Origin of the sequence: Chitinophaga varians (assembly GCF_014529945.1) — a bacterium.
In the GTDB taxonomy this organism is placed as follows: Bacteria; Bacteroidota; Bacteroidia; order Chitinophagales; family Chitinophagaceae; genus Chitinophaga; species Chitinophaga varians.
This window is the reverse complement of record NZ_JACVFB010000009.1, coordinates 115343-173013: the sequence shown is the minus strand read 5'-3', so window position 1 is coordinate 173013 and position 57671 is coordinate 115343. Positions and strand designations below refer to the sequence as shown.

Below are 57671 nucleotides of genomic sequence, written 5' to 3'. Positions count from 1 at the left end.
AGTCTATCAAACAACGCGAGTCTGACAGGGAATTACGCCGCCAGATCAAATAACCGCCACCGCAAGCAACGTCACTGCTTAAATCCTGTCCCTTGAATACGATTAGTTTACCTATCCGTTTTGCCGGCATACGGGGAATGCTATGCCTGTTGGCCTGCCTGCTGTTATGGAGTTGCCGCTCCGGCGAAAAGCTTTACAACAAAGGCAAATACGATGATGCTGTAGCTGCTTTTGTCAAGAAACTCCAACGCAGGCCACAAGACGCTACGGCACTGCAACTGCTCCCCGAAGCTTATCGTCAGGCTCAACGGCTGCATGATGACCGCGTCAACGGTTTTCTTCGCTCCAACAATCAGCTTAAATGGGAACCGATACGCAATGAATACCGTGCCATGCAACGGCTATACGACCTCATTCACAGCGCCCCTGCCGCCCTGCAGGTAGTCACCCCTAAAGATTATCGGGACGCCATTACCGGCGCCCAGGAAAACGCTGCCGAAAGCCGCTACGATCGGGGCATCGCCCTCATGCAACGAGGCGATAAGGCCAGCGCCCGGAAAGCATATGAGGAGTTTGGCACCGCACTCAAACTGATCAGCAACTACCGCGACGCCAAAGAGCGCATGGAAGAAGCTTTTCAGGCCGGCGTTATACACGTGGTGGTGAGTGAAATAGATGTACGCTCCCCCTTCTTCCAGTTCAGCGCCGACCAGTTCCGCGACTACCTCGTGCGTACGCTGCAACAACGCAACATCAACCGCTTCGTGGCCTTCTATGACGAACGTTTTGCCCGTAGCGAAAACCTGCAGCCCGATCAGTACATCGCCCTGCGCTTTCAGGACTTCGTGGTAGGCCAGACCTTCGTAGACCGCCTCCAGCGCGATGTCTCCAAAGAGATCGTGACCGGCACCTCTAAGGATACCTCCGGCAAAATCATCAATATATACACGACCGTTAAAGCCACCCTCTTCATCACCAAAAAAACAGTGGTGTCCAAAGGGCTGCTCGACTATCAGATCACGGATACGAATAACGGCCGGGTACTGCGTACCGACCGCATCCCCGGCAGCTACACCTGGCTCAACCAGTTTGGCACCTATCGCGGCGATTATCGTGCCCTGAGCGAAGAAGACCAAAAGATGATCGGTGGCCAGGACGTACCGCCGCCTCCGCCGCAGGATTTATTCATCGAATTCACCCGACCCATATATGACCAGCTGGAAAGGGATTTGAGAAGCTATTATTCTTACATTGATTGATGAATCACATCTCACTTAAGATAAAAAGATCGCCCTCTGATAATTATATCAGAGGGCGATCTTTTTATATCGCTTTAAAATCTCTTTGTCAATTCCCCCATGGGAACATTACAGCATCGGCGCTAACATCGGTATCAGTTGATGCGCCGGTACTACCCCGCTTTGACGCCAGGCCAGCTGCCCGTTTTTAAACAGCAGCATCGTAGGCACACTGCTGATCTGCCATTGGGCAGCCAGCTGTTGATTTTTATCGATGTCGATTTTAATGATCCGAATTTTGTCTCCAAATTTATCTTTCACCTCTTTCAGGATAGGCGGCATCATCTTGCAGGGGCCGCACCAGACGGCAAAACAGTCGATCAGCACCGGGGTGTCTGACTGAAGTATTGATTGCAGGTTTTCCATAGCGCACTGATTTAATCCGTTTGCAAAATAATCTTTTTTAAAGACTTGATAATGGACGAGTTGGAAACAGCACCGCAAGAAACACTTGACGGCATTGAAAACATTTCATACATTAGGTATATCTGTCATTCAATCTATACCGCCAATGAACACGTTATCCTCCATCATCTACATGATCTGGTTTCTTTCAGAGATATTATTACACAGGATTCTGCGGGGAGGAGCAGCGGATGATAAAAAGAAAAAGGACAAAGGCAGCCTGGCCTATATCTGGATCATCATTCTGATCAGCATCAATGTGGCTGTATACCTGTCTTATAAAACACGATTCCCTATAATACAGCAGGGCAGCCTGATGAACTATATCGGGTTGTCTGTTATCCTGGCCGGCATGGTACTGCGTTTTTATGCCATTGCCTCGCTGGGCCGGCTGTTTACCGTCGTGGTGACCATCCGTAAAGATCATCGTATCAAGAAAGACGGCATCTATCGTATGCTCCGGCATCCCTCCTATGCCGGGTCGCTGTTATCTTTTCTGGGTTTTGGCCTGTCGCTCAACAACTGGCTGGGGCTGATCATCGCGTTTGTTCCGGTATTGGCGGCCTTTATTTACCGGATGGATATCGAAGAAAAAGTGCTGACAGAGCAGTTTGGCAGCGAGTACACCGATTACATCCAACGTACCCGTCGCATTCTTCCGTTTATTTACTAAAGACATAAAAAAAGCCTTCGGAAAAACTTCCAAAGGCTTTTGATTTATGAAGGGTAAAAACTAGTTGTTGATGTTGGGATTGTTCTGCATTTCGCTGATCGGAATAGCAAACAGATAGTAAGGGCTGTTTTTCACAAAAGCGCTACCATCAGGCAGTTTCAGCGTACGATGTCCTACCCCGCGTACCTGCACAACAGAACCATCCGGTTGCGGTACATTGATAATACTGTCTGCACCGGTGTAAGACTTAAACGGTTTTCTTACTACGGTACCGCCTGTACGAATAATATCCACCAGAGAGAAACCTTCACCCCACAGTTCCTTTCTTCTTTCCAGCAGGATCGTGTCAGTAACAGAACCGCCACCATTGTAGAGATGGGAGTTGCGCGCTGTTCTCAGCACATTGAGCACCTCTCCCGCTTTTGCGTTATTATTGCTACGGGCATATCCTTCCGCTTCAATCAGGTACATCTCGGCAGCACGCATCAGTACTACGTCAGATACCATGGCGCCCGGATCGCGGAAACGGAATTTTTTATACAGCAAAGCGCCGGGACCGCTAGTGCTCCACTGGAACAAACGGAAACGTACGTCGGTGCTATCGAAATAGCCCTGGAACCATGGATCCGCCTTAAAGCTTTTGTAGTAGGCCACCGGTGAAGACACGTCAAGGAAATTGAACGTAGAGGCAGCCACGTTCTGGCTCGGTGTCTGCGGCTGGCCCCAGATCCATTCTCCATTACCCACATCATTGAAACCTTTGTTGTAGTCATCACCAGACATCAGCGGATAACCATTGCGTGCCGCTACGGCAGCAGTGATGGCTTTGTCCGGCTGGTTGCTGTAAAGGTAAGCACGTGCCAGTAAGCCGTTGGCGACGTTGCCGTCAATTTTAAATTTCTGTGTGGAGCTCCTGCTGTAATCGGCCAGTAAAGGCACGGCAGCCTGCAGGTCGCTGATCGCCTGCTGGTATACCTGTGTTACGGTAGATCTGGGTTTGCCCGGTGTAGTCGGGTTAGCCGGATCTGTATAGATGGGTACTGATTTAGCACTCGGATCATTGGTGATACCGAAAGAATAAAATTCTGCCAGTGTCAGGTAGCACCATCCTCTTAAAGCCGATGCCTGTCCTTTCAGCAGCTTACGTTTAGCATCGTCGCCAGGCACCTTATCTATTTTAGACAGGAAGTTGTTGCAGTTATCGATCGTCTTATACAGGATGGTCCAGTAAGCACTCACCCTGTTTTTGGTGTTATCTGCCATCTCGATAAAAGTGTAGGAGTCTCTGAAACCATAAGAGGTGGTCAGCGCCACGTCGCTTCCCATCGCATCACTGGTAAGGTCCAGCGACTTGATGCCCGGAACGGCGAAGGTGAAGTAGGTTTCAAACATATAGGCCCAGATCCCTGTCAGCGCAGTTTCTGCGTTGTCAACGGTGTTAAACACCTGATCGTCGGGCACGGCATTGGTAGGCCGCGTGTCCAGGAAATCCTTGTTGCAGGCTGAAAAGACAGCTGCGGCGAATATAGCGATGAATAATAGTCTGTTCTTTTTCATGACACAGTTTTTTAGAAGCTCAGATTAATACCGGCAGACAAAGATTTTACGGCCGGGTAACGATAGTAGGTAGTACCGCCAACTGTCTGTTCGGGGTCCATGCCTTTATGGCCGTACAAGGTGAACAGGTTTTCGCCCTGTACATACACCATGATATTATTCAGGTGCGCCTTTTCCATCAGTGACTTCGGCAGTGTGTAGCTGAGGTTCACACTTTTCAGTCTGGCATAGGTAGCGTCATACAGGAAACGTGTGGAAGTACCGGTCCAGCTTGGCGCTACGGTGCTTAGCTGTGGCACGTCTGTATTACGGTTGGTCGGTGTCCATGCGTCCAGCACTTCGGTAGACCATGCACGGCCCGCGGAGCCACCCAGCCCCATCAGGAAAGTGTAGTCATTGTCCAGTACTTTACCACCGATGCTATACACGATCAGGAACGACAGGGAGAAGTTTTTATAGGAGAACGTGTTGGTGAGGCCACCATACAGATCTGGCAGTGAGGAACCGGAGTAGTACAGGGATGCCTGGCTGTAATTGCTGGTATCCTTGATGCTGCCATCAGGATTGGTGTATTTCCACTGTGCCGCGCCGGTATTGGGATTTACGCCCGCCCATTGACGGATGTAGAAATCATAGATGGATTTGCCCACCATGAGTTTTTTGGTACCGCTAATGATCTCTTTTTGCGGCAGGCTGGTCACCTTGTTCTGGTAGTGTGTCATATTGAGATCAATATTCCAGCTGAAGTTTTTTGTTCGTATAGGCGTACCATGCAGGCTGAGGTCTATACCGGTATTTTTCAGCGCGCCTACGTTTTCGTCTACAGAACTGTAACCGATAGAAGGCGCTTTGGGTCTGGAATACAGCAGGTCTTGCGATTTACGGACAAAGAATTCCGCGCTACCACCGAAGCGGTTTTCGAACATAGACCAATCCACCCCTACGTTGAGATTGAGGTTAGTTTCCCATTTCAGCCTGTCGTTGAACAAAAGTTCGCGGTAGGTACCACCCAGTCCGAGGTTGCTGTTAACGGAATATAGCGGCAGATAGTTATAATAACGGGCACTGCCGAGGTTGTCGTTGCCTTGTCCGCCGTAGCTGGCGCGCAGTGTCAACAGATTGAGCCAGGAACTATTTTTCAGGAAAGACTCTTCCGTCATTTTCCAGGAAGCGCCTACAGACCAGAAAGTACCCCAGCGGCGGTCCGGTGCGAAACGGGAAGATCCGTCACGACGCAGGGACGTGGAGAAGAAGTATTTTCCGGCGTAGTCGTATTCAGCTCTTCCGAGGTACGAGCTTTGTGTATAGCTGTCGGTATAACCGTCAAAACCGCCGATCAGCGCGGCATCCGCCGGCTCATCGATACCAGGCACGGAGAAACCGGATTTAGTACCTTCCAGGAAAGTGTATTTGAATTTATAAGCTTCCTGACCTGCCAACACATTCAGGTGATGTTTTTCATTGAAAGTTGTCTCATAGGTCAGAATGTTGTTGAAGGTCCAGTTGAAAGTGCGATAGTTACCTTTGGTCACGGTACCACCTACCTCTGCATCGAAGCCCAGCGTAGGATTCGTATAGTCGTGGCCCACGCGGGAGGAGTAGTCAGCATTGTAGCTGGTTTTGAACTTCAGTCCTTTGTAGAGTGTTGCTTCAGCATAGAAGCGGGCAGACACGTCATCACGCATCACATCGTGTTTATCGATGCCGGAAGTCTGTACCAGATTGGTACGGGGGTTGGCCGGGTCCGGGCGATAGTCGCCATAGTCGAATATTTTCTGACCTTTTGCATCGAGCAGGTAAGCGCCGGTGGTGAGGTCACGCTGATAAACCGGATACATAGGACCCATCAGACGACCGTAGTTGACATAGTTGTCGCTGCGGCTATCTTCAGACGGAGGCGCCTGTTGATCAGAGTGGGCCGCATTGAGGTTGAGGCCTATCTTCAGCCATTTGCGGGCGTCTATGTCGAAGTTGGAACGCACGGTGTAACGTTTGAAACCGGAGCCCAGATAGATACCCTGATCATCGAGGTAACCACCAGAGATGAGGTAGCGGGTTTTATCAGTAGCACCGCTGACAGCTACGTTTGCTTCGGTACGGTGACCGGTGCGTTGCATCGCTTTGTCCCAGTCATCGCTCCACAGGGGTTTTGCGCCTGCCACCAGTTTGCCGTCTGTACCTACAGGCTGTGGAAATGCGGCGCCATAAGGATTGATGCCCAACTCTCCTACCAGGTCACGGCTGGCGTTTTTAGCAGCGGTGATAGAGTCCTGGCTGCCCAGGTTCTCGTTGAACAAGGCTCGCCAGTATGTGGGGAAATATTGATCGGTAGACATCCGGTCATAATCTTTCACGGCTCTTTTAGAGAAACCCTGACTAACGCGAACGTCTATATTACTTCCTTTCGCTTTGCCTTTTTTAGTGGTGATAATGATCACACCATTGGCGCCACGGGAACCGTATAACGCAGCAGAGGCGGCGTCTTTCAGTACGCTGATAGATTCGATATCGTATGGGTTGATAGCGTTGAGGTTACCGCCATAAGGCACCCCGTCAACGACATAGAGCGGGTCTGCAGAAGCATTGATGGAACCAACGCCGCGGATACGGATGGTCGCGTCAGAACCGGGTTGTCCGCTCTGGGAAGCACTCTGCACGCCGGGAGCAAGGCCCTGCAAGGCTTTGGTGACGCTGGATACCTGACGGCTTTCCAGTTCAGTGCCTTTAATTTGTGATACCGAACCGGTATAGGAACTTTTTTTAGCAGTACCATAAGCAATGACTACTATTTCATCGATATTCTTACCGGATGATTGCAGGGAGATGGTCAGGGGCGTAGTACTGACAGGCACTTCCTGCGGTGTCATGCCTACATAGCTGATGACCAGTGTGGTGGCGGCCGGATCAGTCACTTCCAGCCGGAAAGTGCCGTCAGGCCCTGTCAGCACACCTTTCGTCGTACCTTTAATGACGATGGTAGCGCCAGGCAAAGGGGCTTTGTCCTGGGCCGACAGGACGGTACCGGTAACAGTACGTGCCTGCGAAAACGCTGCCAGTGGTCCCAGCAGCAGTAGAAAAAGCAGCAATCGTTGTAACATAGTTCTATGTTGATTGGTTTAGAGAACGAATAAAGGCAATAACCGTCCTGTACCTGCTATAAAGCAGATAACACCAGCTTAGCCTCCATATTTTATTTGTACGGTGACAGTTATCTTCCTGATGCAGCTAATGTAGCTGTAACCGGTTGTTTCGGAAGATCTGTTGTGCAGAAAGCGATTTTGATTTTAACAACAGCAACAACAACTTTGGTTGGTGCATTCAACTGGCTGGTTCTTCCTTTCCATAATCGGTTTCCTTTGATATTTTATCTCTTTCACAATACTCTATTAATCCTATAGACTAATGGAGCCGCAAAGCTAGGGTGTTTATATGTAAACAACAAAAGATTTGTTAAAAAAGTTGGGAAAATGGGACACACCCTTCTTTTTTTATGATGACCGGTAAATCGTTTTACATCGGACTGAAGGGACTCATATATTGATCTTAGCCTTTGTGCATCAGCAATACGATGATCACTCCGGAAGTAGTGAGGGTGATATTAGCTACTGCGTAAGCTACTGTATAACCTAAGGCCGGCACCTTACTATTGAGCGCATCCTGTACGGCCAGCAGCGGGGCCGATTCATCATGAGCACCGGCACAGGCGCCCAAACCAATGGCAGGATGAAATTTGAAGACGTATTTAGACAGGAACAGGGCCACCACCATCGGCAACAGACTTAATACCAAACCGGCGAGGAACAAGGTCAGTCCTTCCTGCTTTAATCCCTGTAAAAAACCATCGCTGGCAGTGAGGCCTACAATAGCGATGAACACATGCAATCCCAGTTTTGTCAGCACCCATTGGGAAGAAGGCGGGATATATCCGAAGCGGGGATTCACGCTGCGCAGCCATCCGAAGAAAAGCCCTGCAATCAATGCACCACCACTGGTGCTCAGTTCTATCGGCACATTACCGATCCTGAGGCTCATCGCCCCTACCAGCGCACCCAGCGCGATACCGCCGGCCAGGTAGGGAATATCCGTTTCCACACCTGCCCGCTCCTTAAAACCAAGTATCGGCACGGCCAGGTCCAGCTCTTCCTGTATACCCACTAGTTCCGCCACATCGCCTTTCTGCACAATGGTATTGGCTTCCAGCGGTATCTCAATACCGGCGCGGGTAATTTTCCGGACACTGATACCATGCAGTTGAGGCCGGCGTACCAGCACCTTGATGGGTTTATTGATCGCGGTGTTCTTATTGATGACGACATTGATAGCCTGTACGGGGAAGGTCAACAGATCGGCGTCCGCCACTTCCCGGCCCAGCATAGTGCCTGAAGCGATAGCGGCCGACCGTTGTCCGCCGACAGCTATAATATCTCCCTGACGGATCACAAAATCCTGTGGGGTGGCCATCATCTCCCCTCCCCGCCTTACGCGCAACAGGTACAGCACTCTTTTTTTCCGACGGAAAAAAGCTTCCAGTTCTCCCACCGACTTTCCTTCTTCGCCCACCAGCTCACCGTTGACGAGATAAGCCCTGAAGGCCACATGATCGTAAGCATTTTTGATATCTCCGTCTTCCTCGGCATTTGTATCAGTCATGGTAGCCTCCAGCTTACGGGTTTCTTCTATCAGTTTCTCTCTGCTACCGGACATGAACCATGGGCCGATGACCGACAGGAACCAGCTGGTGCCGGCTGTCCCGAAGATGTAAGTCACCGCATAAGCAACAGGGATCTGGTTTACCAGCCGCTCCTTGTCGGCGATACTGATGTCCAGTTCGTTGATGGTATTGGAAGCAACGCCGATAATAGCGGAACAGGTGTTAGCGCCGGACATCAGTCCTGCTGTAGTACCTGTATCAAATTGCAGGATAGAAGCGATGGCCCAGCAGAAGAAGAGGCTGCTGCAGCAAACAATAAAAGAGAATGCTGCTATCGGGAGACCATCTTTTTTCAATCCCTGAAAAAACTGCGGACCGATGCTGTAGCCCGTACCAAACAGGAACAGCAGGAAAAAGATAGATTTAGCTGCGCCCGGGATCTGGATATGAATACCGCCAATGACGATACCGACCAGCAGCACGCCGGTGACAGTGCCGAGTGTAAAACCTTTGATACGTAATTTACCCAGGAGAAAACCAATGAGCAGGGTTAACATGACAGCGATTTCCGGGTATTTCTGGAGCGTTTCAATCAGCCAGGTAAGCATAAACGAAGTTTTTCCGTTTATATTACAATCCGGGCTGTCAGTTGGTTCGGCAATGGTTAATTTCCGCTTTCGAAGCCCTGGTCTATCAGCCAGTTGCCACTATCGGCCGCCTGCGTGGCCAGTTCATCGCAGCGGTTGTTGAGCGGGTTGCTCGCGTGGCCTTTCACCCACTGCATTTTGACTTTGTGTCTTCTGTAGAGCGGAATAAAACGCATCCACAGGTCTTTGTTCTTTTTATCCTTAAAGCCGGTCTTCACCCAGCCCCATATCCATCCTTTTTCGATACTGTCCACCACATATTTACTGTCCGTAAAGATGGTCATTTCCAGTCCGTCTTTTTTTAATGCTTCCAGTGCTGTGATCACCGCCAGCAGCTCCATCCGGTTGTTGGTGGTTTTACGGTACCCTTGCGATAATTCCTTGCGTACACTTCCCCATAATAATACCACACCATAACCACCGGGCCCGGGGTTGCCGCGCGATGCACCATCCGTATATATCTGCAGTTCTGCCATAGCGCGCAAATATAACGTTCATTTATAAATTTTGACATTTAGATATGTTGATATTTAGTCGGACTTCTTAGGAATAAGGCTGTTCTACTAAATATCAACATAACTAAATGTCAAAATATCAAAATGCTTATACCTGGAACACCCCTACGTTAAACGCCTGTTCTACGGGTGCGTTGTTAGCCGCTTTGATACATGCTGAAATATGCCCGCGGGTATCCGCAGGATCGATGATATCATCTACCCAGAGGCGGGCAGCGGCATAATATGGTGTGGTCTGGCTGTTATATTTATCGGTGATTTCTTTGAGCAGGCGGGCTTCTTCTTCCGGGGTGATCTCCTGTCCTTTCGCTTTCAGGGAAGCCACCTGAATCTGTAACAATGTTTTAGCTGCCTGTTCACCGCCCATCACGGCAATTTTAGCTGAGGGCCACGCGAAGATAAAGCGGGGGTCATAGGCTTTGCCGCACATGGCGTAGTTGCCCGCGCCGTAGGAGTTGCCAATAATGATGGTGATTTTGGGCACCACGGAGTTGGATACGGCATTAACCAGTTTAGCGCCGTCTTTAATGATGCCGGCGTGTTCGCTACGGCTGCCCACCATGAAACCGGTTACATCCTGAAGAAATACCAGTGGTATTTTTTTCTGGTTACAGTTCATGATGAAGCGGGCAGCTTTGTCGGCGCTGTCGTTGTAGATAACGCCGCCCATCTGCAATTCGCCTTTGCGGCTTTTCACGATTTTACGCTGGTTGGCCACAATGCCTACTGCCCAGCCATCGATGCGGGCGTAGCCACAAAGAATGCTTTTGCCGTAGTCTTGCTTATATTGATCAAAAGCAGAATCGTCCACGATGCGGTGAATGACATCGAGCATATCGTACGGGCGGGAACTGTCGGAGGGCAATATGCCGCGCAGCTCTTCTTCCGGCAGGGCGGGCGCCACCGGCCCGATGCGGTCAAAGCCCGCAGTGGGACCTTGTCCTATTTTGCTGACGATCCGTTTTATCTGATCGAGGCATTCTTCATCTGTTTTGAATTTATAGTCGGCGATGCCGGAGATTTCGGTATGGGTAACCGCGCCGCCTAACGTTTCCGCATCTACGTCTTCTCCGATAGCAGCCTTTACCAGGTAAGGGCCGGCGAGGAAGATAGAGCCGTTGCCTTCCACCATCAGCACTTCATCGCTCATAATGGGCAGATAGGCGCCACCGGCCACACAGCTGCCCATGACCGCCGCGATCTGGGTGATGCCCATCGCGCTCATACGGGCGTTGTTGCGGAAGATGCGGCCAAAGTGTTCCTTATCGGGAAATATTTCGTCCTGCATAGGCAGGAATACGCCGGCACTGTCTACCAGGTAGATGACCGGCAGATGGTTTTCCATGGCTATTTCCTGTAGGCGCAGGTTCTTTTTGCCCGTCATGGGGAACCAGGCGCCGGCTTTCACCGTCATGTCGTTGGCCACGATCATACATTGGCGGCCGCTTACATAACCGATGCCGCCCACCGTGCCGGCGGCAGGGCAACCACCATATTCGGGGTACATCTCATAAGCAGCAAAGGCGCCGATTTCAATAAAAGGGGTGTCTTTGTCTATCAGATATTGAATACGTTCTCTGGCCGTCAGTTTGCCACGTTGGCGGACCTTTTCCAGGCTTTTTTTCCCGCCGCCCTGCTCAATGGTCCCGAGGCGCTGTTTCATGGTGCTGATGGCCAGTCTCATGGCATCTTCGTTCTTGTTCGTTTCCAGATCCACTTGGTTCATAACGTTTGGGTTTTACTTTAAAAATACCGACAAATAAGTTAAATTACGAATTATGCAGCTTACAGAACACCTCGCTTCTTCCATAGAAGCATTATATAATGGGAAACCCTGGCTGGATGTAACTTTCAGGGAACATCTTTCCCGTATAGACGCACGTCAGGCAGTAAAAAGCCTGAACGGCTCCAATAACATCTGGCAGATCGTGAACCATGTTATCTTCTGGCACCAGCGGGTGGAAAGGTATATGCACAACGAACCGCCGGAAAAAGACGGAGACCTTCCGGACTTTTATATGCCGGAAAACCATGGAGAAGAAAACTGGCAGGCCACCATCCATCGGCTGGAACATTCCTTCGATCAGATGGCCGCCACTATCCGGAAGTTCCCGGAAGAAGCCCTGTTTGACACCTTCCCCGGTACCGATAAAAAAGCCGTGTATTATTTGCAGGGCCTCGCAGAACACGATGCCTACCATCTGGGGCAGATAGTGATACTGCGGAAATACCTTTGAGGATTTATTGATTTATGGATTTTTTGATTTACGATTTTGGGGATCAAGGTGATGTAGAATTTTTGATTTACGATTTTTGATTTTTTATTTTTTGATTTTGGAGACATCGGCTTCATCCCCGAAATCAAAAAATCGTCAATCAATAAATCCCAAAATCACTGTGTGAGGTCCATATCGTACCGTTGTTCGTATTGTTGTTGCCCCCACAGTTGCAGGAACTTCTCTCCCGTTTTACGGAAGCCTGCTTTTTTGTAGATATCGATGGCCGTGTTTTGCAGGCTGGTCGTCATCAGGTACACGTTCTGGTAATTTTTCTCCCGGCAAAAGGCGATGGCTTCTGCGAACAGGCGTTTTCCCAGTCCACGCCCCCGGTAATCGGGATGCACAATGAACCAGCGCAGCTGGGCCAGGTACCGGGAAGAGCCGAGGATGGCCACCGCTCCCACGATCCGATTGTCGGCTACCGCGAGGAATACCCTGTCTTTGTTGGTATTGTAAGTGGTCAGAAAATCCTGGAATGTTTTACACACATAGGACTCAAATTCAAAGTTATAGCCACATTCTTTGGCGTACAGTTCTCCGTGCAGGTATATCAGATACCCGATATCCCCCGGTTGCAGGTCATAACGGATATGGATATCCGAAGTTGGCGCGGCATTGCCGCCACCCGACAAGACAGTTTCGATCGTTTTCATGGCGCCGGCAACCTGCTGCCGTTGCGGTTCTTCCAGCGGTTCCAGTATCTGCCGGATCTGGTCTGATGATCTTTCATTGAGGCCGGTCATCATTTTCTTTCCCCTGGCGGTCAGTTGCAGGAAGAAAGTACGGCCGTCGGCGGGCGACTGGTGCCGGGTAATCAATCCGGCGGATTCAAACTTCTTCAGCATACGACTGAGGTATCCCCCATCTATCTTCATGATAGTTATCAACTGGCCGGCGGTACACTTTTCCTGTTCCCCGATCTCATATAATACCCTGACCTCAGAAAGCGAATATTTACTTTCCAGAATGTGCTGGTCCAACAGGCCCACCACGCCGGTATAAAAGCGGTTAAAATGGCGAACATCCGCTATCAGTGCATCATTGGATGACATATAAATCTGTATTTCAATCAAAAATACAAAAATACTTGACATTGTCAACTATTTTATTTGACTAAAGCAAATAATTAAATCAGGGGTTAATAGTGTAAAAAACACCCCTGCGGTACATATACACTCAATAGGGTAAGATGTTATATTTGTGATTTAGCACTTTATATTGCGTGCGGTCTTGATTAAAACTCATTTATGTCACCAGGATTATTATTCTCGTTCGTCGTTGCTTACTTTGTTATTTTACTGATTGTCGCCTGGTACACCGGCCGTGGGTCCAACAATGACTCCTTTTTCATCGGAAACCGCAACAGTAACTGGATGTTGGTAGCATTCGGGATGATTGGCACTTCGCTGAGCGGTGTCACGTTTGTCAGTGTTCCGGGAGCGGTCGGCAAAGACGCCTTTACCTATTTCCAGATTACGCTCGGTTACTTTATCGGGTACATTACCATTGCCTATGTACTGATTCCGCTTTATTACCGGCTACAGCTGACGTCCATCTACAACTATCTGAACACACGGTTTGGGGTGATGTCGTACAAAACGGGGGCATCTTTCTTTATCCTGTCGCGTACACTGGGCGCTACTGCCCGACTGTACTTAGTGGTAAGGATCCTGCAGGACGCCATCCTGTCCAGCTTCGGTGTCCCCTTCTGGCTTACGACCCTCATCATTCTCTTTATGATCCTGGTGTATACCTATGAGGGCGGGGTGAAAACCATCGTGTATACCGACACGCTGCAAACCACCTGTATGCTGGCGGGGCTGATCATCTGCGTGTTCTATATTCTGCATATCATGGACATGAACATGGTTCAGAGCATCAGCGCCATGCAGGAAAAAGGGCTTACCCGGATTTTTGAATTTGATCCCAACAGCAAGCTGTTTTTTGTCAAACAGATATTGGCCGGGGCCTTTATCACCATTACCATGACCGGCCTTGACCAGGAGATGATGCAGAAAAACATTTCTGTTAAAACCCTGCGTGACTCCCAGAAAAACATGGTATCCCTGGCTTTCATCATGTTAGTGGTCATCGGCCTGTTCCTGTTCCTCGGCGGTCTGTTGAATCTCTATGGCGCCCAGAAACAGGTAGCTGCCACCGGCGATGCCCTGTTCCCGGAACTGGCGCTGCGTCATATGCCACCGGTTATCTCCGTGATCTTCATCATTGCGTTGATATCTGCCTTGTTCCCCAGTGCTGACGGCGCCATGACGGCACTTACGTCCTCTATCTGTATAGACATCCTGGATTTGCAACGCCGCACCGACTGGGACGAGGCCAGGAAAAAACAGGTACGCCAGCGTATCCACCTGCTGATGGCCTTTATTTTCCTCCTGTTTGTGATGGTATTTGAATGGGTGAACAACCCCAGTATGATCGGGGTGATCCTGAAAGTGGCCACCTATACTTATGGACCGCTACTGGGTCTTTTCGCCTTCGGCATCCTGAGCAAACGAACTGTCAACGACCGGGTGGTACCATTCGTCTGTGTGGTGGCGCCACTGCTTTGCTACCTGGTGGACACCAATCAGTCTGTGCTCTTCAAACAGTTCCAGATTGGACTGGAGCTGCTGATCATCAACGGCGCCTTTACCTATATCGGCCTGCTGCTGATTTCCCGTCGAAAGATTTGATTATTTTGATATTTTGATATTTTGATATTTATGAAAATGCCGCGAGACATTAGTGTTCGCGGCATTTTCATAAATATCAAAATATCAAAATAACCAAATGGTCAGGTTTCCCTGGATTTGTTGAGCAGGTGTAATTCCAGAATGGTAGTTCTCCCGTTTTCACTCTCCCGGTACATGGGGATGAACTTGCGGTTGAACTGTATTTCCTCATAGGTGTAAGAAGTGCGTTGCAGTACCGTGTTAGCATATACATCATTAAATCCTTTCACCAGCACATAGATCTCCACATCCGCATTCCGCATATCGTCGGCTGTGAAGCCCAGCAGCGGGCTGTTTTCATCGATGGGATGCACAACGGTCCAGTTCATGGAAAGGCTTTCTACCTTGCCTCTTTCCAACGGCAGCGTGTAGAATTTGTATACCGGCGAACCGTTTTCCACTACCTGTAGTCCTATGGTGACGGTCACGTCTACATTAGTGAGGGTGTGATTGTCTTTATAGGAAGCAAAGCGGAACATAAGGCCGGTCATGTCTCTATAAGGGCCGATCAGTGCATTGTCGCTAAATACAAGATGCGCCCTTGGTCTGGAAAAACGGCCATACATCAGACCGGTGGCCACGGCAAAGGACAGGAAGCCCGACATGGCTTCGATGGCCGCCACCATATTGGCCCCATCGCCGACCGGGTTTACCCGGCCATAACCGACGGTGGTAAAAGTTTCTGTGCTGAAAAAAAAGATTTCTTTCAACCGCATCCAGGGCGTTTGTCCGATGATGCCCTGAAACTGCTCTACGCCCAGCGTCCAATAGATACCGGTGTACAACAGGTTGATGGAGAAATAAAACAGGAGGATCACGCAGGTGAACTTCCAGGCCGGCAGATTGAGCAACGTATGGTACACACTAAACCGGTCCCAGAACGGGCGGCCCTCACGGCGGATGTTGAAAGTACCATCGCGGTTAATAAACCGGCCTCCGTACCCATTGGGATTGGTACCGAAGCCGGTATCTTCATTTTGTTTAGAGAAAGGGTTGATCCTTTTAAGGAGCGACATAAATCAGATAGTTTGAACAACAAAGCTAATAAGATAATGTCATCTCCGTTCTGATCTTAATCACAAGTCCCGTTGATGTCGCAGGAAGGTCCTTCAGTGGTTTCCAGGGTTGTCAATGGCTGTGTTTTGCGCCATTCACCATACGCTTGTGTCAGCGCTTGTGTAAACGCCTCTGATGGCTGAGCGCCTGATACGCCGTATTTACGGTCCAGTACAAAGAAAGGAACGCCCCGGGCACCCAGTTGTGCTGCTTCGTGTACATCCATATTTACCTCACCGGCAAATTCGCCGGACGCCAGCATATCAGCCACCAACTTACGGTCCAGGCCTATGGCTTCTCCAATATTCATCAGGACGTCATGGTCCGCGATATCTTTACCTTCCGTGAAATAAGCGATAAAGAGTTTTTCTTCCGCTTCGTCACCAAGCTTTTGGGCTTTCGCCATTTGTATCAGCCGGTGAGCGTCAAAGGAGTTGGCCACCACTGCTTTGTCGAAATTATAAGTCAGTCCTACTTCACTGGCCGACCGGGTCACCTGCTCGTGCATATTCACAGACTGCTCCCGGGAGATGCCTTTGCTCTGCGCGAGATAATCGTACACATTCGTTCCCGGCATGGACTTCAGGTCGGGGTTGAGCTGAAAGCTCTTCCACTCCACTTCTATCTTGTCTTTATCAGGAAATTTGTCCAGGGCAGCCTCAAATTTTCGTTTGCCGATATAACAGAACGGACACATAATGTCTGACCATATTTCTACTTTCATAGTGTTCATCTTTAATTTAAAAACCTGCCACAAAGTTAATATATTTGCTATCCAAAAGTTAGCAGTTACCTTTAGGATAGCGCTATACAAAATGATAGTGCCTATTTGACAATTTTAATCATGTAGATATCTATCTATTAACCTACTATATATCTATATAATAGATAAGTGATAGAAATTCTTTAAATACCAAACTGTATGAGAGCAGATCTGACTGCGGAGCAGGCCCCCGCAATAACCGTGAAGGAGAAATGTATGGAAACAGGCGATCATAAAGACTGTCTGGGTGTGATCATGCCGGTAAGGGATGCGCTGGACGTCATCAACGGTAAATGGAAACTACCCATCATTATTGCTATCTCCCGCGGCCATAAACGTTTCCGCGATATCGAAAGGAATATACCCAAGATCACCTCCAAAGTGTTATCCAAAGAGCTGAAAGACCTGGAAGCGCATAAACTGCTAAAACGCAGCGTGTTTGACAGTCAGCCTGTAAGCGTGGAATACACCCTGACACCGTATGCTGCTACGCTCAATCCGGTGATTGACGCCTTATACGCCTGGGGTACAGAGCATCGTAAAACGATATTCGGATCGTCGGATGCGGCGCGTGAGCATGGAGCGGATTAATGGCGTTATATGCGGGCTGTTTGCGTTTGTGCGCGTTTGTTGTCCCAGGGCTGAAGCCCTGGGATACGATGTTGTTCAAATTCTTTTGAGGGCATGCAGCCTTCGTAATTTAAGGACCTTCTCCTTCGATTAGGTTATTGATGAATTTCTGTACTGATATTACAGCCCTGGAAACAGCAAATTGTTGCTCAGTTTTTTTATCTGTAGCGCCCTGAAGAGGTGGTTTTCTTTCAAGCCATTACCACATAACTATATAGCAATGGCCATAAAACAGCCTGAACAACAAACGTATCCCAGGGCTGAAGCCCTGGGATTTGGGATTTTTTATTCCTCAATTTTCAATACGATCTTGCCTCTTCCCGGTCCGCCTAACTGGCTGTAATCCTGTGCTGCCGCGGCGCTGGATAGTGGCGCAAACACTTTCCGGACGTAGGGTCTGATCAGGTCTTTATCCAGCAGCTTTGCTACTTCCTGCATGGCATGCAATGTTTTGGTGCCCGCCCATACCGCGCGGATACCGGCTGCAGCGGCCTTTTCCGGTGACGGTTGATTTACGAGGCACAAGAGGACGCCACCGGGTTTCACCAGCTGATAGGAACGGTCGAGCGTATCGCCGCCTACCGTGTCCAGCACTGCATCTACCGGAGCTATCTGCGTTTCAAAAGGTGCAATTTTATAATCGATTACTTCGGAAGCGCCGAGCGATGCTACGAATGCTGCGTTTTCAGCAGCGCTGGTCGCAATGACATAAGCACCGGCATGGTATGCCAGTTGCACAGCGAGGTGTCCTACCCCGCCAGCGCCGGCATGAATAAGCACCCGTTGTCCTTTCTCCAGTTTGCCTACCTCAAAGAGCGCACCCCAGGCCGTTTTGGCGCCGCCGCAGGCTGCAGCTTCCTCAAACGATAAATGCGTAGGCTTGGGGAACAAATGCTCCGAAGGCACTACCGCGCAGGCGGCGTAAGAGCCGTCTACCGCGCCATATACCGCCTCTCCCACCTTCCTGTTAGTCACGCCTTCTCCGAGGGCTACCACCACACCGGAAGCTTCTACACCGGGAATATAGGGCAAAGGCCTTTGCATAAAGCCTTCTCTGATTTTCCAGTCGATGGGGTTCACCCCGCTGGCCACAATATTGATTAACACCTCCCCTGGTCCGGGCGCCGGCACGGGCACCTCTTCCAGGCGTAACTGATCAGATCCGCCGTAGGCGTGCACGCGTATTGCCTGTACATGTATATCCTTCATACCATTATTTTTTTTGCTGGCTTAAATGTAACGAAAAGCTGTCAGGAATCATGCGGAATGGGCCTTTACGGCTACAGGCCAAAAATATTGTTTACCTTCGCCGTTCATATTTTGTAGAAACATGACATTTGGGGATTTAAATCTGAGTACACCTTTACGCAACGCACTCGACGAACTGGGCTTTGTAAAGCCTACCACTATACAGCAACGTGCCTTTTCTGTGATCATGTCCGGACAGGATGTCTGTGGTATTGCCCAGACCGGTACGGGTAAAACCTTTGCTTATCTGCTGCCCACCCTGCGGCAGTTTAAGTTCACCAAGGAGAAATACCCGCAGGTGCTCATTATGGTACCTACCCGCGAGCTGGTGGTACAGGTGGTGGAGTCAGTAAAAAAGCTGACCTCTTATATGAGCGTGGAAGTAATGGGCGTTTATGGCGGGGTGAATATGAATCCGCAGATGGCGGCGGTACAGGATAAAGTGGACATACTGGTGGCCACACCCGGACGCCTATACGATATTATCCTGAGCGGCGCGCTCAAAGTAAAGTCCATCAAAAAGCTGATCATCGATGAGGTGGATGAAATGCTGAACCTGGGTTTCCGCATGCAGTTGACCAACATCATGGACCTGCTGCCGCCACGCCGGCAAAACCTGATGTTCTCCGCCACCATCACCGAAGAGGTGGAAGCGATGATACAAACGCATTTCAACAATCCCATCATGATAGAGGCGGCGCCTACAGGCACCCCGCTGGAAAATATCGATCAGGTACTTTATCGGGTGCCTAATTTCAATACCAAGGTAAATCTGCTGGAGCTGCTGATCACGCGGGATGAGAGCATGGTCAAAACCCTCATTTTTGCCGGCACCAAAAAACTGGCCGACGACCTGTATGAGCAGCTACAGGCCAAGTTCCCCGATAAGGTGGGTATTATCCACTCCAATAAAGAGCAAAATCATCGTTTTAATACGGTTAACCAGTTCCAGGCAGGGAATTACCGTTTCCTGATAGCTACTGATATCATTGCCCGCGGGTTGGACATTGCGGAGGTAAGCCATGTGATCAACTTTGATACGCCGGAAGTACCGGAAAACTATATCCATCGTATCGGCAGGACCGGTCGTGCAGATAAAAAGGGTATTGCCATTCTGCTGACCAAGGACCAGGAGACCGAGGAACTGGCAGCTATTGAAGCGTTGATGAACTACAGTATCCCCGAAAATCCATTACCGGAAGATCTGGAGATTTCTGATGTACTGACAGAAGATGAGAAGCCTAAAGTATTTATGCGTAATACGCTGGTGAAGGCGCCCAAACGCGAGGACGCAGGTCCCGCCTTCCACCAGAAGCTGGCCAAGAATATGAAAACGAACCGTAAGGTCAGCCACAAGGATAAGATGATGGCCAAATATGGTAAGCCGAAAAAACGCAAGCCAAAAAAATAATTATTCTTCCGATAGCATCACGATCCCTGTCTTTTTTAAGACAGGGATTTCTTTTTGTTCATTTGTGTATTTTTTTCTACCCTCCCCCGGGTCAATTCCGTCTTACTCAACTTCATATCTATTTATATATCAACAAATTGCAGGTTTTGTTAACGGCTTGTTAGCCGCTGAGTGAATTTACTAACGATTAACAATTGATTAACAAATTCATTATCTTCCGAAAAATCCGGCGAGCCGTTACAGATCGAATATACCTGAAAATCAGTTTGGCAGGAACAGATATCCAAACAATCATTACACTGTATGACGAAAACCAGCGAGGAACAGCTGTTTCCGGGGTATGTACCCTCCCCCGGCAGCCTAACTGCTTACAGCGCATGAATGCCCATCATGACGATATTGAATTACTGGCGGCCTTAAAGACCGGTAGCGTGGGAGCGTTTGACCATTTCTACCGTCTTTATCGTGAATGGCTGTTGGTTACTGCTATGACCATCCTTCAGGACCAGGAAGAGGCCCAGGAGCTGGTACAGGAATTCTTTATTGATTTCTGGCAGCAGGCGTTATATAAGCGGATAGACCTCAGCACCATCACCACGCTCAAGAATTTTCTTTTTGTGAGTATTAAGAACCGCTGTCTGAACAGGATTTCAAAAGACGAAACACGCAGGAAGCGGTTGGCATGGCTACAGCATCCTCCGTACGTAACGCCCGACAGCCGACTTGAAAAGAATGAGCTGCACGAGCAACTGGAAGGCGCCATCAACACGTTACCGCTTAAACAATCCCAGGTGTTCCGGCTGGCATATCAGGAGCACAAAACCCGGAAGGAAATCGCTGCTGTGATGGACATCAGCGAAGAAACCGTTAAAAAGCATGTTGCCTCTGCCCTGAAGACACTTCGTCAGTTACTCGAAAAAATTCGCTTCTGAAATACCCCGCCCCGATAATATTTCTGTTATAATGATTGATGAAAAATCTCACGACCATATTTCAGTTAATGACCGAGAAAAAAGCCGGTATCATCTCAGCTGCCGATGAGGCATTGCTGGATGCTTATCTGGAAGAAGTACCGGAGGCCCGTGAAATGTGGAAGGCGATTGAAAGCGGCAAACAGCTGCAGGACCACGCTCCCTGGCGGAATACATACAGTATCACGGATGCGTCGGCACGTCTGCCGATGTTTAAGTGGGGTATCGCCGTCGGCATATTTGTAGCCGTATTTGCCATCTACTGGTATGCTTATCAGAAGTACGGCGTCAATGTGGCGGCCAATACGGAGTCTATACCGGCACCACCTGTTGCCATGCTGGCCCTTGCCGACGGGACCGTCCACCCGTTGACCGCCACCCCTGCCACCCTTTCTGTTGGCCAGCAGTCGTTGGCCGTGCAGGCTGGCAGTCTCTCCCTGCAATCCGCCGTTGACCTGCCCTCCGGCATCAATACCCTGACAGTTCCAAACGCCAGCCATTATAAAATAACGCTGGCCGATGGCACGGAAATATGGCTCAATGCCGGCTCCGAACTGAAGTTCCCCTTCAGCTTCACCCAGCCGGTCCGGGAAACATTCCTCCGGGGCGAGGCTTACTTCCGGATTGCCACCAATGCCAATCAGCCGTTTGTGCTGCAACTCCCCAACAGCACCGTACAGGTGCTGGGCACCAGTTTCCATGTAAGTACGAAAGATCCCCAACATATTCGTGTATCCCTTACCGAAGGCTCCCTCCGTATGACCGCCGGCAGCCGGCAGATAGTGCTCCGACCGGGTCAACAGGCCATCTACAACGACAGCGCGCGCACATTTGACGTACAGCGCTTTACCGAACAGGAGGCAGATGCCTGGCGCAAAAGGCAGTTCTATTTTTCCAGCGTAACCCTTGCCGGACTGAAGACAATTGCTTCCCGTCATTATGGCCTTCATGGAGTGATAGACACCTCCCGGGCCATTCACAAGTTATTCATCGCAAGCCCCGGCGGAGAACCGCTTCCTGCCGGCATACTGCTGCCCGCTCCGGCATACCCGGCGGAAGATAGTATGAAACTGCTTCAATAGGTCCTGATCAAAACCATTTCCCAATGAAATCAACTACCAAAATCCTGTACATCGAAAGGGATGACACGACGTTTACGCCGCACCAGGATATTCCCACCGCATTCCAGGGGCAACTCATCCCGTATGCGCGGTTTTATTACCACGAGGACAAAGACGGCTCTATCCTTGATCAGAACATCAGGGCGGGTGAATTCTCCATCTGGGTACACAGCATCCATATGCGGCCGGGCGTGGAACTCCGCCACTATTCACAATACCAGGTGATCACCCTCCACGCTTATGATGATGTGGATTGCATGCGGGGCACCGTCAACAACCGGCAGCAGCTGGAGAAAGAAGTAAGCCTCTTCAACGTGATGGGCTCAGCAGAGCCCCCCCTGCCGGGATCTTCACAGCCACTGAGCTTTCATATCAACATTGAACCTTATGCCCTGAAAGAGCTGGCGCGGGAGTTTCCCCTGCTGAGCGCACTGGCGGCCATTCCTATTTCCAATGTGACAGAGCCGCTCCATAAAGCGCCTTTTATGCTAAACCCGGTCAGTCGCCTGATACGCGACCGTATATTGCGGGCCAAATACATCGGTAACAGCGCCTACAGCTTTTTCCGCCGCAATGCGGCCGACTTCTACGGCAACTACACCCGCCGGCTGATAGCTCCGGCCCCTATTATGATGAATGAAGCCAAGCGGCAGCAGTTGTACGAGATTTTCCGCTACATCCTGAACCATCTGAATGAGCCGCTGACCTACAAAATGCTGCAACAGAAATTTGGCGTGGAAGAAGCGTTGTTACGCCGCCCGTTTGAACAGGAGTTCCACCTGACCATACCGGAGCTGGTACTACAGGAGAAAATGGCGGTCGCTTTTGAAATGCTGAGCACCCGCAATACGCCGGTGACCACAATTATGGACCATCTGGGATTCACCAGTCTCAATACTTTCCTGACAACTTTCGATAAATACTTTAAATATGGCGCGCTACAGGTGATGGACGCCCAATAAGGACTACTGTTTTTCTTTTTCTATGTCTTTCAGCAACTCCTTTACAAAGAGGTCGGCCGCTTTTTTCCGGTAAGTACCTTTCTGCCATAGAACATATGCCTTACGCAGCAAGGCTTTGCCGGCTATGGGCACCGCCACCAGGTTTTTCCAGCCATTGAGTGCCCGTTCATTCAGCAATGTTACCCAATGCCCGCTTTCCAACATCGACAGCAGCGCATGTACGTCATTGAGTTCAATTTTCACGGCAGGATACACCTTATGCTTCTCCAGCACCTCACTGAGGAAATCGCGGGAGCTAAAGCCTTTGGAGGCTAAGATCATCTCCATGCCGTCAAGGCTTTTCAGGTTGATCTCTTTCAGTTGCGCCATCGGGTGTTTTTTGGAAACCGCCATGACCACTTTGGAGGTAAACAGTGCCTGGCTTTCAAACTCCTGCCCCGGCGTAAGCTGGTGAAATGCCAAAATAAAATCCAGTTCAGACGACCGCAGCTTCCTCTCCAGTTCTTCGGTATTACCATAGTGCACAAAGATGCGCAGGCCCGGGTATTTATCCGGAAACGAGGTTAATGCCGGCAGCAGTAACGAGGTGAAAGCATACGTGGCGCCGATGCGCAGTTCACCGGTGAGCAGGTTTTGCAGGCCTTCTATCGCCTGTTTGCCTTTCTCCACGTCGAGCAGGATTTGGCGGGCATGCAGCAGGAACACGCTACCGGCTTCGGTGAGCTGCACATGCTTGCCTACGCGATCAAACAGCGGCATGCCCAATTCCGTCTCCAATGCCTTGATCTGCTGCGACAAGGTGGACTGGGTGATGTACATGGACGCTGCCGCCTCCGTAAAATGCGCTGTTTCCGCGGCTTTCACAAAATATGCCAGTTGACGAAGCTCCATAGATCAATCGGTTTTACTAATGGATATCATTAAAACAATCTATTTTACAAATATATCGATCTGACCGAAATTTGCACCATCGGATTATTAAAAGGAATGCCTGCATTCCCGCTTTCATAAATAAATTTTTGATGGATGTATTTCGCTCTTTAAAATCCCGGAATTTCCGGCTCTTCTTTTACGGACAATCTATTTCCCTGATAGGTACCTGGATGCAGAAAACGGCTGTCTGCTGGCTGGTGTACCGGTTAACCAATTCCGCCGTGCTGCTGGGCGTGGTCAGTTTTGTAAGCCTCATTCCTTCTCTTGTCCTGTCGCCCTATGCAGGCAGTTACATCGACCGTCATAACCGTTACCGCCTGATGATCATTACGCAGGTGGTTTCCATGGTGCAGGCGGGCGCATTGGCGCTGATGATCCTCCTGCGATACTATAACATTCCCGGGATCATTTTCCTGTCGCTGGTACAGGGTATCATCAATGCCTTCGATGTCACCTGCCGGCAGTCGCTGATGATGGAGATGGTAGAACAGAAAGAAGATCTTCCCAACGCCATTGCTCTCAATTCCACGGTGGCCAACTTCGCCCGTATTGCCGGACCGGCGCTGGCGGGTATTGTGCTGAGTACTTTCGGGGAAGATATCTGTTTCGCCGGTAACTTCCTGAGTTATGTGCCGGTATTGATTTCTTTGTTTATGATGAAGATGGACCTGCCGGTGATTATAAAGTCGGAGCGCAGTATCTGGTCAGAACTGAGAGAAGGATGGGAATATATTTCGCACGACAAAGATCTTTCCTCTCTGTTACTGATGCTCACCGCGAGTAGTCTGCTGGTGATGCCTTTTAATACATTGATGCCCATTTTTGCCAAGGATATTTTTAATGGCAGCGCGAGGACTTTCAGTTGGTTTGAAAGCGCTGCCGGCGTGGGTTCCATAGCCTCGGCCATCTATATGGCGCAGTTAAAAGCCGGTAAGGATCTGGTCAAAATCCTGATCACTTCCAGCCTGATATTCGGGCTGAGCCTTGTGCTGCTCTCCTATGCCGGCTGGCTGCCACTGGCGCTGTTGTTCATGATGTTGTCAGGCGTAGGTATGATGGCACAAACATCTGCCATCAATACCTACATTCAGACACATGCTATCCCCGCTATGCGTGCCAGAGCGATCAGTTATTATATCATGGCTTATCAGGGGATGATCCCTATCGGTAGCCTGTTGACAGGTTTGCTGGCACAGTGGATAGGACCGCGGGCCACGGTGTGTATCGCGGGGCTGACTGGTATTGCCGCCACGATTGTGTTTGTGCAGCATCGCAGAAAAAGCCATCCTACAGCGCCCATCTTTCCGTCTTCCGGTAAGATGATGACCGACGATCGTAACAGCGCCCGCGCCTGATCGCTTAGAGTTTCAGTGCCGTGACGCCTTCTTTGGTCATCACCACCGGGCGGATGGTACCGTCTTCATTGAATTCCATCTTATCGATGCAGGTTTCCCTTTCGTTGGCTCCTTTTTTATCCAGCGGGCGACGATGATACACAATAAACCACTGATCGTGTTTGGCATTATGTATCACAGAATGATGGCCTGCGCCCCTGGCGATGGTCTGGTCCTGTTCGAGGATTTTACCGATACGTTTGAAAGGCCCTACAGGGCTGTCGGCAATCGCGTAGGCCACGCAGTAGTCCGGCCCGGTCCAGCCGCCCTCCGACCACATAAAGTAATATTTTCCGTTTTTCACAAACATCGTAGGCCCTTCCACGTATTTTTCGGGTGTTATCTCCCGGAAAACCGTACCATCCGCAAATGGCAGGAAGCCGGTGAAATCGTCTTTCAGCCGGGCGATGTTACAGTGCCCCCAGCCGCCATAGATCAGGTAGTAGACGCCGTCTTTGTCGCGGAACACGTACTGGTCGATGGGTTGAGCGCCATGAAAGATACTATCCACCAGCGGTTTGCCGAGATAATCACGGTAAGGGCCTTCCGGCTTGTCGGCTACGGCCACGCCTATACCGCCCGGTTCGCCATTGTGCTGAATATCATTGGCGCCGAAGAAGAAAAAGTATTGTTTCCCTTTTTGGATCACCGCAGGAGCCCACATGGCGCGCTTAGCCCATTTGACGGCAGCAGAATCGAGGACATGCGGATGTTTTTTCCAGTGAACCAGGTCGTCAGAAGAAAACGCATCGAAGAACACCTGTTGTTCGTATGGCGCTGAAAAAGTGGAAAATACCCAATATTTTTTATCCAGCACCATTCCTTCCGGATCGGCGTACCAGCCGGGAAATACCGGATTACCGGCGTGGCCGGGCAGTCTGGTTTCCTGAGCGTGCAATGTCAAAGCCAGCGTGGTAGCTGCCAGCAGTGCAGAACATTTTTTTATCATACCGCAAGATTTCATCATCGCTAAAAATAATAAAGCAACTTTACTTATCCGGCAAAACTTTAACACATCCTCAACACCCACCCATATACACCCCGAGCATATTTTCAATATTTTTACGCATTAGAGTGGCCTTTAACATGAAAGCAGGAAAAAAAATCATCCGTGTGGCGCTGATATCGCTGGCTGCCTTATTGCTGTTGATCGGCATTGCAGGAGGTATTTTATACAGTCAGCAGCAGCGCCTGACCCAACTGGCAGTTGATGAGCTGAATAAACAATTTGCCGGTGAACTGGTGCTGGAGAAAAGCAGCATCTCCCCTTTCAGCAATTTCCCCTATGTATCTATTGCTTTGCACCAGGTTCGTTTTTATGCCAACAAACGCATGGACGGGAAACCTTTGTATGAAGTAGAGAAACTATATGCGGGGTTCAGTCTCCCTGATCTCCTTCGTGGACGCTATCAGGTACGCATAGTGGTAGTGGCTAACGGCAACGTACATATTGCCCGCGCCGCCAATGGTGAAGTGGACCTGATCAAGGCACACGCTTTTAAATCCGATAGTGTGGCTACTGCGGTGGCCGACAGCGCCGAAGCGTTGAGCCTCGATCTGAAAAAGGTGATCCTGAAAAATATCGACGTGACTTACCTGGACGCTGTTTCCGGCTGGAAAATGGTGTCTCATATAGATAAAATTAAAACCTCCTTTAAAATGGAGGGCGATCAAATGGCGTTGGAGCTGGACAGTAAAATGCTGTTCGATTTTATCAGTCGGACAGACAGTACGCTGTTCCGCAACCGGAAGGTATCCCTGAACCTCAAAGGCCATTACGATCTCGATAAAAAGCAACTGGCCCTCTCCCCCAGCAATATTAAGCTGGAGAACGCCAGTCTCTCGCTGGCCGGCAACGCCGTGCTGGGCAAGGAAACATGGCTGGACCTGCAGGTGAAGGGCGACCGGCCTGACCTCAACCTTCTTTTTGCGCTGGTACCGAATGACATTGCCACGATGATGGAAAAGTACCGCCGCGATGGCCGCATCTTCTTCGATGGTACCGTCAAAGGAAAATTGTCTAAAAATGAACTACCTGCCATCAGGGTCAATTTTGGCTGCGAAAACGTATGGTTCCAGAATAAAAACATCGACCGGAAGGTAGATTCACTTGGATTTAAAGGGTACTATACCAACGGCGACGCCCATACGCTCAAAACATCCGAACTGCATCTGCTGGGCATCAACGCCAAACCGGGACAGGGTGTTTTCAGGGGCAACTTCGTGATGAAAGACTTCACCGATCCGCAGATCGTGATGCAGGTATATTCTGAGCTGGACCTGAAGTTCGTAGGCGAGTTCCTGGGTATCAAAGACCTGGAGCAGCTGCAGGGACAGATCGCGCTGAACATGAACTTTAAAGAACTGGTGGACATCCATCTCCCCGAACAACAGCTGGCTAAACTGAAAGAAGGTGTACAAAGTGAATTGACCGTCAGCAATCTGGAATTCCGTATCCCCCATTATCCCCTGCCGGTGCGTAAGATGAACCTGCATGCACAGCTCCGTAACGGCAGCCTGCTGCTCGATTCCGTCGCTTTTCGTATAGGCAATTCCGATATTAAGGCCGGTGGTTCCATCAGCGACCTGCCAGCTATATTCCATGCGCAACAAAAGCCTATCGCCATTACCTTCCGGGCATCAGGCAACGCCATACATCCCGGGGAACTGATGCTGGCAGACACCACCCATAAAGTGTTGCGTGAAGAAGTGATTTCCGGCTTCCATATTGGTGTAGCGCTGGAGACTTCCGTAAAGGAACTGCTGCATCCTAACCCTTTACCCAGAGGCACTTTCCGGCTGACCAACCTCGGCGCCTCCTTCAAACAATATCCGCATGCGCTGCATGATTTCGGCGCAGACGTTACCATCAACGATACCAGCCTGCTGATACGCAATTTCTCCGGTCATATCGACAGCAGTGGCTTTGCACTTAAAGCGAGGCTCAACAACTATCCGCTGTGGTTCGATAAGATCAAAAAAGGGCGTACTGAACTGGCGTTTGACCTGAAGTCGGACCGTATCGCCGTTAATGATCTGATAGGCCCGCGGGGGCGTAAATTCATCCCGCAGGGCTATTGGTATGAAGAAGCGGGCCAACTCTGGCTAAGAGCTAAACTCAATATGCGCTATGATACCGTCTTCAAACGGGTAGACGCTCATATTGCCAATGTCTCCGGTACGCTCAAACAACATCCGATCCGGCTGGAGAATATCAAAGGAAGGATCCGTTATGGCACCAACCGCTATCTGGTAGTGGATACCCTCACCGGCAAAATCGGCATGACCGATTTCGATATGAACCTGAAGCTGTATGCCGGTCCTGACCGCAAAGGCAAAGAGCGTAACAATTTCTTCAGCTTCAAGTCTCAATACCTGAACGTGGACGAGCTGATGAACTATGACTTTACCGACCATACCGCGCAGGCCAAGGCTCCGTCCAAACCCACTACAGTGAAGGAGAATGACAGTCTGCATGCCGCAGGTTTCAATATCTTCAAAATCCCGTTCAGCAATTTTGACGCGCAGGTCAGCATTGGTAAAATACGCTACCATCAGCTATGGATGAAGGAGGTGCTGGCCAATGTACATATGCAGAAAGACCAGCGGGTGAAGGTAGACACTATTTCCGTACGGATGGCCGGCGGCCATATTGGAATGCGTGGCATCCTCAATGCCTCCGACCCGGCCAAACTCTATTTCCGCAGCGGTATCCGGCTCGATAGTGTGGACATGACCAGGATGCTGCTGAAATTCGACAACTTTGGGCAGGACATGGTGCTCAACAACAACCTGAAAGGCAGACTTAGCGGGCATATCAAAAGCCATGTGCGGCTGCATCCGGACATGACGCCGGTATTACGTGAAACAGCCGCCCAGATGGACGTGGAGATCCACAACGGCGTGCTGATGGATTTTGGGCCGATGCAGGCCATGTCGTCCTATTTCAAGGACAAAAACCTGCGCATGGTACGTTTTGATACCCTGCGTAATAAACTGACTTTTAAAAACGGAACGCTGGAAATACCGAAAATGAATATCAATTCCTCTCTCGGATATATAGAAGTGTCGGGCACACAATCGCTGGACCTTCAAATGAATTACTATCTCCGGGTACCCATGCGAATGGTCACGCAGGTAGGTTTTCAGGCCTTATTTGGCCGTAAGCGGGAAGAAGTGGACGCTGACCAGGTAGATGCCATCGAAAGCGTTGACAAGGGCAAAAAGGGCCGTTTCATGCATATACGAATTTCCGGCACGCCGGATAAATATAGGGTGGGCCTGGGTAAAGCCAAAAATATTTGATCATTTCGTTATTTAGTCATTTAAATATTTAGGGGGCTGTTTATGATAAACAGCCCCCTAAATATTTAAATGACTAAATAATCAAATATCCTAATATCCCGGGTTGCGGGTCAGCTTAGGATTCAGCGCCAGTTCTATTTCCGGGATCGGGAATATGCGGCGGAACACATCGTTATCTTTCTGTTTGAAGCCCCATTGTCCTTCAAATTTACCGAAGCGGATCAGGTCATTTCTTCTCCATCCTTCCCAGGCAAATTCACGGGCGCGTTCCACGAGCAGGTCATCGAGGGTGATACCAGCGGCGGCGGTGGTGCCGGCGCGGGTGCGGATTTTACTGACCAGCACGTCGGGGGTTTGCAACTCTCCTTTTACGGTGGTAGGCGCAGCGCCACGCAGGATCGCTTCAGCCTTCATCATCAGCACATCAGAAAGACGGAACACCGGCATATCGTTGTTCTGGAAGCGGGTGGACGTATTAATGTTTTTGTCGGGATAGAACTTGATGGAGCGAACGCCTTTGAGTTGTCCGAGAAGGTCGTTGCCTACGTCCAGTTTACCTTCACCACCGGGTTTGAGTTTCATCTCCGGCGTGATGGTCACCCACCAGTCGATGGGCTGGTCCGGGCCCTGAGAGGAAGCGTCCAGTGTTTTGGTGCTGGTGCGCACGATATTTTTGGAACCGTCTTTATTGTATTGTCCGCCTGCCAGCCAGGTGTTGTTACGCACGTCGTTAGGCAGATTAAAGAAAGCGTAGAAGTCGGCGATGGTGCTGAGCGCCACGCTGGGACCGAAGGCGTCCGGCAGGTCGAATTTCGCTTTCAGATAGGGATGCAGCCCAAAGCGGGTGAAGTGGCAGCCAGGAATGAGGTTAGCATCGTAAGGGATCGCGAAGATGGTCTCTCTGATCTGCGGGCCATTGTCTGGTTTGAAGATGGAGGTATAATCACCATCCAGCGCGTAAGGCGCGTTGATCAGGATGCTATCGGCCATGGCTACCGCGTCGGCGTAGCGAGGCGTCCCGGTATAGTATTCGGCGTTGAGGTACATTTTCTGCAGCAGGGCGAACGCCATCCATTTGGTAGCGCGGCCATAGGTAGACCCGTCTACTTTGGTAGGCAGGTCTGGCAAGGCCGACTTCAGCGAGCTTTCGATGAAGTTGAACACCTCTTTACGCGGCTTTGTTTCCGGCAGTGAAGATACCGGGTACGTATCTACGATGGGAATATTACCGAAGGAGTCCATCATGAAAAAATAGAACAGGGAGCGCATGGCTTTCAGTTCGGCCGTAGCGGTATTCCTGGCGGTTCCTTCCGGCAGGCCTTTGGCGAGGTTCATGGCGTTGTTGGCGATATTGATGCCGCCGAAGCCCCATTGCCAGGAGCTGATCACAAAAGGCAGGTTGCCGGTCCAGGTATGCAGATGCAGGAAGCGGTATTTACCACCGTCATCGTAGTTACCGTCGCGGGCCGGGATGATGGCTTCATCGGTGCTCAGTTCCTGCAGCATCCAGTAATCTACTCCGTAGCTGAAACCGGTACCGTTCATGAAGTAGGTAGGGTCGCCGGATTTGGAGTTGGCCAGCTGGGCATATACCGCGCCGACAGCAGCGGCGTAGGAAGCGTTGTTGGTAGGAAAGTTACCGGGCGTGTAGCGGGATTCCACATCCACGTCCAGCTTACGGCATCCGGACAGGGCCACGGCCGCTGCCAGGGTTATATTCAGTAATTTATGCAGTTTCATATTCATCAGTAGCTTAACGTTCATGATTAAAAAGTAGCGTTCACACCGAAAATGAAGGAGCGTGTTTTCGGATAGTAGTTACGTACGTCGATACCCGGTGTCAGGCCACCGAGGTCTATTTCCGGATCAATACCTCTATAGCTGGTAATGGTAAATACGTTGTTAACGTTGCCGTATACACGAATGGACTGGATATACTGGCTCTTTGTTTTGAAAGTATAGCCCAGTGTCAGGTTGTCCATACGCAGGTAAGAACCATTTTCCAGGAAGCGATCAGAGATCAGGAAGGAATTTTTATCGTTGTAAGACTCTCCCAGTGTGAATTTGGAAATGTTGGTCATTTTAGCGTCGGTAGGCGTATTGATCGCTGCCAGGGTAGCGTTCAGGATTTTGTTGCCGGACACGCCGCGGATAAAAATTGTCAGATCGAAACCTTTATACAGGAAGGTGTTGCTCCATCCGTAGGCTACTTTAGGCTGTGCGGAGCCGGCCACCATCAGGTCAGCAGTGCTGGGTGAAGTGGTAACGGTGCCATCGGCTTTCTGATAGGTGGAGATGCCGTCTTTATCTTTACCGAGGTAGTGGAACAGCGTGAAAGTACCGATAGGCTGGCCTTCCAGTACTTTCTGGCTCCAGTTGCCTGACTGGCCTTTACCACCGAGGATAGCGGTCGGGATATCTTTCAGGGTAAACTGCTCATTGGCCAGAGAGCTGATTTTATTGGTATTGTGAGAAGCGTTGATGGTGGTCCTCCAGGTGAAATTTTTTCCTCTGATCACATCTGCATTGAGGACGATCTCCACCCCTTTGTTGCTCACTTTGCCGACGTTGGCCAGCAAGGTGGTAGCGATGTACTGGGTAGTGGACACCGGATAGTTCCAGATGAGGTCAGATGTTTGTTTATCGTAGTAGTCGATCGCGCCGCTCAGTCTTCCTTTCAGCAGGGTGAAGTCCACGCCCACGTTGAACATGGCGGTACGTTCCCATTTCAGGTCGGGGTTGGCGTTTTGCACCGGCGCGATGGCGTTGATCAGCTGACCGTTATCGTAGTAGCGGCCAACGGTGCTGTATTGCAGTTGTGCCGTGAGCGGATCGAAGCCGAGCGAGTTACCGGAGATACCATAGCTCACGCGGAGTTTCAGGTCGTCCAGTGCACGTACTGTTTTCAGGAAAGACTCCTGGCTGATGCGCCATCCGATGGACGCCGCCGGGAAATAGCCCCACTGGTTGTTTTTACCAAAAGCAGAAGAGCCGTCATTACGCAGGGAGGCCTGTACGTAGTATTTATCTGCGTACTGGTAGTTGATCCTGCCGTAGTAGGAAATAAGGCGCAGCGTGGTGAGGGTGGTCTGAGCAGAGTTGTCGAATACGACAGTGCCCGCAGGCGGGTTGCTGAGGGCGAGGTTGTTCCAGGAGAGCGCATCGCTGCCGAAGCCCTGGGTGGTAACGCCAAAGCCGTCGCCGCTGCGGTCTTCCTGCCAGGAGTATCCTGCCAGCACTTTGAAATTGTGTTTACCGACGGTCTTGTCATAGTTGAAATAAGACTCGATGATATTACGTGTATTCGCCCACGATATACGGTTGGCCTTACCGCCGTTGCCTTTGGCGAGTACGGAGAGGCTGTTGTAATATACATTGCGGTTGAACTGTTCCCGTTGGGTGGTGAGGCTGGCGGTATAAGTCAGACCGGGCAGGATCTTCACTTCAGCGAGGCCGGTGGCCAGGAAGCGGGAAGATTTGGTCTGGTCTTTATTATTTGCGATGAGTGCTACCGGGTTGTTGCTGCCTCTGATGTTGCCGGCAAAATCTTCCGTATAGCTGCCATCGGGGCGTGTAACCGCTACCGTAGGCAGGTAGTTGAGCATATTATATAATACCGCGTCAGGTACGTTATCCTGTTTGGTGGAAGAATTGAACACAGAGAAATCGAGGCGCAGCCGATCGTTGAAAGCACGTTGACCAACGTTGGCGCGGATGCTCATCCGATTGAGGGCAGAGCCTTTGATGATACCTGGGTTGTCGAGATAATTCACGCTGAAACCATAGGTAGTGGCTTTAGAGCCGCCCATAATAGAGAGGTTATGGTTTTGTGAAACGCCTGTACGTTGTACTTCGTTCTGCCAGTCGGTGTTGACCAGTTTCTGTGTGCCCGGAATAGTATCGTTGTTAGCCGGGGCCAGCACCTGTCCGTTGTCTGCGAGGTATTTACGGAGCTCGTCGCCGGTCAGCACTTCCAGGCGTTTAGCTACTTTTTCGATGCCCACGTAAGCGTTGTAGGCGATGCGAAGCTGGTCTGTTTTAGGGCGGCGGGTGGTGACCATGATGACACCGTTGGCCGCTCTGGCGCCGTAGATGGCGGTAGAGGCGCCGTCTTTCAGTACGTCGATGGTGGCGATATCATCCGGCGCCACCAGATCGATGGGAGCACCCGGTACTCCGTCGATGACATAAAAAGGCTCCTGCGCACCGGAGCGTAAGGTAGAAGGACCTCTCAGTATCACGGTTGGTGATTGGTTAGGATTCCCGCTTTTAGTTACAGTAAGACCGGGCACCTTTCCCTGCAACAACATGGAGGGGCTGCTGATCACGCCTTGTGTAAACTCACCGGCGCTGACGGAGGAGATGGAGCCCACCACATTTTTTTTGCTGGTTTTACCATAACCGGTAATCACCACATCATTCAACTGGCGAAGTTGTGGTGTTAAGGTAACATGAATGGTGTGTTGTCCTCCGATCGCTACATCTTTACTGTCGAATCCGAGGAAAGCGATGTGCAGTGTGGCATTGGGGCTGCTTACTTCGAGTTTGTACACCCCTTCAATGTCTGTTACAACACCTGTTTTAGTGCCGGCTTCAGATACACTGACACCGGGGAGTGGTTGTTTTTTTTCATCTGTAATTTTACCCTGGATACTGAATTTTCCCTGGGCCTGCGCATCGTTTGGCATGAGGCAGATGCATATGACCATGCACGTAAAAGCACAGAAAACCTTTACGTAAAAATTCAGCAGCTGGCTACTGAAATAAAATTTGTTCATAAAAGTGCGCTTTAATTTAGCTAAGTGAAAAGGATGATTGATTACCGGGCGTATATGTATGCCCGTGAAGAAATTCAAATGACGTGCGTTTCAGTTATTAATTCGTGGAATCGTACATCTGTAAGGCTTTTCGGTTGATAAAGCTGTTGTGACAAATATGTTTTTTAATCGATTGCCTAAAGTATGATGTACATAAAGATCCACCATGCGAGTGCAAACTGACCGCAGTGACTTTCTTCATTGATAAGCAGGTTTGTAATAAAATTGATTTTGTAAAACTAGAACGCGAAAACAGGATTTAATAATGAAGCGTGTTACCAGATTATTAAATCATTTGGTTATTGGGTTATTGGGGTATTGAGGTATTGGGGTAGTGAGATATTGGGGTATTGAGTTGTCAGGTTATTTGACTATTTAATTATTGAGTATGTCCAGGCACACTCAATAATTAAATAACCAAATAACCAAATGACTAAATATTACTCGTCTGCATTCTGGCTTTAACCATTTCGCTTACACGATACACCATCCAGATGCTGACCAGGGTGAGTATTGACATCAGATATCCAACAATGTCATAATGTTCCAGCGGACTGTGTTTATCTTTTTGTACGACAATCATCCCTGCAATCGCTGCTGCAACTCCACCTGCAATTTGCTGCAAAGAAGAGTTGATGCTCATGAAAGCGCCTCTGTCTTCCATTTGCGGCACAGCGCTGATGAGTGCATTACTGGGAATACTACGGCCCAGGATACCGATCATCAACAGTACGTTCCATGCCATAACGATTGGGAGCGGTGTTACGTTAAGCCTTGTATAGATGAGCGCAATGATGATCATCCAACTGGCGCCCATGGCAAACAGTTTGAATTTATCGATACGGTCTGCCAGTTTACCCACGAGCGGCAGTATCACCAATGCTACCACGCCGGACACCATGAACAGGAAAGGCAGTTGTTCATCGGTGAGGCCGAGGTTATTGACAGCAAAGGCGCTGCCGAAAGGCATCATCATAAAACCACCGATAGACACCAATGCGGTACCGGTATAGCCCATCCTGTATTGTTTGTTGGTGAAGGTTTTCCATAAGTGGGCCAGTGGCGACTTGTCGCTTTGCACTTTCAGATGTTGGTTCACCGGTTTTAATTTCACCTGTATCAGCAGCATGACGAGCAAAGCGAAACCCGCTACCAGCAGGAAGGGCATCCACCATCCATAACGATTGGCGAAGAAGAGGCCGATGGGTACGCCCAGCACCTGGCTGGCGCCGAAGCCCATCATCAGAAATCCCATCACACGGCCGCGGTGATGAATGTCGAACAAGTCGGTGATGATGGCCATGGAGATAGAAGCGATCACGCCACCGAAAAGTCCGGTAAAGATGCGGGCCGCCACCAGTAATGGATACGTGTGGGCGAGGCCGCAGAAAACAGTTCCCAGGATAAAGCCGCTGTAGAAAAATGTGAGCAGCTTCTTACGATCAAAGCGGTCGGCGAAGCCGGCTGTCAGCAGGCCGGAAGCCCCGGCGCTAAAGGCGTAGGCGGAAACCGCCAGACCGAATTGTTGGGGATTAAGGTCCATGGATTTCATGAGCAGGTCACCCATCGGCGACATGATCATAAAATCGAGGATGACGGTGAACTGGGTTAGCGCCAGTATCAGCACGACAAATTTTTGATACCCTGTGAAGGGCACCTTAGTGGTATCTTTTTGCATGGTATTCAGTAATTGAAAATAAGGGCAGAGATTATGGTTTTAAAGCTTTTACAACGACCTCAAATGTTTGCCGAAGCAGTTTGTCTGTGAGTTCAAATGGCTTTTTAGTAATGCCGCGTCCTTTGTAATGAAAGCGCAGCAGGTTGTACAACGGCGCAAACGCCACCGACCACCAGGCTTCCACCGGAAGCGGGATAAGTTCCTTCCTTTTAATCGCGCCATCCACGAAACGTTGCATACTGTTATAGAACATAGCACTAATAACGCCTCCTGCTTTTTCACCATAGCTGGACATCTGAATTCTTTCGATGAACGAGGAAGACAACGGATTGGCCTTCAGGTAAATTGCCCTGCTCGTCCATTGTTGCCACAGGCCTGTTTCAAAAGACTGGTCCGGATCAAAGTCTTTTAAAATAGCGTCTGTCAACCGAACACCTTCCTCAATGGCCACCTGTGTGATCAGGTCCTCCTTGTCTTTGTAATAGATATACAAAGTAGCGACAGAGATGCCGCAGGCCTTTGCCAGACTATTGACCGAAAAGTTTTCAATACCATTGGTCACTACCATCTGCATCGTCATACTTTTGACGAGTTCCATTTTTTCCGTGTTCCGGGTCCGCATGATTTTTTTCTACAAACGTTTGAGTATCCAAAAATAAGTGAATATTCGCTTACTTATGTTTTTTTATCCAATTTTTTTTCGGGAGATAAGATGGCTGTTTTTCATTACCGTACTTTCAGCCACTGCAGCAGGGCATTGAGCATTTGTGACTTGTAGTCGTTGGTATCCTGGGGATTGGCGGTATTCCGGAAGAAATGATCGACGGGGTATACTTTGTAGGTCAGGTTTTTCTTACCAAGGCGCAGGAACTCCAGCGGCAGGTAATCGAGGCTATAAATGGGGGAATTGGTATCGTGGATGCCGGCCACCACAAACAGCGGAATATTGAGCTGAGTGAACTGCTGTACCGGTGGTTCCGCGCCATAGCTGGCCCACCGCTGGTAGGTATTGCTCTCCCACTCCTGCCGGGTATCCTGCGGATGCTGGTAGATATCTTCAAATAGCTGTAATAGTGAGTCTACCCGCCGCTGGGCAGCAGCATAGCTAATATGGCCTTTGGCAGCCTGCTGACGGGCATCTACAATAAAATCATACAGCTGATTGAGGCCACTGCCGAAGATGCTGGCGCAATGGGTCACCTTTTTATTGAGCATCGCCACTTTCGGTGCTACCTGCGCCCCTTCCGAATAGCCATATACGACCACGCGGGCAGGATCTACCGGAAACTTCGCACACACCGCGTCAATCACACGGGCGGCCGCCTGGGCGCGCCATTCCAGCCCTCCTTTATGACGGTAGATATACGGCATGGGCAACAGCCGGTCCACATCTTCCATGGTCACCGTATCCCGCTGTACCTGTATGGTATCGCAGAACGGCACACCGGGCTTGCTGATCATCACCACATGGAAGCGGTTGGCCAGCTTCAGCAGATCGGAGTCGAAAGTATTCATGACCTCCATGCGGCGCGGTTCCTTCACCAGCAGCGCCAGCGGCAGGTGACCGGAGCCATCCAGGAGCAACAGCAGCGGTCTTTTCGAGGTAAGTCCTTCAGCAGAGATATAATAACGGATATCCCCCAACGCGGCATCGTGCAGCGTATAAGCGTTCAGGTGATAATCCGCCGGGGTTACGGGTTGTGCGTATAAGCCGGTTGTCAGCCCTAACAGCAGCAGACAACCGACCCATCGGTATAAGCGAAACATCATACCCTTAATATACGAAAAGTATTAACGCAACGCCACCACCGGATTAGCCCTCGCCGCCTTTATTGCCTGAAGGCATATGGTGACGATGGTGATCAGGATCGCCAGCGAGGCGGTGACTGCAAATACCCACCATCCGATATTGATCCGATAAGCAAAATCCTGCAGCCAGCGGTTCATCATCCACCAGGCCAACGGTGACGCCACTACGATAGCAATAGACACCAGCTTCAGGAAATCGCGGGACAGCAGCGTCACAATGCTGGTCACGCTGGCGCCCATCACTTTGCGGATACTGATCTCTTTGGTGCGCTGCTCGGCAGCATAGGTCACCAGTCCAAATAAACCGAGGCAGGAAATCAGGATGGCGAAACAGGTAAAGGAAATGAATATCTTACCGGTGCGCTGGTCGGCCGCATAGAGGCGACTGAAATCGTCGTCCAGAAAGGTATACCGGAAGGGTTGGCCTTCCATACCGGCCACCCCGTGGTACTTGTCTTCTATTTTGCTGATCAGCGCCGGAATATTGCCGGTATGGACGCGGAAAGCCATCATATCCGGCCGCTTCGCCAGTCGCATGACAATAGGTGGTATTTTAGTGCGCAGGGAGCCGCTGTTGAAATCTTTTACGATGCCGATAATCCGCAGCGGTTTATTGCCTTCGTAATTGGCATAGAGAAAACGGTTGTTCAGGTCCGTATAACCCAACAGTTTGGCGGCTGTTTCATTGATCAGCAGCGCACTGCTATCAGAAGGCATGTCCGGCGAAAAATTACGGCCATGGGCCATTTGCATGCCCAGAGTGTTGATATAGTCCGCATCCACCTTCCATTCAAACAATCCCATTACCTGGCCGGCGCCGCCTGTTGCCTCTTTCGCAAAAATACTGGTGCTCATGACGGTAGATACCGGCAGTGCGTCCGTCATCGTCCCGGCCTGCACGCCCGGCAGGTCCAGCACCTCATTTTTAAAAGCTTCCGCATGCGTCCAAAGCGCCTGCGTGTTTTGCAGGACCACCACCTGCTCGCGGCTGTAGCCCAGCTTTTTGTTGCGGATGTAGTTCAACTGGCTATAGATGACCAGCGTACCCACGATCAGCATAACAGCGGTAGAGAACTGGAAAACCACGAGGCTGTTGCGCAGCCATCCTCCCCGGAAACCGGTGGCTAGTTTACCTTTCAGCACCTGTACCGGCTCAAATGAGGAGAGGAAAAAGGCGGGGTAGCTGCCTGCCAGCAGTCCCACGATGAAAATGGTGACCACAATGCCCAGCAGCAGCCATTGATTGGCCAGCATGCCGGCGAAAATGGATTTACCCCCTATCTGGTTAAGATAAGGCAACAGCAGCCATGCCAGCACCACGGCCAACGACGCAGCCAGCAGCGTTGTCAGCATAGACTCTGTCAGGAACTGTGTAATGAGGTTGGAACGCTGCGAACCCAATGCCTTACGCACGCCCACTTCGCGTGAACGGCCGGCAGAACGGGCCGTAGAGAGGTTCATAAAGTTCACACAGGCAATCAGCAGGATAAACACCGCCACTACCGTGAATATATATACGTACTGGATATTTCCTCCCGGCTCCAGTTCATTGGTGAACGGAGAATACAGGTGTATTTTGGTCAGTGGCAATACATCATACCGGAAATGGCTGCCACTGCGCTCCAGTTCATCGATACTGCTGCCCACCATTTGTTTCAGCGGGCCGTCCATATAGTTTTTGGTCAGTGTTTTCAGGTAACCGAGCAACATGGTTTCGCTGACGTCTGGCCGTACCAGCAGGTACGTATCGTAGTTATCAGCCATCCAGGCGGTGTTACGGCTATCTTCCAGGCTGGCCATAGACCAGATAAAGTCATAATGAATATGCGAAGCGGCCGGCATGTTCTTTATCACGCCCGTCACCAGATAATCATCCGTATTATTGACATGCATGATTTTACCCACTGCTGCATCTGCCTTACCGAAGTATTTCTCCGCCATCTTTTCAGAGATGACCATTGTGTAAGGCTTCGTCAGCGCCGTTTTAGGATCTCCGGCCACCATAGGCAACGTAAAAACATCAAACAGGGTGGAATCAGCGAAACCGCCGTTGTGCTCCATCAGGGTTTCATTACCTTTTTTGATCAGTACGGAGCGGTCTCCGAAACTGCGCATTCTCACATAATTTTCGATGCCCGGGAAATCCTTCATCATGGTGGCCCCCATCTGTGCCGGCGTATACCGCTCGCGGAAAGCGTTGCCATTTACCAGAAAATCTGCATTAACGCGATAGATGCGGTCCGCCTTTTCATTGTGCCGGTCATAACTCAGTTCATCTATTACAAAAAGCGTGATAAGCAGACAGGTGGCCAGCGCCACTGCCAGCCCGAAAATATTGATAGCAGCATAGCCCTTGCTGCGCGCAAGGTTCCTGACAGCGATTTTAAGGTAGTTCCTGATCATTGAACAGTTGGTATTTGCCTGTGCAGCAAAAAGACAATGCCATGTTTTTACGCATTGAAAACCAGCACATTAACTTTTGCGATTCAAGATAAATGTACGGTTTTAAAGCATGCGTCGTTCGTTTCCGGACACACACAGGGAATTACGAATTACTAATTACGAATTACGAATGGAGCGTCGTTGATTGCGAAGGTCAATAAGGAACCTCGTTGTAAGTGACTTCTCCATTCGTAATTCGTAATTAGTAATTCGTAATTGGCTTAGTGTTCTGTGATGCGGTTTTCGCGCACATCTTTCAGGTGCGTCATGATACGCTGTGGCAACAGGGGGCTGTCGAAAGGCAGGTCTATGGATACTTTTTCGAAATCGCGGGCATGATGCACCCGATCGAAGATTTCGTAGAGCGCGATCGGTTCTTCGGTGAAGCTTACGCAGGTGCTGATGAAAGAAAGCTCGTTGACCTGAAAACCGGGGCGTTTCATTTTATCTTCCACATCTTTCAGCCGTCCCACAAAATGGCGCTGCCGGATGAAAGTGGTGCTGTTCATGATGATAAAAAGATAATTGGCGAAAGAGGTGATTTTGCCGTAATACATGTGGTTGTCGCGACCGGTACGTTCTACCAGGTATTCATCGCCTGAGCGGTATATTTCCAGGGAAGAGCGCCAGATACGGTCTTCTTCGTCCTGATCACGCATGGGCAGGTTGCGGTTATAGCAATACCAATACCCTACCAGGTGCTCCAGCAGCTTATGGTTGACCGGCGCCAGCGGGATATTGATCTTCAGCTCATGAAAGGGAAAACCTTCCGTGGCGGTATTGATAAAATCGATGTAATTCGTATATCCCAGCGCGTTAGCGATGGTATTTAACCGGGCGAAGTTCGGGCTGCTGATAGCTGCTGCGGCTGTCCGGCTTTTCCAGGGTTTGAGTTTTTTGATGATCAGGTGTTCGTAGAAATAATTATCTCCGAAAGTGAGCGGCGCCACCGACAGCTTTTTCTTTTTCCGTTGTTTGTCGAGCAAGGCATTAAATTCCCCCGCAACGTGCGCCCATTCCGTTTTGGAGACGTCCTTCCATTCTTTTTTACGAAGGAAATGCCAGGAGATATAATTCATCAGGCGTTCCAGGTTAACTAACTCTTCCCTAGTCATAATAATACGATTTTAAGACGAAAAAAAGACGCTGTAAGATAATCAGAAGATTCCGGTATTATGGGAAAAAGCGAATTTACTTTCAAATAAAAAACGAACATATGACAAGTACCATTAGCATCACGCCTCGTATCCGCGGAGGCACCACATTCAGACAGGACCCGCTTTGGCAGGGGATTACCGCCTTTCATTTAGATGATCCCACCGCCGCGCTTCCCTTCTCGCGAAAACTGGCCCGGGAAAACGACTGGAACGAACACTTTACCAGCAGGGCCATTGCAGAGTACCGCCGGTTTATCTATCTCTGCTGTATCTCCCCTACCGGCGCTTCCCCTTCGTATGTGATTGATCAGGTATGGCACAAACACCTGCTTTACACAGAAAATTACTGGGAACATTTCTGCCCCCATGTCCTCGGCCGCAAGTTGCACCATCATCCTTCCAAGGGCGGGCCACCGGAACAAACCAGGCACCACGATTGGTTTGAAAACACACTCCGGCTGTATCAGACCGTTTTCGGCGAAAGTCCCCCTGCCGACATCTGGCACCATACCCCACGTTCTCCCAAAAAAAATCCACGCTCCCGCTTCTTTACACGGCTTCTGCCTCTTCTCTTACTCCTCAGTATCCTGCTGACCGGCTGTACTCCCGGAGAAACCGTTTTCGGACTGATCGTACTCGCGCTCGTCGCTTATCATAGCGCCCGCAAAAGCATCAAAGGCGAAAGCAGCGATGGTTCCTCCGGCAGCTCCTGCAGCAGCGGCAGTTCCTGCGGAAGCAGTTGTGGCAGCAGCTGCGGAGGTGGATGCGGAGGAGGATGCGGCGGCTGCGGTGGCAGCTGAGCCTTTAGTCAATATTCCTTCACGTTAAAACAAATAACTTATGCGGACCATCTCCAAACAAACCAGCTACATCATACTGGCGGCCTGTGTGGCAGCCATCCTTATCTTCCTGAATTTTTCCTATCACCGGCTTAATCCTTTTCATCTGGCGGGAAAACAGTTCCTCGGTTTTTACAGCCTGCTGATACTGGCCACGCTGGGCAACGTACTGTTGCTGCGGCAGCAGTATTCACGGCTGGCCGGTCAGGTCAACCTTCTTTGCCTCCTGCTGGGCATAGCGCGACTGATACAGGGTGTGTATCATCACAAACCGGTCGGCTTTCTGCTATTACTGCTGTTATTCCCTATTATCACGGCGTTCAGGCTACGCGCACGCAGCAACCCGGCCTGACGCGCTCTGTTGTACTGCCTTTCACCTCAACTTTCTTCTCCATCACCTTCTACAAATAACTTAACCACCAATGCCGGTGTGTGGACCGATATCGGTCGAACCAACGGCAAGGCCTATACAAAACAGCCACTACAGCAGCCCAGACGAGATACACTCCCGGCAACGCATATCCGAAATCGGCCGGTCTGAACCAGAAAGGTATCTGCGCAATCTGCGCCGAATGATATCCCGCCGCAAAAAATGCAACGACCAACACGGTATGCAGCAGGTAAAAGTGTAACACGTAATAGAAAAAAGGTACGCGGCCATAAATCGCCAGCACATTATTTTTTGTCTGCTGTATCTTTTCAAACGCAGCCAGCGCCAGCAATGCAGGCCCGAGGGTCATCCCGGCAAATTGCAGGGAGGGCGGGTATTTGCTGGTATCCAGGAAGGATAAGACATTAGACCAGAGATCGGGATATATTTTGCGGGGAACAGGGTTGCCATATCCGTTTATCCAGCGTAACAACACAAACATCACGATCAACGCTGCGCCGGTGATCATCAACCGTTGTTTTCTTTTCTCTGCCGGAAAATCGCGGGCAAACCACCGGCCTATACAATATCCCAGCAGCATGATACCTGTCCATGGTAATACAGCATAGAACGCACCTATCAAATGGGTAGCATTCAGCGGCACGATGCCACCGCGGGAAGTGAGCAACATCAGCCACGCTACAGACGCCGGCCCCGCTGCGGGCAACTTCATATAATCGACCACGTTATGCCCAAAGAACAGCAGCAGTCCTGCTACCAGCACCGCATTCCACGACCACCAGCTGAGCAGTCCCAATATTACCATGCTCCATCCGATGGCCCATATCACCTGTAGAATCACAAAGTTAAAGAAGGGATTAAACGTCAGGCCCAGTGTGATCACCGTCACTTCCACCACCACCAGCCACAGTCCCCTTTTGATCAGGAAGAGGGCTGCCTCCTGTCTTGTTTTCTTTTGCGCTGCCAGGAAAGCGGAAACGCCGGAGAGGAAAACAAAAGTTGGCGCGCAGAAATGGGTGATCCAACGGGTAAAGAACAGCATCGTTGTGGTAGTGGCCGGATTGAGCGGGTCTGCCGTCATGGCCGTGATGTGGAAAAAATCGCGGGTATGGTCCAGCGCCATGATCACCATCACCAGGCCACGCAGCACGTCGATGGAAGCTACCCTGTAAGGAGCGGTTGTGTTCATGTGGACAGTTTTAAAAGTATCAGCCCGTTCGGTAGCGGTGTACCAAACGGGCTGACAACATAACGGTTAAAGATATACGTTATCTGTTTTCATATGTCGGAAAAGCCGGGGCTTTATATCCTTTTTTCTGCAACAGCGCTTTGATTTCTGTAATAGCGCGTTCGATCTGTGGATCTATTCCTTTGGCCATATCACCGAGATTTTCGTCCACCAGGATATCCGGATCTACGCCGTGCCCTTCGCGGAACCAGGTGCCTTCAGGGCTGTACATACGGAAGCTGGGCGCTGTCACACTTCCACCATCAATCAGGCCGGGCGTACCGGAATACCCGATAAGGCCGCCCCAGGTACGGGTACCGATCAACGGACCGAGGCCTGTCCTGCGGAAGTAATCCGGAAACGCATCACCACCGGAACCACTCCAGCCATTGATAAGCATCACCTTGGGACCAAAGTGGCCGATCTGTGGTGCAGCCAGTGGTGCGCCATCGCGGGTAGCCCAGTAAGCCAGCGGTTTGCGGGCGAGCAGCTCGATGAAACGGTCCGGGATCTGGCCGCCGTTATTGAAGCGTTCGTCGATGATCAGCGCCGCTTTGTTCCACTGTGCACTGAACTGGCGCACCAGTTCATCCTGCCCGTCGATGCCTGTGCTGGGCACAAAGATATAACCTACCTGGTCATTTGTCACCTCAGCGATGTGTTTACGGTTACTTTCTATCCAGGCAAGGTGACGCAGGCGATATTCATTGCTGATGGTTTTTACCACTGCTGTCTTAGCGCCGTCGAAAGAAGGACGGCTGTTATAGGTGAGCTCCACCGCTTTGCCGCCCAGGCCCTGGAAGGCATTAAAGGGTTCAGTAGCGGTAGTCAGCGGCACACCATTCACCGCCAGGATATAAGTGCCTTCGGGAATATTGATGCCTGGTTCCGCCAGCGGGGAACGGGCTTCCGCGTCCCAGTCAGCTCCGCGGACAATATGTTTGATCTTGTAGTACTTACCATCTGCTTCCCAGTCGGCTCCGAGGTAGCCTACGTTCATCTCCTTAGTGGTTTCGAGGTCTCCACCGAAAACATAAGCATGCGAGGCGTTCAGCTCCGCGATCATTTCACCGATCACAAAGTTTACTTCTTCGCGGGTGCGGGCGCCTTCGAGGATGCGGCTGTATTTCTCCTTTACTTCATTCCAGTTAACACCATGCAAATGAGGATCATAGAAATAGTCACGTTCTATGCGCCATGCCTCGTTGAACAGTTGTTTCCATTCCTGCACAGGATCGAGCTGCATGCTCATTTCATTGATGCGGAGGTTTTTGTCTACCTTCTGGTTAGGCGCCAGATCGATGATCGCATAACGCTCACCGGTAACGAGGATTTTTTTACCATCAGCAGAGATCTGATATCTTCCCGGATCTTTGATAATTTCTTTTTCTTCCCGTTTCTCCAGATCGAAATATTTAAGGGTGACATTTCTGTCGGCAGAACCGGTATTGGAAACATTATTATAAAGTACCTTACCTTTTACCGCAGCAACACGGGAATAGTTGCCGGCTTCCACGGGCAGCATATACAAGCGGGATTCTATGTTGTCCAGATCAATCTTTACCTCATTGTTGTTCTTAGCCGTCTCCTCTCCTTTCTTTTTATCTTCTTTTTTGGGAGATGATTGTGCAGAATCCTTACTTACCTCTACCGCATCATTTTCGGTGGACATCACCGGCGGCACATCTTTCCGCAGGCTGATGGCCGCCACCTTAGTAGTATTGGCATAGATGAAGGTATTTTCCACGTCGCTGTAGATAGGCTTGAAAGTCCTGTTGGTGAGCAGGTACAGGTATTTACCTTCCGGATCAAATACCGGTTCTATGCTTTCGTAATAGCTGCTGGTGATCTGGTGACGTTGATTGCCGGGCACATTGTACAGAAACACCGCATTGTGCATATTCTCACAGTCACGGCTATACGTTAACCAGCGGCTATCGGACGACCAGCTGCATTGCCAGTTGCTTAGGCCATCCTCGGCATAGTGCAGGGCTTTATCTACGTTGGTCACTTTACCGGTGGCCACATCAATGATATTGATGCGCATGGTCTGGTCGATATAAGCAATCTTTTTATTGTCCGGCGACCAATAGGTATGATAACGGAAACCGGGACCGAGATGGGTCACTTGTTTCGCTGCCTCTTCTTTACCATTTTCCGCCAGCCACAGTTCATAATCGCCGGTCTGATCACTCCACCAGGCGATGTATTTACCATTGGGAGACCAGGCAGCATCCCGTTCAGCCGCGCCGCTGGTGCGGGTGAGATCTTTCACAAAACCGTTTTCTGCGGGCAGGGAGAACACTTCTCCGCGTGCACCGATCAGTGCACGTTTGCCATCAGGGCTGATATCTGCGTACATAATATCCTTATCAGCTTTGATAGTCTTGGGTTTCAGGGTGGCTACGTCTGTAGTGATATTAATTTTTACTTCTTTGGATTGCTGAGATTCGAGAGAGAGCGTATACAGTTTACCACCCGCTTCGTACACAATATCTTCCGGTCCGATGGCCGGGGTGTGTACGTCATAGTCCGTATAATGCGTTACCTGTTCAAAGGTCTTGGTATCTGTTTTATATCGCCAGAGGTTCATTCTCTTTTCCGGTCCGCGGTCAGACAACAAATAAATGTTGTTCTTGTACCACATTGGAAACTCATCGCCGCCTTCACTTTTAGCAGAAATGTTCTCAGACAGGCCGGTATCGAAATGATAGATGTGAATATCCGCTTTCATACCGCCACGGTAGCGTTTCCAGGTGCGGCTGCTTTGTGAGCGGGTAGTGACTGCGATGCTTTTACCATCGGGTGAATAGCTGCCAAATTCAGCATAAGCCAATGGCAGTTTAGTGGGGGCGCCACCGTTTTCAGGGATGGTGTAAAACTGATTGAACCGGTCTTTGGTGCTTTCACGCCGGGAGGAGAAAAGCACCTGTTTGCCGTCCAGCGTCCAGTCGATCACGATATCAGGATTCCCGTGTTGGGTAAGCCTGACCGGCACACCGCCGGTTACCGGCATCACATAGGCGTCGAGGTTACCATCGTAGTTGCCGGTGAAAGCCAGCTTACTGCCATCCGGCGAAAAGCGGGGATACATCTCCATCCCGGCCGGAGAAGTAATCCTGACAGCAGTACCTCCTTCTTTTGGCACCAGCCAGATGTCGTTGGCGTAGCTGAAAGCAATTTGAGTACGGGAAACGTCCGGGTAGCGGAACAGGCTGGCGCTCACCTGCGCCTGGGATTGAGTCGCTAACAGGCATGACAATGCCAGCAGAGCATTTTTCATCATAAGCGGTTGATTGTTAAAGGGTCTTCTCCAGAGCTTACTTTTTCCGGATAAACGAATGTAGCAAAAACGAAACATTTAAATCTGTTGCTTTCTTAAAAAGACGACTGTGCCGCGGAAAAGTTGCTTTCCGCGGCATATTTTTTTTGTTCATCTGTTGTTACTCCCGGATATCGATATCCAGTCCGGCGTTCCAGTGTTTATATTCCGGTGTATAATAGAGGTATACATTGCCCGCCTTACCTTTGTAGGTACCGGCTATTTCAGCTTTGAGATCAAGGTAGATTGTTTTGTTTTCATCCGGGTTAAAGTCCATCCAGTAAATCACCAGATAGTTGTCGAATATCTCATAGTGGGTGATCTTTTTCGTTTCGGCCAATTCTTTCAGTTGCCATGGCTGCACCGACAACCCTGCCGGGATGCCTATTTTAGCCACAGACATCGGCTGGCCTTTATCCGTTTCATTTTTCACCGTCACGTTCATCCTGACGGTTTCACCGACTTTTGCCTGCGTAGCGCCCAGTGAAGTATGGAGTGCTAATGGTCCTGCTGCATCGTTTTCCGGGAAGAATACCTGGTAGTTGACATTGAGGCAGTATGGCATAACACCGATCGTATCGGAGGTGGTTGCTGTAAAGGTATTATTGCCTTCCTGCAGCAGTGCCGGGTCTATTTTGCCGGGGAGTACCGGCGACTGGTTGATGCTAAAACTATTTACAGCGGCCCCTTTTTGCCAGGTGACCATTTTTGCATATGCCGTCAGCAGTTCCAGGGTCAACAGGGTGGACTGGGTAGACCCAAAACCATAGCTGTTACGCTGCTTCATGATCGACTGCATCAGGAGGCTCAGTTCCACGATGTTATTTTGATCTTTCACCAGTGCCAGTCCATACCAGGCCATCGTTTCCACGGTGAGCGAAGTGCCGGAGGCGCCCACCACGCTGCTTTTCGTCAGGGTGTTATTAGCTATGCCCTGCCGCAGCAGTGTCATCAACTGCTGATAATCATTCGGGCGTGCCATATAATGCGCCGCATTGGCCATCACAGACAATTGCCACATGCTGTTACTTTTCAGCGCTGTTTTCAGCGCCGCCTCATATTCCGGGATAATCTCCTGTCCCACGCCTGCTTTCGCCATCGCATATACGATGTAGGTGTTGGCCACGCTGTAAGGCACGGCTCCGAGCTGGTAACTTTTGGAGGCTTCCAGGCTGAAACCTCCTTTTCCATTGCGGCGGCGCAGCAGGAATTTTTTGGTGCGCGTCAGCATGGCTTCGTCCACCTTAATAAACTCTTTCATATCGGTGAACTCCATCAGGCCGTAGGCTGTCAGCACTTCCTGAGGCGGCACATGGCCAAACCATTCAAAACCGCCGCCAGGTGTTTCGTAGCTATTCAACAGGATGTAGCCGCTACGCAGATAATCCCGGGCCTTCTTTTTGATCTCCGGATTCAGTTTACCGGTTTGCTGTAGATATTTCAGGATAAAAATGTTGGGGTAAGTGGTGGAAGATGTCTGTTCAAAACAACCGTGCGGTTCCCTCAACATATCGGTGATCACTTCCATGGTCAGCTCTTCCAGTTCCTGGTACTGGTTCAGGTCCACCCGGAGCGTCCCTGGCACCATTTTTTTCATATTGAAGCGCCAGCTTTCCGGTTTAGCAGCCGATAACGCCAGGTTTACCGGGAATCCTTTATCCGCCACCTCTACCGGCAGCGTAATAAATTCACTTCCTTTCCCGGTACTGACGTTAAAATAGATTTCATCTTTCAGCGCCGCAGTAGCTTCCACCGGCAGCAATATCCTGGCGCTACCATTGCCGGGTAATACCACTCGGGATTTATATTCGCCGGCTTTCAAGCCTGGGGGTAACGTCATCGCTACTTCCAGCGTGATGCCGTTGGGGGTGTTGTTATTCATCACCATGGGCAGCAGGGCCTTATCCCCCACGGTGAGATAGGGCGGTATTTTTACGTCCACGCTCACCGGCGCCTTCGCGGCGTAGGTGGCTTCCGTGCGGCCCACCTGGCCGTTGTAGCCAATACCTTCCGCGATAGCACGGAAAGAGGTAGTTGCGTCGGAGTTGTAGAAAGAGACCGTGGCTTTGCCATCTTTATCGGTTTGTACCACCGGATTCCAATAGATGGTTTCCCGGAAATCGTTCCGGTCCTTTGTATCCAAAGAGGTGTATACCGGCGCATAAAAACGACGTACAGGCGTAATGGTTTCCCCGGTTATCTGCACGGCTGCGAAGGGCAGTTTGTAGTCGGGCGACAGTCTCACCTTGCGGTATTCCCCTAACGGTCCTTCGCCGGTAATAACGACAACGCCATTTGCTCCACGGGAGCCATAGAGGGCCACTGCAACAGCATCTTTTAACACGGTGATAGCGGTAACTTCGCCGAGGCCGCCCAGCAACTCACCAGAGGCAACAGGCACACCGTTATAGATGAACAACGGCTCGTTGATCCCTGTGGTTGATCTCATGCCCCGTATCACGACATGGGTAGCGCTGCCAGGGGCATTAGCCGTAGCGCTGATGCCGGTGCCGAGACCGCCCAGCGCGGTGTTAGGAGTTTGCACGCTTACTATGGCCGAGGATGACGTGTGAACGAGTGCGGTCGCCAGTGATTTTTTCTGGAGGAGATGGTAGCCTGCCACCACTACTTCCTGCAGTGCCCTGTCGCCTTCCATCCCGGCCAGCCTGCCCGGTAATTCTCCGGGATATGGGCGTTGCTGGTTTTCCTCGGGCACCATCTGCACTTCCGGCGCTTCTGTAGCATTCACCGCGGTATCCATCAGCGGTTTGGCGAGGTCCCATTTACTTTCGGCGAGCATGGCCCTGTTTTCCGTGATGCGAAGCTCGTTTCCATCCCTGTCGTTGATTTTATGATTCGGTACCGCCACCAGTATATATTTATCAGGAGCCAGGCCTGTTACTTCAAACCGGCCAGCGGAATCTGTTTCTACCATCATAACTGTTTTTTCCGGCACCATGCTATGCAGGAAATATACCTTCGAGGGAACAGGCAGGTTCTTTTTACTGGTCACCACGCCCGCCAGTCGATGCTGCGGCTCCGGTCCATATGTCAGTTTGTTCTGTTGCAGGACGATATCCTCATAGTCAAAATACCGATAGCCATTGGTGAGCATCAGCAGGTCCAGCGCGGCCGGCGCCGTGGATTCATCCTGTTTAAAATAAAAGAATGGTTCTTCTATTTTACCATGCAGTTCGGAACTGAGCAACAGCCAGGACAGAATATTGTCCTGCCGGTCGTCTGCCAGCGTCCATTTTTTATCGTCTACTACTGCCAGGGAGAGGTTGGCGGGAACAGGCATTCCCCGGTCGCCTGTGGTGGTAATATCAAGTGTCACTTTCTCGCGGGGCCGGTACACCTGTTTCTTCGGCGACACCTTCACCTGTAAAAGTTGTGATTGTCCGAGGAAGACAATTCTTTCCGCCAGCGGGAGAGCATTGAGCTGTGACACCGTAAACACCGCAATGCCGGCGGGGAAAGTCGCCGGGTCTACCGGTATGGTTTGTTCCCCTGCCTGTAGTTGTATTACCTGTTTGAAATGTGTAACGTTGCGGGTTTTACCCTCCAGCGTTACCGTTAGCGGTTGCGATGCCCTTAATACCCATTGCAACAGGCTGCCTTTTCGTGTCACATTCATCACTATCCCATTGCCGGCAGCCACGGGCAACAGATAATCTCCCTGTGCGCCGGCGGGCGCCGATAAGCGGGCCCTATAGCGCCGTTCGGGTTGCGGGGTAAACTTAAATGCCCCCATACCAAAACGAAGGCTCTCAAAAGCAGCCACCTGTTTGCCCTGATCATCCAGCACGACGCCCTTCACATCTGCCGGTTTGCCGTATTCATTGACAGCTTTAAAGGCCATATTGGTAGCGATACCATTGACCAGCGTCCCACCTTCGGGCATAAACCGGAGATCAATTTTATTCAGGGTGATGGGGATGCTTCTGGAGATCGCTTCTTTGTTATTGCGGTAATCCACGGTGATGTTCAACAGGCCATCGTTGGTACGCAGTGTATCCGGCAAACGGAACACCACCCGTGCCTTACCGGCAGTATCTGTGGTAAAGCTTCCGGACGACAATATGCTGCCGCCTATCGCAACCGTATATTGCACGGGGAAATTGTCGATGGGCTGTTGTTGCAGGTCTTTCATGCTGTATTCCGCCGCCACCTCATCGCCTGGGCCATAGCCTTTCCGGGGGAAATCGAGCTTCATCAGTACGCGGGGCGCGATCACTTTCAGTAAAGTTATCTCGCGTTTAAAAATGGTACGGGGCTTTTCATTGAGCATCCACGACGTATAGGCGCGCACGGTATAGATACCTCCCGGCATATTATTCCCAAAAACAAAAGCGCCTTGTGCGTATCCGTCGGTGACACTATATTGTTGCTTTTCCACCACACTGCCAGCCGGCGAAATCACCTCTACAAATACCCGTTTGCTGACCATATTAGGCTGAAGGTCCTGCGCATTCACCACATAGATTTTATAAAACAGTTCCTCACCCGGCGTGAAGAATACATGGTTGGTATGCAGGTATACTTTCTCTTTGGCAGTTTTATAATCGAGCTGCTGGGCAGATAACAGTGACGACTGTATGAAGAACAGCCACAGGCAACAACAGATTTTTATCAGATGTTTCATAAATCAGAACTTAAGGAGAACGTTACAGCCGAAGGTTTTTACAGATGGCAGGTTAAAGAAGTCCAGGCCGGCGCCGCCGGGATAATCAAACAGCAGTTGCCCGGGATCTCCGCCTTCATAGGGCGTCCAGAGGAGCAGATTATTAGCATAGCCTGCCAGTGTCAGCTCCCTGACGAGGGACCATTTAAATCGCCATTTGTGAGACAACTGCAACGTATGGAGGCGCAGGTAATCGGCGTGCTGCACATAATCTTCTGCCACGCCGCCGGGGCCGTATCTTACCCAGCGGTTTTCGTTCAGCGGTTTTGCCGGATCATAGAAGGCTACGGGCTTAGTATTAGGATGCCCGTCTTCCGTGACGCCTTTGAAGACATAGCCGGTAATATTCCGTTCATTGCCGGAGCGTTGAGAGCGGCCGTAGTAGTCGAGCATGGCCTGGGTGCCATTCCACACTTCTCCCCCGTTTTTCCATTCCAGCGCTGCTTCCAGCTGCCAGTTACGCCACTGTACCCTGCTGTTGTGTTTCAGGATGAAATTCGGGTTAGGGTTACCGATAACACCGGGTGCTGCCGCTTGCGGAAAACCGTCTGCGCCAATTATCAGCCGGCCGGCCGCATCCCGGCGCCACGTACTGCCTACGATCACGCCAAAGGGCTGGCCCTTCACCACGGCGGCATGCACGTCATGAAAACCGGCAACGGGCGTATAGTCTTTACCGGGAGCAATGTCTGTCACCTCGTTCCGGTAGCCACTCAGGCTGATGCTCCCGCTATAAGTCAGCTTTTTATCTCCCCAGTAGTATGGCGTTACGCCGACGGTCAGTTCATAACCGGTCGTCCGGTGATCAGCGATATTTCCCATGATCCATTCACGGCCAACATAGAAGGGGAACTGATCATCCATGATGTTTTTAACATAGACGTTTCCGTTAAGAAAAAAGCGCCGGTAACTGACTTCCGTACCGGTGTTCCACTCACGGGCCCTGACCGGCCTGACCAGGTCGTTGAAACGGACTTCCGCCAGTGGAAAATATCCGCTGATATCATAGGAATTAAAGTTGGCCAGTTGAAGACAGGCCATGGATTTTTCCACCGGCGTTTCATGGCTGGTGTAAGCCAGCCGGGAAGAGAGGTTTATTTTCCAATCAGTATAGCGCGGAGCAATCCATAACGAGAAAGCTGCGGAGGGAAGCCAGTATTGTTGTTGGCGGACGGTATTGGAAAGGTAGGTCCTGTCGGCCACTTCCACTTTCGCTTTCACTATGTCTGACAGCCGAAAGAAAAAAGGTATTTCCAGCAATAGTTCATTGACAGTACGCTGTGAGCGGTATTGTATATCCGGCGCTGAGTAACTGAAAACATTATTCGTTGTAGCGAGTATATGCCTTGCCGTTACATCCGCATAGGTATCACCATGACCTATTTTATAGGTAGCATGCGAGTTGATGATATGTTGTTGCAGGCGGGTATTCCGGTCGGTAGCTATGCCTTCCGGCGCAAATCCGTAGGTACCGGCGGGATAGGCTTCTGTAGCTTCCTGCCGGCCGGTGGTACCGGTATATTCCACTATCGCTTCCAGTTTTTCCTGCTGGTATTTAACACTGGCGGAGAAACCATGATTGTAAGCCGTGTAACTGTTACCGTTGTCTTTCAGCAATGCCCAGGGGTTGTCGGCCTGGCTGCCGTAGGGTTTTGTGGTATAGGTATTGTCGAAAGTAGTTGGTGTCAGCAGCGATTGTTGCCATGTTCTGTTCAGCAGCCCGTTCCTGTTGTCTGTGGTAAAACGGGTATTGCGGTATTGATAGCCGGCGCGTATGGAGAAGTCTTTCAACCGGATGCTGGCGCCCGTCACCAGTTTATTGGTCTGATGATCGTTGTGGCGCACCACCATCGTACCATCTTCCCGCTCCAATGCCAGGTTCATGGTGATCCATGCCCACCCTTTGCGGTTGATCACCCCGTTAAATGCCAGATTTTTTTTCCAGGACACTGCTGTGCGGAGGATGCTGTTGTTATAATCCGTAGCGGGCCTGCCGTTTCCGGAGCCTGTGGGCACCAGCTTACCATGAGGATCGTAGGCATATGGTTTCCCGTCAAACTCGAGGGAGCGCAAGGCGGGGCCGTAACTGAACATTTCCCCTGTTTCGGGGCCGTTCCATTGCAGGACGCTGTTCCCGGCACTTCCCTGTGCATATGTTTGTTGCAGCGATGGTGTGCTGTTAGCCGTCTTCACTTCTACGCTGGTCCCTATGCGGCCTGCCAGGCGGAGTTCATAACGCGGCATATACACGAGGCTGACCGTTCCGTTACGGACAACCAAATCGGCCGGACGTGTCCAGAGATCAAGGTTTCTTCCGTGTACAGCGGAGCGCAATACCTGTACAGGAGCATGCCGGGTACTATCCTGCCGGACGTTCGTGGGTCTGCGGAGCAGGATCTGATAGTCCGGAGAGGTGATGGGTTCTACGGGGAGCCGTTCCTGCGCATGCAGGTAGCCGGGTATTAACAGCAACAGTAAGCAATATTTCACGGTACAGGTATTTTACCTGCTAAATATACCGTATTATCCTGCGCTGACGTAGTAGCGTTGCCGTTATTTTTCGGGGAATTTGTCTAGTAAGATACCAGCTGCCGGAGATGATGTTCCAGGTGTACCACATAGTCATCGATCACAAAAGCCAGCGTTACCGGTCCGGCGCCGCCGGCATAGCAGGTACGTTGCAGCAGGTCTTCCGGTATATGGCGTGCAATGCCCAGCAGCAGCCGGTTATAGCCTTCCCAGCTGGCAATCAGTTGGGAAGCGGATTGAAGTTGGTGGTAGCTGTAGTGGTTCCATTCGTTCTGGCTATACCCGATTTTCGGATTATCTTCAAACTGTACCCGTACAAAACGCTGGTGGTTATTGGCCGCGCTGTCGATCAGATGACCCAGTATCTCCTTTTTGCTCCATTTAGCTGGAAGCGGTTTAAAGGAGAATGTTTCTTCATCAATGTTTTTTAATAGCGCAGGGATGATATCACACAGATATTCCCACCGCTGAAGGCTAGTTGCAACCATACACTATTTTTCTAAAGGTCCATAAATTCCCAGGCGCTCTGATAAGCATTCTGCGCCTCTGCATAGGCGATAAAGCCGGCGTAGAAAGGCAGTTGTGATAAAGTAGCGCTGTCACCCACCACCACGAGTTTCTTTCTGGCCCTCGTCATGGCCACGTTCATGCGGCGTATGTCGGAGAGGAAGCCGATGTTGTTATCGGCGTTGCTGCGGGTCATGCTGATATACACCACGTCCCGTTCCTGTCCCTGGAAGCTATCGATGGTATTGACCGAGATGCTGGCAGCGTGAGGCTGCAATTCAGCGGCATGCTGCAGTTGTTCCTGCAGCAGGTACACCTGTTGTTTGTAGGGGGAAATGATCGCTATTTCCGGGAAGGGGCCGTCGCCCTGCTGTGCTTTCAGCGTGGACACCAATTGCAGCAGGTGGCGGAACAGGAAAGAGGCTTCTTCCGGATTGGAGGTGCTGGTACCTTCTGCTTTTTCATCGAAACCGCAGCCGGCAGTATCTACGAATGCCAACGGCATATCGTCTGCAAACAAGCGGCGGGCAGCCACCGTATGATGCGCTTTCAGTTTGTTATCATAAAAAACGGAAGAAGCATATCCCATGATCATTTCGTTCATGCGATACTGTTCTTCCAGGAGCACTACCGCTTCCGGATGCAGGGCCACTGATTTTTCAAGGAGGGTATTGTTAAGCCCCTGCCGTGCGGCATCGGTTGATTTGATGGTTGGCGGCAGCTGGCAATGGTCGCCGGCGAGGACCACTTTCTGCGCTTTGATGATGGGTATCCAGCAGGCGGGTTCCAATGCCTGGCCGGCTTCATCGATCACCAGCGTGTGGTAACGCACATTCCGCACGGTATAGTGGTTGGCCCCTACCAGCGTAGCGGTGATCACCTGCGCTTTGGCGATGAGATCGTCGGTGATGTATTGTTCCGTTTTATCTACCTCTTTCATGATCTTGTGTGCTTCATCAAAGAGGGCTTTTCGTTGTTCTCTTTCCGCCTTGCCGAAGTTGCGCTTGTATTTATGCGCCATGTTTTTAAACTCGCTGGCTTGTTTTTTCAGGCGCTTCACTTCCTTCATGCTGGCGTGTTCGGACATCTTACTATCGAGCGTGAGCGATGACAGTCTTTCCGATACCCTTGCAGGGTTGCCCACACGCAACACGTTGAGTCCTTCATCTGACAGCTTCTCGCTGAGCAGGTCTACCGCGGTGTTGCTGGGCGCCACCACCAATATTTTCTGCTGGTCTTTTTTGATCAGCGCTTTGATGGCCTGTACCAGCGTGGTGGTTTTGCCGGTGCCCGGAGGACCGTGTACGATGGCCAGTTCGTTGGCCGATAAAATTTTGTTGACCGCCTCCTGTTGCACCGTGTTCAGTCCCGGTATTGTCGCAGGTGGCATTTCCGTATCGAAGGTTGGTTTTCTTTCGCCGGTAAGTATTTTCGCGAGATGTCCTTCCGGTTTCTCTGCCAGTGCAGCAGCCTGTTTCAGGGCTTGTTGCATCTCATCGTAGCTGTTATCATCGAAGAGCAGGTCGATGCCGAGTTTTCCATTGTCGGCCCATTCCGGCAGCTCGTCGGTACGCAGCGTCAGTTTCAGGCGGTTGCCTCCCTGAAAGGTGACCGTTCCTTCCACCCTGTCTTCCAGCGGATCATGATTGGAAAACAATACCGCAGACACCCCAAAGCGTAGCTGGTGGGTGATGTCCTGATGGGTAGTGCGTTCCACTTCCACGGTGAGATAATCACCGCGGCTCATTTCTGTGCCTCTGATAGCCACCGGGTACCAGGTGAGGCCATTCGCCCGGCGTTCGGCAGCCGATGAGCTGGCCGTTAGCCGAAGCCAGGATTGTTTATCTTCTTCCCGCTCTTGCCGAAGCAGCTCAAGAAGACTATTAAAGTAGGACATTGACGTTGATTATACCGATTATTACTGATGGCCATGATCCATTATACACGGCCTTCTGCTCATCCAGCACTAAATAAATAAAATTATATATCTATATAACAAACAGTTAAACAAATACATATAATATCGTTTTATCTGGATGCTGTTTTATAAATATTGAGGGACGCAAGTTAGGTAATGTCCTGATCATTAACATCACAAAAACATCATATTCAGCCCACCTGCGATCGTCAGCAGACCGACCTGATCAAACATCGATCTATCCCCGCATCAGCAGCGATAATCGTGGTTGTCATCGTTATGAGCTATACAGGCTCAGATATGTGCTGTCAAATGCGCGGGCACGCAGTGCTTTTTTCGGCATCATAAATTGAATGCAGCCAGCATCCCACCAGCAGAAACCCACGGCGCTGTCTGAGTCAATCTGCAGCAGCAGCGTCATATCATCGATCGCGGCCTCCACTGCCTGCTGGTCGCCTTTAAAGTGTTTCAACAGCGTATTGCGGGCATTCTTGGGGAAATAGTCATAAGGCTGGCCTGCCTCCAGGTACATCGCTGCCGCGATGTTATGGTCATCATGTTGACCATCAGCATACCCACCGATGCGGCCTACGCCTTCTGTGAGGTGCATGCAGAGGTCATCCAGCGCGTCCATTTCGTCTTCGGAGAGCTGGTCGTAGTCTGCATACGCATAGTTGGGCGGCATGACAGACGCGGCGGATGACAGCCGGTACCCGGTAAACCGTTCCTCTTTTTCCAGGATGGTAGTGCCCGGAGGCGGGGTGCGCCGCAGCCCTGTCTTATCAGCCACATATATCAC

Annotated in this window: 40 protein-coding genes (2 of these 40 running past the window's edge); 14 read left to right on the top strand and 26 right to left on the bottom strand. The window is 50.6% G+C overall.

Going from position 1 to position 57671, the window contains the following annotated elements:
* Together smpB and ICL55_RS33550 are read left to right on the top strand one after the other, a co-directional pair.
* On the top strand, positions 1-53 hold the 3' portion of the coding sequence (gene smpB, locus ICL55_RS33555) for an SsrA-binding protein SmpB (RefSeq protein ID WP_168875012.1). Its footprint begins 385 nt before the window's first position; only the last 53 of its 438 coding nucleotides appear in the window; its start codon lies off the left edge, out of view; it ends in the stop codon at positions 51-53.
* Between the two features lie 39 nt (positions 54-92).
* On the top strand, positions 93-1259 hold the full coding sequence (locus ICL55_RS33550; protein ID WP_188106136.1) for a tetratricopeptide repeat protein: 1167 nt from the start codon (positions 93-95) through the stop codon (positions 1257-1259).
* A 108-nt stretch (positions 1260-1367) separates the two neighbouring features.
* Here ICL55_RS33550 and trxA read toward each other — a convergent pair whose 3' ends face one another.
* A complete protein-coding gene (gene trxA, locus ICL55_RS33545) occupies positions 1368-1664 on the bottom strand; it encodes a thioredoxin (RefSeq protein WP_188106134.1) in 297 nt (98 codons plus the stop codon).
* Positions 1665-1809: 145 nt separating this feature from the next.
* Here trxA and ICL55_RS33540 point away from each other — a divergent pair, with 145 nt between their 5' ends.
* A complete protein-coding gene (locus tag ICL55_RS33540) occupies positions 1810-2376 on the top strand; it encodes a methyltransferase family protein (RefSeq protein ID WP_188106132.1) in 567 nt (188 codons plus the stop codon).
* A 60-nt stretch (positions 2377-2436) separates the two neighbouring features.
* Here ICL55_RS33540 and ICL55_RS33535 read toward each other — a convergent pair whose 3' ends face one another.
* From ICL55_RS33535 to ICL55_RS33515, 5 genes are all read right to left on the bottom strand, one after another.
* The gene (locus ICL55_RS33535; protein ID WP_188106130.1) at positions 2437-3933 is read right to left on the bottom strand and encodes a RagB/SusD family nutrient uptake outer membrane protein; all 1497 of its coding nucleotides are present in this window, start codon (positions 3931-3933) and stop codon (positions 2437-2439) included.
* Positions 3934-3944: 11 nt separating this feature from the next.
* On the bottom strand, positions 3945-7031 hold the full coding sequence (locus ICL55_RS33530; protein WP_188106128.1) for a SusC/RagA family TonB-linked outer membrane protein: 3087 nt from the start codon (positions 7029-7031) through the stop codon (positions 3945-3947).
* A gap of 445 nt (positions 7032-7476) precedes the next feature.
* The gene (gene aspT, locus ICL55_RS33525) at positions 7477-9192 is read right to left on the bottom strand and encodes an aspartate-alanine antiporter (RefSeq protein ID WP_188106126.1); all 1716 of its coding nucleotides are present in this window, start codon (positions 9190-9192) and stop codon (positions 7477-7479) included.
* Positions 9193-9248: 56 nt separating this feature from the next.
* The gene (gene rnhA, locus ICL55_RS33520) at positions 9249-9707 is read right to left on the bottom strand and encodes a ribonuclease HI (RefSeq protein WP_188106124.1); all 459 of its coding nucleotides are present in this window, start codon (positions 9705-9707) and stop codon (positions 9249-9251) included.
* Positions 9708-9834: 127 nt separating this feature from the next.
* Positions 9835-11472 carry an acyl-CoA carboxylase subunit beta gene (locus tag ICL55_RS33515; RefSeq protein WP_223151682.1) on the bottom strand — a complete coding sequence of 546 codons (1638 nt, stop codon included), beginning with the start codon at positions 11470-11472 and terminating at the stop codon, positions 9835-9837.
* 52 nt (positions 11473-11524) lie between these two features.
* Between ICL55_RS33515 and ICL55_RS33510 the strand changes: the two genes are divergently transcribed.
* On the top strand, positions 11525-11983 hold the full coding sequence (locus ICL55_RS33510) for a DinB family protein (protein ID WP_188106122.1): 459 nt from the start codon (positions 11525-11527) through the stop codon (positions 11981-11983).
* Positions 11984-12138: 155 nt separating this feature from the next.
* Here the strand turns inward: ICL55_RS33510 and ICL55_RS33505 are convergent, their stop codons facing one another.
* Positions 12139-13077, bottom strand: coding sequence for a bifunctional helix-turn-helix transcriptional regulator/GNAT family N-acetyltransferase (locus tag ICL55_RS33505; RefSeq protein WP_188106119.1), 939 nt, complete (start codon positions 13075-13077; stop codon positions 12139-12141).
* Positions 13078-13272: 195 nt separating this feature from the next.
* Between ICL55_RS33505 and ICL55_RS33500 the strand changes: the two genes are divergently transcribed.
* Positions 13273-14718, top strand: a complete 1446-nt coding sequence (locus tag ICL55_RS33500) for a sodium:solute symporter (RefSeq protein ID WP_188106117.1) — start codon at positions 13273-13275, stop codon at positions 14716-14718.
* A gap of 101 nt (positions 14719-14819) precedes the next feature.
* Here the strand turns inward: ICL55_RS33500 and ICL55_RS33495 are convergent, their stop codons facing one another.
* Positions 14820-15773, bottom strand: coding sequence for an ion channel (locus ICL55_RS33495; protein WP_188106115.1), 954 nt, complete (start codon positions 15771-15773; stop codon positions 14820-14822).
* 56 nt (positions 15774-15829) lie between these two features.
* On the bottom strand, positions 15830-16537 hold the full coding sequence (locus ICL55_RS33490) for a DsbA family oxidoreductase (protein WP_188106114.1): 708 nt from the start codon (positions 16535-16537) through the stop codon (positions 15830-15832).
* A gap of 198 nt (positions 16538-16735) precedes the next feature.
* Between ICL55_RS33490 and ICL55_RS33485 the strand changes: the two genes are divergently transcribed.
* Entirely contained in the window at positions 16736-17167 is a 432-nt protein-coding gene (locus tag ICL55_RS33485) for a winged helix-turn-helix transcriptional regulator (protein WP_246496826.1), read from the top strand.
* 324 nt (positions 17168-17491) lie between these two features.
* On the opposite strand, the gene ICL55_RS33480 is transcribed toward ICL55_RS33485, so the two are convergent.
* Positions 17492-18415 carry an NADP-dependent oxidoreductase gene (locus ICL55_RS33480; protein WP_188106112.1) on the bottom strand — a complete coding sequence of 308 codons (924 nt, stop codon included), beginning with the start codon at positions 18413-18415 and terminating at the stop codon, positions 17492-17494.
* A 121-nt stretch (positions 18416-18536) separates the two neighbouring features.
* Between ICL55_RS33480 and ICL55_RS33475 the strand changes: the two genes are divergently transcribed.
* The 4 genes from ICL55_RS33475 (at position 18537) to ICL55_RS33460 (ending at position 22919) form a co-directional block, all read left to right on the top strand.
* Complete coding sequence (locus tag ICL55_RS33475; RefSeq protein ID WP_188106110.1) at positions 18537-19865, top strand: DEAD/DEAH box helicase; 1329 nt, start codon at positions 18537-18539, stop codon at positions 19863-19865.
* Positions 19866-20242: 377 nt separating this feature from the next.
* Entirely contained in the window at positions 20243-20797 is a 555-nt protein-coding gene (locus ICL55_RS33470) for an RNA polymerase sigma factor (protein WP_188106107.1), read from the top strand.
* Between the two features lie 68 nt (positions 20798-20865).
* Positions 20866-21918 (top strand): FecR family protein, encoded by a 1053-nt coding sequence (locus ICL55_RS33465; protein WP_188106105.1) that lies wholly within the window; start codon positions 20866-20868, stop codon positions 21916-21918.
* 23 nt (positions 21919-21941) lie between these two features.
* Positions 21942-22919 carry a helix-turn-helix transcriptional regulator gene (locus ICL55_RS33460; RefSeq protein ID WP_188106103.1) on the top strand — a complete coding sequence of 326 codons (978 nt, stop codon included), beginning with the start codon at positions 21942-21944 and terminating at the stop codon, positions 22917-22919.
* Positions 22920-22922: 3 nt separating this feature from the next.
* On the opposite strand, the gene ICL55_RS33455 is transcribed toward ICL55_RS33460, so the two are convergent.
* On the bottom strand, positions 22923-23810 hold the full coding sequence (locus ICL55_RS33455; protein WP_188106101.1) for a LysR substrate-binding domain-containing protein: 888 nt from the start codon (positions 23808-23810) through the stop codon (positions 22923-22925).
* 131 nt (positions 23811-23941) lie between these two features.
* On the opposite strand from ICL55_RS33455, the gene ICL55_RS33450 reads away from it, so the two are divergent.
* On the top strand, positions 23942-25207 hold the full coding sequence (locus ICL55_RS33450; protein ID WP_188106099.1) for an MFS transporter: 1266 nt from the start codon (positions 23942-23944) through the stop codon (positions 25205-25207).
* A gap of 4 nt (positions 25208-25211) precedes the next feature.
* Here the strand turns inward: ICL55_RS33450 and ICL55_RS33445 are convergent, their stop codons facing one another.
* Positions 25212-26195, bottom strand: a complete 984-nt coding sequence (locus ICL55_RS33445; RefSeq protein ID WP_188106097.1) for a glycoside hydrolase family 43 protein — start codon at positions 26193-26195, stop codon at positions 25212-25214.
* 137 nt (positions 26196-26332) lie between these two features.
* Between ICL55_RS33445 and ICL55_RS33440 the strand changes: the two genes are divergently transcribed.
* Positions 26333-29551 (top strand): AsmA-like C-terminal region-containing protein, encoded by a 3219-nt coding sequence (locus tag ICL55_RS33440; RefSeq protein WP_188106095.1) that lies wholly within the window; start codon positions 26333-26335, stop codon positions 29549-29551.
* Positions 29552-29641: 90 nt separating this feature from the next.
* Here the strand turns inward: ICL55_RS33440 and ICL55_RS33435 are convergent, their stop codons facing one another.
* The 7 genes from ICL55_RS33435 to ICL55_RS33405 form a co-directional block, all read right to left on the bottom strand.
* The gene (locus ICL55_RS33435) at positions 29642-31315 is read right to left on the bottom strand and encodes a RagB/SusD family nutrient uptake outer membrane protein (protein ID WP_246496824.1); all 1674 of its coding nucleotides are present in this window, start codon (positions 31313-31315) and stop codon (positions 29642-29644) included.
* A 2-nt stretch (positions 31316-31317) separates the two neighbouring features.
* Positions 31318-34329: a SusC/RagA family TonB-linked outer membrane protein gene (locus ICL55_RS33430; RefSeq protein WP_188106093.1), complete on the bottom strand. Its 3012-nt coding sequence runs from the start codon at positions 34327-34329 to the stop codon at positions 31318-31320.
* Between the two features lie 472 nt (positions 34330-34801).
* Positions 34802-36046 (bottom strand): MFS transporter, encoded by a 1245-nt coding sequence (locus ICL55_RS33425; RefSeq protein ID WP_188106091.1) that lies wholly within the window; start codon positions 36044-36046, stop codon positions 34802-34804.
* A 31-nt stretch (positions 36047-36077) separates the two neighbouring features.
* Complete coding sequence (locus ICL55_RS33420) at positions 36078-36644, bottom strand: TetR/AcrR family transcriptional regulator (protein ID WP_223151681.1); 567 nt, start codon at positions 36642-36644, stop codon at positions 36078-36080.
* Positions 36645-36772: 128 nt separating this feature from the next.
* Positions 36773-37816: an alpha/beta hydrolase family protein gene (locus ICL55_RS33415; RefSeq protein ID WP_188106087.1), complete on the bottom strand. Its 1044-nt coding sequence runs from the start codon at positions 37814-37816 to the stop codon at positions 36773-36775.
* A gap of 21 nt (positions 37817-37837) precedes the next feature.
* Positions 37838-40258, bottom strand: a complete 2421-nt coding sequence (locus ICL55_RS33410) for an ABC transporter permease (RefSeq protein WP_188106085.1) — start codon at positions 40256-40258, stop codon at positions 37838-37840.
* Positions 40259-40518: 260 nt separating this feature from the next.
* The gene (locus ICL55_RS33405; protein ID WP_188106083.1) at positions 40519-41412 is read right to left on the bottom strand and encodes a hypothetical protein; all 894 of its coding nucleotides are present in this window, start codon (positions 41410-41412) and stop codon (positions 40519-40521) included.
* 101 nt (positions 41413-41513) lie between these two features.
* On the opposite strand from ICL55_RS33405, the gene ICL55_RS33400 reads away from it, so the two are divergent.
* Together ICL55_RS33400 and ICL55_RS33395 are read left to right on the top strand one after the other, a co-directional pair.
* Positions 41514-42254 (top strand): glycine-rich domain-containing protein, encoded by a 741-nt coding sequence (locus ICL55_RS33400; protein WP_188106081.1) that lies wholly within the window; start codon positions 41514-41516, stop codon positions 42252-42254.
* A 40-nt stretch (positions 42255-42294) separates the two neighbouring features.
* Complete coding sequence (locus ICL55_RS33395; protein ID WP_188106079.1) at positions 42295-42645, top strand: hypothetical protein; 351 nt, start codon at positions 42295-42297, stop codon at positions 42643-42645.
* A gap of 49 nt (positions 42646-42694) precedes the next feature.
* Here ICL55_RS33395 and ICL55_RS33390 read toward each other — a convergent pair whose 3' ends face one another.
* The 7 genes from ICL55_RS33390 to ICL55_RS33360 all read right to left on the bottom strand — a co-directional run.
* Positions 42695-43873, bottom strand: a complete 1179-nt coding sequence (locus ICL55_RS33390; protein ID WP_188106078.1) for an acetyltransferase domain-containing protein — start codon at positions 43871-43873, stop codon at positions 42695-42697.
* Between the two features lie 79 nt (positions 43874-43952).
* A complete protein-coding gene (locus ICL55_RS33385; RefSeq protein WP_223151680.1) occupies positions 43953-47198 on the bottom strand; it encodes a S41 family peptidase in 3246 nt (1081 codons plus the stop codon).
* A 157-nt stretch (positions 47199-47355) separates the two neighbouring features.
* A complete protein-coding gene (locus tag ICL55_RS33380; protein ID WP_188106076.1) occupies positions 47356-51879 on the bottom strand; it encodes an alpha-2-macroglobulin family protein in 4524 nt (1507 codons plus the stop codon).
* Positions 51880-51882: 3 nt separating this feature from the next.
* Complete coding sequence (locus tag ICL55_RS33375; RefSeq protein WP_188106073.1) at positions 51883-54408, bottom strand: TonB-dependent receptor; 2526 nt, start codon at positions 54406-54408, stop codon at positions 51883-51885.
* A gap of 83 nt (positions 54409-54491) precedes the next feature.
* Complete coding sequence (locus ICL55_RS33370) at positions 54492-54935, bottom strand: DinB family protein (RefSeq protein WP_188106071.1); 444 nt, start codon at positions 54933-54935, stop codon at positions 54492-54494.
* An 11-nt stretch (positions 54936-54946) separates the two neighbouring features.
* Positions 54947-56851 carry an AAA domain-containing protein gene (locus ICL55_RS33365; RefSeq protein WP_188106069.1) on the bottom strand — a complete coding sequence of 635 codons (1905 nt, stop codon included), beginning with the start codon at positions 56849-56851 and terminating at the stop codon, positions 54947-54949.
* A gap of 298 nt (positions 56852-57149) precedes the next feature.
* Positions 57150-57671: the 3' portion of a YwqG family protein gene (locus tag ICL55_RS33360; protein WP_188106067.1), read on the bottom strand. Its footprint extends 333 nt past the window's final position; the window shows 522 of its 855 coding nt (coding positions 334-855); its start codon lies beyond the right edge, outside the window; it ends in the stop codon at positions 57150-57152.

Coding starts and splice junctions, on each gene's coding strand:
- trxA (WP_188106134.1), bottom strand. CDS start 1,664: ATGGAAAACCTGCAATCAATACTTCAGTCAGACACCCCGGTGCTGATC.
- ICL55_RS33540 (WP_188106132.1), top strand. CDS start 1,810: ATGAACACGTTATCCTCCATCATCTACATGATCTGGTTTCTTTCAGAG.
- ICL55_RS33535 (WP_188106130.1), bottom strand. CDS start 3,933: ATGAAAAAGAACAGACTATTATTCATCGCTATATTCGCCGCAGCTGTC.
- ICL55_RS33530 (WP_188106128.1), bottom strand. CDS start 7,031: ATGTTACAACGATTGCTGCTTTTTCTACTGCTGCTGGGACCACTGGCA.
- aspT (WP_188106126.1), bottom strand. CDS start 9,192: ATGCTTACCTGGCTGATTGAAACGCTCCAGAAATACCCGGAAATCGCT.
- rnhA (WP_188106124.1), bottom strand. CDS start 9,707: ATGGCAGAACTGCAGATATATACGGATGGTGCATCGCGCGGCAACCCC.
- ICL55_RS33515 (WP_223151682.1), bottom strand. CDS start 11,472: ATGAACCAAGTGGATCTGGAAACGAACAAGAACGAAGATGCCATGAGA.
- ICL55_RS33510 (WP_188106122.1), top strand. CDS start 11,525: ATGCAGCTTACAGAACACCTCGCTTCTTCCATAGAAGCATTATATAAT.
- ICL55_RS33505 (WP_188106119.1), bottom strand. CDS start 13,077: ATGTCATCCAATGATGCACTGATAGCGGATGTTCGCCATTTTAACCGC.
- ICL55_RS33500 (WP_188106117.1), top strand. CDS start 13,273: ATGTCACCAGGATTATTATTCTCGTTCGTCGTTGCTTACTTTGTTATT.
- ICL55_RS33495 (WP_188106115.1), bottom strand. CDS start 15,773: ATGTCGCTCCTTAAAAGGATCAACCCTTTCTCTAAACAAAATGAAGAT.
- ICL55_RS33490 (WP_188106114.1), bottom strand. CDS start 16,537: ATGAAAGTAGAAATATGGTCAGACATTATGTGTCCGTTCTGTTATATC.
- ICL55_RS33485 (WP_246496826.1), top strand. CDS start 16,736: ATGAGAGCAGATCTGACTGCGGAGCAGGCCCCCGCAATAACCGTGAAG.
- ICL55_RS33480 (WP_188106112.1), bottom strand. CDS start 18,415: ATGAAGGATATACATGTACAGGCAATACGCGTGCACGCCTACGGCGGA.
- ICL55_RS33475 (WP_188106110.1), top strand. CDS start 18,537: ATGACATTTGGGGATTTAAATCTGAGTACACCTTTACGCAACGCACTC.
- ICL55_RS33470 (WP_188106107.1), top strand. CDS start 20,243: ATGAATGCCCATCATGACGATATTGAATTACTGGCGGCCTTAAAGACC.
- ICL55_RS33465 (WP_188106105.1), top strand. CDS start 20,866: ATGACCGAGAAAAAAGCCGGTATCATCTCAGCTGCCGATGAGGCATTG.
- ICL55_RS33460 (WP_188106103.1), top strand. CDS start 21,942: ATGAAATCAACTACCAAAATCCTGTACATCGAAAGGGATGACACGACG.
- ICL55_RS33455 (WP_188106101.1), bottom strand. CDS start 23,810: ATGGAGCTTCGTCAACTGGCATATTTTGTGAAAGCCGCGGAAACAGCG.
- ICL55_RS33450 (WP_188106099.1), top strand. CDS start 23,942: ATGGATGTATTTCGCTCTTTAAAATCCCGGAATTTCCGGCTCTTCTTT.
- ICL55_RS33445 (WP_188106097.1), bottom strand. CDS start 26,195: ATGATAAAAAAATGTTCTGCACTGCTGGCAGCTACCACGCTGGCTTTG.
- ICL55_RS33440 (WP_188106095.1), top strand. CDS start 26,333: ATGAAAGCAGGAAAAAAAATCATCCGTGTGGCGCTGATATCGCTGGCT.
- ICL55_RS33435 (WP_246496824.1), bottom strand. CDS start 31,315: ATGAACGTTAAGCTACTGATGAATATGAAACTGCATAAATTACTGAAT.
- ICL55_RS33430 (WP_188106093.1), bottom strand. CDS start 34,329: ATGAACAAATTTTATTTCAGTAGCCAGCTGCTGAATTTTTACGTAAAG.
- ICL55_RS33425 (WP_188106091.1), bottom strand. CDS start 36,046: ATGCAAAAAGATACCACTAAGGTGCCCTTCACAGGGTATCAAAAATTT.
- ICL55_RS33420 (WP_223151681.1), bottom strand. CDS start 36,644: ATGGAACTCGTCAAAAGTATGACGATGCAGATGGTAGTGACCAATGGT.
- ICL55_RS33415 (WP_188106087.1), bottom strand. CDS start 37,816: ATGATGTTTCGCTTATACCGATGGGTCGGTTGTCTGCTGCTGTTAGGG.
- ICL55_RS33410 (WP_188106085.1), bottom strand. CDS start 40,258: ATGATCAGGAACTACCTTAAAATCGCTGTCAGGAACCTTGCGCGCAGC.
- ICL55_RS33405 (WP_188106083.1), bottom strand. CDS start 41,412: ATGACTAGGGAAGAGTTAGTTAACCTGGAACGCCTGATGAATTATATC.
- ICL55_RS33400 (WP_188106081.1), top strand. CDS start 41,514: ATGACAAGTACCATTAGCATCACGCCTCGTATCCGCGGAGGCACCACA.
- ICL55_RS33395 (WP_188106079.1), top strand. CDS start 42,295: ATGCGGACCATCTCCAAACAAACCAGCTACATCATACTGGCGGCCTGT.
- ICL55_RS33390 (WP_188106078.1), bottom strand. CDS start 43,873: ATGAACACAACCGCTCCTTACAGGGTAGCTTCCATCGACGTGCTGCGT.
- ICL55_RS33385 (WP_223151680.1), bottom strand. CDS start 47,198: ATGATGAAAAATGCTCTGCTGGCATTGTCATGCCTGTTAGCGACTCAA.
- ICL55_RS33380 (WP_188106076.1), bottom strand. CDS start 51,879: ATGAAACATCTGATAAAAATCTGTTGTTGCCTGTGGCTGTTCTTCATA.
- ICL55_RS33370 (WP_188106071.1), bottom strand. CDS start 54,935: ATGGTTGCAACTAGCCTTCAGCGGTGGGAATATCTGTGTGATATCATC.
- ICL55_RS33365 (WP_188106069.1), bottom strand. CDS start 56,851: ATGTCCTACTTTAATAGTCTTCTTGAGCTGCTTCGGCAAGAGCGGGAA.